The organism is Methanobrevibacter intestini, from assembly GCF_047402955.1.
Lineage (GTDB): Archaea > Methanobacteriota > Methanobacteria > Methanobacteriales > Methanobacteriaceae > Methanocatella > Methanocatella intestini.
Genome location: NZ_CP187956.1, coordinates 1,480,172 through 1,536,582 on the forward strand (window position 1 = coordinate 1,480,172; position 56,411 = coordinate 1,536,582).

The window sequence follows — 56,411 nt, forward strand, 5'->3', positions numbered from 1 at the left end:
AATGCAGGTGTTAAAATATTGGGAACACCATATGAAAGTATTGATGGTGTTGAAGACAGAGAATTATTTGCACAGCTTTTAAATAAATTACATATTCATCAGGCACCATATGGAACAGCCAATTCTTTCGAAGAAGCAAAAGAAATTGCAGAAAGGATTACATTCCCTGTTTTAGTACGTCCGTCATATGTTATTGGTGGAAGGGCTATGGAAATTGTTTATGACAATAATGAGCTTGAAGAATATATGAAGGAAGCTGTAAAAGTTTCACCGGAACATCCTATTTTAGTGGACAAATTTTTAGAAGATGCTATTGAGTTAGATGTAGATGTATTATGTGACGGTGAAGAAGTATTTATAGCTGGAATTATGGAACATATTGAAGAGGCCGGTGTTCACTCTGGAGATTCTGCTTGTGTAATTCCGCCTCAAACTATTCCTGAACACATTCTTAACACTATTCGTGAATACAGTACTAAATTAGCTTTAGAATTGGATGTTAAAGGTTTAATGAATATTCAGTATGCAGTTAAACTTGATGAAGAAATGGTTTATATTATTGAAGCTAATCCTCGTGCAAGTAGAACAGTTCCATTTGTAAGTAAAGCTATTGGAGTGCCATTGGCTAAAGTAGCTACTTGGATTATGACTGGAGCTAAATTAAAAGACTTTAATTTAACTAAAGAAATAAAAATTGACCATGTTGCTGTAAAAGAATCTGTTTTCCCATTCTTAAAACTTCCGGAATCCGATACTGTACTTGGACCTGAAATGAAATCTACTGGTGAAAGTATTGGTATAGATGAAAACTTCGGAATGGCATTTTACAAATCCCAGCTTGCTGCAGGTATGGATTTACCGAAAGAAGGTAAAATTTTCATTAGTGTAAAAGAACAGGACAAAAAGAAAATACGCCCAATTGCTGAAAAAGCAGCTAATTTAGGTTTTGAACTTGTAGCAACTAATGGAACTGCTGATGCTGCAAAAGGTGTTGATATTGAAAAAATTAAAAAAGTATCTCAGGGATCTCCAAACATCAGGGATGCAATTTTAAACAAAGAAATTAATTTAATTATTAATACTTCAGAAGGTAAACAGTCAGCTAAAGACGGATATATAATCAGACGTTTAGCTATTGAACTTGGTATACCTTATGTTACAACATTGTCAGGAGCTAGGGCTGCTTTAAATGCTATTGAAGCTGTTCAAAATAATGAAATTAATGTAAAATCTTTGAATGAACATATTGATGGGGAATAAGATTAATTATTATATAAATAATCTTTAATGTCTATTCCACAATATGGACATTCTTTTTCTTTATTTTTTAATTTACGCCTACATTTGGGACAGTAATTTAATTTAACAGGATATTCTTTATTCAAATCTAATTTTTTATTAATATCTATTCTTAATGTGATCTTTGTTTTTAAAGCATTCATATCCCAGTTATTATCCATCAGCTTTTTTTTATAGTAGTAAGCTTCAGTCATACTTTTATAGTATCCAAAAACAGTTTTTCCTTTCTGTACAAAAAATTCCCGTTTTTTATGGTCAAAATGAATTTTACCTTCTCTTTCCTCTTTATTTATTTTGCTTCCTTTTATCCTGCCTTTTGGTCTTTTTTCAGGAAATGGAGGTAATTTCATATTTTCGTATTTATTTTCCAAATCTGATTCAACAAGCAAATCATAATCAAAATTACAGTAAAAAAGAGCATCTCTTTCATATAAAGCATCAGATAACTTTTTAAACTCACCATAGTCTTTGTTATTATATTTTATTCTATATACATTTCCAGATTTTATAATATTTCTGTAAAAATATCTTATTTCTTGTGAGTTAATAGTAATCATTCCTATTATGCTTAAAGAAAGGCATAAAGGCCATATTTTGGGAGGTATAAAAAGTGTTCTAATTTCTTTTTTGAAGTTAATTGAGGTTGTATTTATATTAATTAAAATATAGCCCTTTGCCAAAGTAATATATCTTATTGTATTTTTATAAAAGTTTCCATTCAATAAGTAATGTATATATAAAACAAATTAGAAAACTTTTTTTTAATGTTGACAATTAAAGATGGAATTGTATTAAAAGGACAAGATTTGACTCCAGTTCGTGAAAATATTGTTATTGATGATGGTAAAATCATAGAAATTGCTAAAGATGTCTGTGAAGGTAAAATTATAGATGCTGCAGATTCAATTATTTGTCCGACTTTCTTAAATGGCCATACTCATATTGGAGATTCCATAATTAAAGATGAAGGTTATGGATTGTCATTGGGAGAAATGGTTAAACCTCCAGAGGGTGTTAAACATAAGGCATTAGCTAATGCTGAAGATGGGGAAATAATTGAAGCTATGAAAAAGTCAATGAGGGATATGTTTGAATCAGGAACGACTCATTTCATTGATTACAGAGAAGGGGGAATTAAAGGTGTTGAGCTTTTAAGAAAGGCTTCTGAAGATTTGCCTGTAACTCCAATTATCCTTGGACGTGATGATAGTTTCTATGGTGATGATCCTGATTTGAGAAAGGTTAAAATAGCTATTCGTAAACTTTTAAAATTAGCTGATGGAATTGCATTAAGTGGATTTGGTGAAATTAGTGATGAAGTAGCTAGTTTGATAGTATCCAGATGCAGAAAAGCAGGTAAAATATCTTCAATCCATGTAGCTGAATCCATGCATCTTCAGGATGATTCTTTAAGAGATTTCAATAAAACAGAAATCCAACGGGGAGTAGATGCCGGTTTTAATCAGTTGGTTCATTGTACAAATCCGAGAAATAATGATTTGGAATTAATTAAGAATTCAAATGTTGTAGTTTGTCCAAGAGCTAATGCCACTTTAAATGTTGGTGTGGTTCCTTTAAATGAAATATTTTCTAAAGGAATTAAACCTCTGTTAGGTAGTGACAATCTGATGTTGAATTCACCAAATTTGCTTAGGGAACTGGAATTTAGCTTGAAAATAATGTCTGTTTATTACAGGAATTACTTGAATCCTAAGGATTTATTGAAAACGGCAACAACTAACATCTGCAATTTTGAGATTAATCGATATATTGAAAAGCCGATTATTGATGTTAATCAAGATGCAAATTTATTTATTTCTAAAAAATATTCAAAAAATCCTTATTTGAATATTATAAATCGTTGTGAAACGAAAAATATATTATATATTATGAACAGAGATATTCATATTAAAAATGTTTGATATAAAACATAAAGTCAAATTACTTTGGGAGATGGAAACATGTACAAAAAAATATTAGTCCCAACTGATGGGTCAGAATTTGCTCAAAAAGCTGAAAAACATGCATTATTTTTAGCTAAAACTACTGGTGCTGATATTTATGCACTTAGTGTCACTGAAAATAATTTTGTTAATGGGCTTCCATTAGATGATGAGGTATATCAATTAAACCAATTACTTAGGCAACGTTCTGAAGATAATATAAAAGAATTTGAAGAAATGGATGAAACTTCCGGTGTAACATTCCATGGAATTATTAAGGAAGGTTCACCAGCTAAAACTATCTTGGAAGTAGCTAAAGAAGAGGACATTGATTTAATTGTTATTGGTAGTTCTGGTAAATCCGGATTTGACAGATTTATAATGGGTAGTGTTGCTGAAAAAGTAGTTAATGCTGCTAAATGTGCAGTATTGGTTATCCACTAATTTTTCAACATTTCCTTTTTTATATTTTTAATAAACTATTTTAAGGTGTTTAATCATGTTAGTAAAAAGAGCCATGTCTAAAAATGTTGTTAGTGTTTCAGTTCCTGGAAACCGTGAGAAAGTTTTAGACTTAATGAGGAAAGAAGATAAAGCGGTTCTTCCTGTTGTTAAAGGTGACACTAAACAATTAGTAGGCTTAATAACTCGTTCAGACTTAATTGTTAATCCTGATGAAGAACAAATAGCTATTTTAATGAGTACTGATTTAGTTACTGCAAGTCCTGATGATGATGTTGCGGATGTAGCTAAAAAAATGATTGATAATAATGTTAGAAGAGTTCCTGTTGTTGATGATAATGGTGATTTGGTAGGTATTATCACTTCATTTGATTTAGTAGCTAATGCATTAATTAAACTTGAAAGTGACGATCCTGTTGAGAATTTTATGATTACTACAGTTCCAACAACCTGGTATAAAACTCCATTAAATGTTGCATTTGAAACCATGAAACAATTTGGTCTTAAATCTGTTTTAGCTTTAAATGATTCTGCTAAATTGGTAGGTATTTTAACTGAAACTGATTTTATTGAAGAATCAGAAATTATTTCAGAACGTAGTGAACACAGCTCTACAGTGGGAACTGAAGGAGATAAATGGTCTTGGGACAGTACTTCTGTTTTATATATTGAAAAAAATTGTTTAAAATTCACTGACAAACTTGTTGAAGATGTCGGTACACATAAAGTGGAAGTAGTTAATTCCAAAACTAAAGCATCTGATTGTGCTAAAAAAATGAAAACATTAAATATTGAACAAATTCCAGTTATTGGTGTAGAAGGAGATTTAATTGGTCTTGTAAGAGCTAGTGATTTAATTAAAGCTTTAGTGGATTAAGTGTGGTGTATATGGCTCTTAATCCAGTTTTAGTAATAAAAATTGTAGATGGGAATTCTGTTGGTGTTAGAGCAAGACTTAAAGATGATTATATTGAACATGAAATTGTCTTAAATTCAGTACTTGCTTATTATTGGGCTAATGATTTCCCGCCTGTTGTAAAATTTTTAGAACTTTTTGAATCTGTTATAAAAAGAACTATTAATGAGCTAATGCCTCATAAAAACTTAAATTTAAAATATGAAATTAAAGCAGATGCAAAACTTGAAGATGCATCTGAAATAGAGATTAATTTAATTGAAGTTGAAGCTGATGGTGTTGGCTTTAAAATTGACGGAAAACAATTAGTTCTTCAGGGCTTTAGAAACACTGATAATCCTGAAGAAAAAACTTACACATTCGCTGAAAGTTTTGATAAAAATATAGAAACGCCTGATATTGTTTTAAAAAAATATGAAGAAATGAAAAACAAATAAGTTTTATACATTTCTTCTTATATCTGGCAATAATTCCATAAACTTATTTAAACATTCTTCTTCTGACTGGAAGTTATTACCTTTAATTAATCCGTTTTCATAGATTATCTGATTTTTGACAGCTATTTTTTTAGAATCGCTTGAAATTACTTTATCTTTTAGCTGATTTTTTGTATTTTCAATATTTATTGTATATGGAAGCTGGTATTCGAAACTGCCTTCCGAATAGTCAACAGCAATGCTTTCATCATCATCAATTTTTGATAAATTTAAAGCTACTTTTTTAAAACCTATTGATTTTAATTTAGCATTTATTTCTTTTAATGTATTTTCATTTGATATTTTATTTAAATTGTCAACTTCACATAGGGCAAGCCCATTATTATTTCGAACTTTGACGATTTCACACTCTGTTTTTTTATAGATGTAATCTTCACTGTCACTGATCTGTTTAATATTTTCTCTGGTCATTCTGGTGTTGGTAGGCAGTCGGGTTCCAAGACAGGTAGTTGATCTTGAAAATGGAATACTGTGTCTGTTTAAGTATTCATGAATCTCTTTAGAAGTTAATTTGGCATAAATAAAAGGACTTTCAATATTGTTTTTATATGTAATTAGTATTCCTGGTCTATCCAAAACCAGATCGCTTATATTATTTCCGTCTAAAACAGATTCATAACCGTTTTTTTCAGCATACTTTTTAATATTCCCATACATTAAATCTCTGCATACAAAACATCTGTCTGATTTATTGGCCAGTAAATTTTCATGTTCGTAGAAATTCAAATCAATAATCTGATGTCTGATTCCAAATTCTTTAGCTGTTTTTTTACAGTGTTTGATAAAACCTGTAGGAAATATGTGATTATCAATAGTTATAGCTATTGGGTCATCACTAACTTCAGATGCAAGATATGCAAGTAATGTACTGTCTGCACCTCCGGAAAAAGCTATTGCAACTTTACGATTTTTAAGTGTGTTTTTTACTTTTTCAACTTTTTCATCCAGATTCATTCTATCACATGTGTTATATACCTTATTAAAGATTTTGCATCCTCTTTTTTAATATCCTCGCAAAAACGAATAAAGGTAACTAATCGATCCTTTGTATCATCATCTAATTTTGAACTGTTTAATGTTTGTGCATAATTTCTTTTTGGATAGAATGTGGATTTGGCAATGGAAAGCAATTCATTCTTTTCATCTTCAGTAATGATATTTTCTTTTACGGCTTTTGTAAATGTATATTCCATATTGATTAAAGGTTCAGATAACTGCTCTAAAGTTTCACTGTCAAGCATAACTGCAACATCATCATCAGAAGTTACTTTTCCAGTTGCATACTGTTCATAAACATAACCGATTCCTTTCATACCTAAAGTATCCAGTTCTGAAGCTCTTAGGGCACCCATACTGGAGGATCCAACAACAGTTATTCCTTCATCAATTGCTTTTAGGATTTCTCTATGGGCAACTGCAGAATTCTGATGAAAAACACCGTCAATTATTCCAATAATGTCAGGATGTTCTTTAATGGCCAATCCAAGATCTCCACGTTTGATAGGTTTTTTATAAATAACTTCAACATCTCCGTGATTATCCAATATTTCTTTTGCTTCATCAAATGAAAGTGATAAACCAGTATAAATTATTATTTTAACCATATGAATCTAAAATTTTAAACAGCGGTCTCCGGCACGGGTATTGTCTAGGGAATAGAGTTCCATTGTAGGAATCACAACACGAACTACACTTACTCCAAGTTCCGGACGTGTTAAATCAGCATATAATATTTTATCTAATCCGTTTTTTGCTAATTCATCTTTAACAATTTCAATGTCCTGATTTATGGAATTGGTGCTTTTATCTTCAATATCACTAAAAGATATTTTATTTTCTTCGTCTTCAAAATATTGGCTATTGATTCTTTTCATACGCTCATAACCAGCTTTACGTGCAAAATCAGCTCTTACAGTATCTTCACGAGCACCCTGAATTTGTGTTGCTCTGCTTTGTGCTACTTCAGTAAGGGCACGTAAAACAGCTATTTCGGGATTGAGATGAGTTCCAATACCTAAAGACAATAATCCAGCATCTTTTAAAACAGTATCGTCTGCAGATGAAGCTATTGTAGGAACGCCCACATCTGCAGTTAAATCCATTAGCTTAATGTTAATTCCATTTTCTTTGTATTTATTAAGAATTTGATTAATACTGTCACTGTCAATACTTTCAAGGTCAATCTGTTTTGAATTTTTATGGGTAAGTTCAAAAATACTCCATGCATCTCTTTCAATAACTTCGAAAATCCCGTGTAAAATAGCTTCTTCTAAAATATTTCCGGAAGCTAATCCATTGGTATTTCCTTTAAATAAACCCTGAACATTATTTTCAGGAACATAAGGGTGGTATATAGCATTAGATGGAATATAGTAATCTTCTCCAGAAATCAGATCTCTTGACATGCTCCATTCCAAATTCATTGTGTCAAGCAAATCTTTGCTGAAATCTTTCGGTAAATTTAGAGAAATAGGATCAATATAATTTCCGTCTATTTCATTTAAAGTTGCAATAAAAGTTTCATCACTTTCCTGCTTTTCAGCAGAGTATCTCTCAAAACCTTCCATCATAGCTGAAGCTTTAGCATGGTCTGGAGTAATTCCTTTACCTCCATATATGCTTATTCCACCATCCTGGGCAGTAGGTCTGATAGCTGAAAAAACAGGAATTCCAATTCTGTCCAAATGGGTTATTTCAGTTATACGAGTTATACCAGCTATTTTTGTTTTGCTTTCATTGTTTTCGATTGTTTTTGAAGGAGGTATTACCCTGTGTGTCCCTTTAAAAAATGTTATTTCTTGATTTTCCATTGTCCATTATCCTATTAAAATCTTTATTATACCTTCAACACCTACGGTCATAGAAAGATAAGTCATAATTCCTGAAATAGCAATTGTAACAATCCAGATTAATCCATTCCATCTGAGTACTTTACTGCCGTCTAAATTCCAAATAGGAATCAAGTTAAATGTAGCTAAATAGCTGTTAATAGTAAATCCAAGTGAACAGACAAGGAATATGATTTGCATTGTTTGACTGAAAAATGCCATTGGATAAACTGCAGCAGCTATTAATAGGAATATAATAGCAAGTACTATATTAACTACAGGTCCAGCTATAGATATTATACCATTGGTTCTGTCATCTAAGAAATTTGCATAAGTATAAACTGCTCCTGGAGCTGCAAATACAATTCCGCAAAAGGAACTGGCTAAAGCAATAATCAAACCAACTGGCCAGAGCTGATATTCAGACCAGTAACCAAAATGCATTGCACTGAATTTATGTCCAAGTTCATGAAGAATAAATCCTAAACCTACACCTACCATTACAATAGGTAATATAAAGTACATTGCAGAGAAATCTCTACCTGTATACAATATTGAAAAAGAAAGTGAGATAACGAAAAATGAAATTATCAAGTCCCTCACTTCATTGCTTGTAAATTTAAACATGGTTTTTACATATCTAATTTTATATATAAAAATTTTTTCAGTAAATTGCTTTTTATAGCATATAATATAGCATAATACCAAGTATGATAAAGAAGAAATTTAACCCGTACAGTGAAAGAGCACCTCTTAAGTATTTATCTTCATCAGATTTTGCGTATAAATAATATGTTATGATACATCCTGTTATTAAAACTGGAATAGTTATATAAAGACTGATATATTTTTTAATAATGAAAATAGCTATTGGAATAATAATAGCTATTGTTTGTTTTGCATTCATTTTTTAATTCTCCTTTTTTAATTAGTAATTCCTGTAAGTTCTGTAAATGGGATTGTAGTAAATTGATAAAGTAATATGAAGAATATGATTAATGCTATTGCTAAATATATTGCTTCTCCTTTTTTGGTCCTGTTTTCAAATGGCAGATATTTGTTGATTTTGTTTGGGTATATTAGCCATATGAAGCATGCTGTTGTGGATATTAGTAGTCCTATTATGTTTATTGGGGATGTTTCGTAGAGGCATTGTGTGTATCCTAAATAGCAGCAGATAGATAATATTGGCCAATAGTAGTTAGGTTCGTAGCCTGCATCATAAACAATTTCTCCATTTTCTTCTAAACTGGAATCGTTAAATGTTTTAAATTTAAGCCCTATTCCTAAAAAAGGCAGTGCAAATATTATTGCTAATAAAATTGATTTTATAATATTTACTCCAGCACACAAACATATCATAAGCACAGATAAAGAGGTGGTTGATGCTCCTAGAAGCATGAATGAGAAAATTTGGAGAGAAAATCCTCTGAAATTAGTGAAGTTGTACAATCCATATTTTTCATCTAATTCATCACCATAATACTCCACAATCCATACTCCACATGTTCCAAATACAAAAAAAAGAAAACCGAAAAATCCTAACCATGTGATACTAGATGTAGCTATGGCTAAAAATAGGATTATTCCATAACTTTTGATTGCTCTTTTTTTAATATCTTCTTTTTTTGGAAAATACTTTCTATTAGGATCTAATTTGAATAAATTAAATAGATTTGTCATTATTTATTCCTCTATCGTTATTTTAAGTCATTAAATACCTGATTAGTAATCTGAGGATTATAAAAACAAAATTTAGCATGTATAATCTCATAGCATATTTTAAGTATTTGTTTTCTTTTGATTGCTTGTAATAAGCATAAGTTATTATTAATCCAATTATTGAAAAAATAATCCATAGATAAGTGTTTAAAAAGCTATGCACTACAAAAATTACAAATGGCACTCCTATTGTAATGTAATTTTTAAAATTTTTGTTCATATTAATTCACCATGTGTTTAAATAAATTTTTAAGTAAAATCCTGAATTTGTAAAATGGAACACAATGAAAAATACAATAAATATTAGTATAATATATAATAAGAATCCTTTTTCGGTTTTATTATTAAATCTTAATAAATTACTTCCTTTATCTGGGAAAATTAAAGCTAAAAATCCCAAACAGGTTATTGCACATAATATTGTTTGATTAATAACATTGTGTTCGAAAATTACTTGTGGAAAACCAATATAACATAGTAACATACTTAATCCAAGATAGATAAATGGCCTATAACCTAATGAGTTGTTATTTCTGCTTTTGTCATTGAAACAATTTGGTCTTAAGCCGATTCCCAGCATAGGTAAAACAAAGATAATTGCTAAAACAAATGCATTTATTTTATTGAAACAACATAAATATGCAATTAAAAACACTCCTAATGTTGATGGAGTAAAACATAAAGTCATAAAGCGTTCTATTGGATAGAATGTTATATACTGTTTCCAATCATGTTTTTTGTAAATTTCTCTTTGATAATAGAAAAATAACACTGGACCAATGGTTAATGAAATATATATTATCATGAATGCGGTTAACCAATGCCATTTAAAAATTAAGAGCATTGCCATAAAAAATAATGCATACATCCAAAATGCTGCTTTTTTAAGAAATGATTTTCTAAAAAACATATTGTCATCTAACATTTTATTAAATTTATTCATATTAACACCCTTCTTAATAAACTGGAACTTCTGCAATTTCAAATAAATAATTGGCAGTAGTTTTTTTCACTGCTTTATTAAAATTCCTTCATGTTGGATGTCGGAGAGTATCTGTTGATAGACAGTTTAAACCAAGACCCATTAGACCAAAACGCACTGCGATAACTGTTGGAACAGTTTAACTCATTTTTCATTCATTATGCAGGTCTGTATTGTGTTAAATCCTGCTTGTGCATCAATTAATATTCCAGTATTTATTTTCTCAGTTTTTTCAAATAATGTACTATATATAATAATTTTAAATAAAAATATATAATTTTTATCTAAATTTTCAACGAGTTTATAATAAAGAGTTGTTATTTGATTGTTATTATTTTGAACATTTTCATATTTTTAATATGATTTGTTGATTACTAGTTATTTTTTTTTAATTAGTAATTCCTGTAATTTCTGTAAATGGGATTGTAGTAAATTGGTAAAGTAATATGAAAAATGCAATGAATACTATTGCTAAATATATTGCTTCCCCTTTTTTGGTTCTGTTTTCAAATGGCAGATATTTGTTGATTTTGTCAGGGAATGTTAGCCATATGAAGCATGCTGTTGTGGATATTAATAATCCTGCCATGTTTATTATGGATGTTTCGTAGAGGCAGTGTGTATCCTAAATAGCAGCAGATAGTCAGTACTGGCCAATAGTAGTTAGGTTCGTAGCCAGCTTCATAAACAATTTCTCCATTTTCTTCTAAACTGGAATCGTTAAATGTTTTAAATTTAAGCCCTATTCCTAAAAAGGGTAGTGCAAATATTATTGCTAATAAAATTGATTTTATGATATTTACTTCAGCACACAAACACATCATAAGCACAGATAAAGAGGTGGTTGAAAATCCTAAAATAGTAAACGCAAATATTTGATAAGAATATCCTCTAAAATTGTTAAAATTGTATAAGTGATATTTTTCATCTAATTCATCACTATAATATTCTATTAAGAATATGCCTCCTAATGCAAATAATAATAACAAGAAAAATAAAAATCCAATCCATGTAAATGGTGATATTAGAATTGCTATTAATAAAAATCCTCCGAATAATTTTATAAATCTTTTTTTCACGGTTTTTTTATCTGCAAAATATTTCTCATCAATATTAAATAAATTAAATAATTTTAACATAGAATCACCTAGGGTAAAGGAACTCCTGTAAAACTGGACCTGTCATTTGTTATTATTAGTTATTGCCTGCTCAAGTCAAATATTGGTGCAGTTTTGCTAATCTTATTAACTGAAGCATTTGAAATAAAAACAGTCTTCTTTTTCATTAAGTATTTTTATCCTGTGTTTAGATTAAATGCTATTTAATAATTTTAAAATAAAAATTATATATATAACTGTTGTTTAATATTTTGAAAGATATTAAAACTAGAAAAATATAATGATTATCTAATAGAAGGTGTAAAAAAATGGAAATGAATGAATTTCATATTAACAATATTTTAAAGGACATGGAAAAAAAGGATTATCATGGTTATTTACTTGCACAGTTTACTAATGTTCAATATATTTCAAATTACAAACCTACTAGTTTCGCTTTTTGTGTTATAAAAGAAGATCCAATTATTTATGCATCAAAAATGGATATGGAAATAGCTAATAAAACATCATCAATTGAGGTTAAGCAATTCACTTCATTTTCAGATATGGTTGATGAACTTAAAAAGGAAGGAATTTCCAATCTGGCTATTGAACCAAGTTTGGTTTACAGTACATATGAAAAATTCAAAGATTCTTTCAATATAAAATCTGAAACATTCGTTGATACTCAAAGACAAATTAAAACATCTGATGAAATATCCAAAATTCAAAAAGCGACACAGATTGCTCAAAAGGCATTTGTTGATTTGGATATTTTAAATAATACAAATCCTGAAAATATTGTTGCTTTGGATTTGGATAATTTAATGAGAAAATACGGTGCTGAAGGCAATTCTTTTGATACTATTGTAACAAGCGGTTCAAATTCAAGTCTTCCTCATGCAACACCTCAGGATAAACAGTTAGAACAGCCAATATTGATTGATTGGGGAGCAAAATATCAGGGTTACTGTTCAGACAACACCAGAACTATGGTTTACACAGAAAAGCAAAATGAAATTTGTGATATTGTAGCAGAAGCTCATGATAAAGCTATAAAAGCAATTAAACCAGGTCTTAAATGCTGTGAAATTGATAAAGTAGCTCGTGATATTATAAGTGAATATGGTTATGGTGACAATTACATTCACTCAACAGGCCATAGTGTAGGTTTGGATATTCATGAAATACCGACATTTTCAGCTAAAGACAAAACAGTAATTGAAAAAGGAATGGTTATCACAGTTGAACCCGGCATTTATCTGGAAGATAATTTTGGTGTCAGGCTTGAAGATACAGTAGCTGTTGAAAAAAATAAAGGAAAAATAATTGGTGATTTACCTTTAATTATTGAATAAACTTTCAAAAATTGATTTAAGTTACAACTAAGATTTTATATACTTCAAAGTTGTAGTTTAATTTATGAAATCTAAAATTATTCATTCATTATCTTTATTTTTAGAAAATAAACTTTCTGAAAAGCAATTGTCCAAAGTTCAGGAATTTTTACTAAGTGGGGACATTGAGATAGTTGCATCTAAATTTTTAGCTGTTTTAATATTTTTTATTTTATTTGCAGATGTTGTAATTGGAATATTCATTGTATTTCTTAAAATATCTGATTTGTATTTGTTTTTACCGTTTTTAACTGTTCCTCTTTTTGCTACTTATGTTTTTATAAAACAGGAAAAACGGGCAGCAGAAATTGAAAAATCAGCTCCGGACTTTTTAAGACAGCTTTCAGCTATGTTGAAAGTTGGTTTAAGTTTTGAAAATGCAATGGATGATCTCTCTAAATATGGTGAAGGGCCTTTGTATGATGAAACAAGACGTGCAATTGCAGAAATAAAAGTTGGAAGAAACTTTGATGATGCATGGATGGCTATGGCTCAAAGATTAAAGTCAAAAGAACTTGAGAGAATTTTTGCAATAATATTGGGAAGCCGTAAAAGCGGGTCAAGTATTGCTAATGTTATTTTTTATGTTTCAAATAATTTGAGGGATATGCTGGCTTTAAAACGTGAAAGGAAATCTTCGGTTATGATGGCAGTTATGTTTTTAATAATTTCGGCAGTAATAGCCAGTCCTTTTGCATTGGGGATGGTTAGTGTTTATTCCCAGTTTATGCAAAGCTTTGGAAAACAAACACAGCTGATTTCAGTAGCTCCTTTTGCAGGGCAAATCTATTTAGTAATTCATTCAGTTTTGGTTGGTTTGATAGTAAGTATAATTATGTATGGCAATGTTAAAAAAGGAATTAAGTTTTCCATACCTTTAGCTTTGCTTTCTTATGGGATATTTTATCTGATTTCCAATTTTGCAGGAGCTATGTTTTTAGGTTAGGTGATAATATGGTTGATAATAAAGGTCAGACTTCAGCAGAATTTATTTTATTGGTTGGCGGAATTATTGTAATTGTTTTACTGACTTTAATGTTTTACAGGAATTATATCACAGGTTTGTCTGGTGAAATTAAAGGTGAAGAAGTTTCTAACTTTAATGGTAAGTTAGACTCCCTATCAGAATATTTTACTTAATTATATGTGGTATAGACCAGATAATAATTATTGCAACTAAACAGGAAGCAATTATTGCTGGCGGATAGAAGAAATAACCAATTACATATCCAATTATGATTGTAGCTATTGTTGCTGTAAATTCATAGTTCTTATCTAGAGCTACCTGCAGAGCAATATTTCCTTTATCTGCATTTTTTAAACTTTCTGAAGTATAAATATAAATTAAATTAACCAGTATGAAATCCAGCCCATATATTGACTGAGCAAAGAATGAATGGAAGTTATTAGCTACAAAACTTGTTAAATAGGGTAGCAAAGACAATATAAATATTGAAATTCCGCTTGACCAGATAACTTTATGATCAATGTGGTTTACAATGCTGAATAGATTGTTATGATAATTCCAGTAGTTAAAACAGACTATAAAACTGATTAAATAAACAATAAATTCTAAATGCAGTTCTCTTAAAGCCTGCCAGCTACCGTCTGCAGGTATTGGAATTTCCAGAACAATGATTGTTATTATTATTGCAAGAATTGCATCAATTAATGCTTCAAATCTTCCACTTTCCATTTTCAACACCTTTTCTATGTATTCTGGCTATGACTATCCACATTATAACTGCAATTAAACAGCTGATGTAGATTCCAGGAATAAAAACACTGTAACTTAACCCGAAACCAATTAAAATCACAGCTAATGGAATTAATGCATATAAGTTGTCATAATCTGCTTTTATTAGTTTATCATTGTAGGGATCACTTTTATGAACAGCTTTAACTGCCATATTATATGTGATATTTATTGCAATGAATAGTAATCCGAAGGTGGTTTCACTAGCTATTGAATATGCGTCCTGTGTTAACCATAATGTAAAATATGGAATTAGAGTTATTTCAAAAATTAGGATTCCATTTAGTATTACTGCAGTATTGTCAATATTTTCTACAATTTGGAATAAATTGTGGTTGCTGTACCATATATTGAACAATGTTAAAAAACTGATGAAATAAGCGATATAATATGTTTTCAAGGTCCAAAAAGCTCCAATTGTCGCACTTTCGGGTTGGGGCAGTTTTAGAACAAGTACAGTCATAGCTATTGCAATTACTGCATCAGCGAATGTTTCAAATCTTGCAGTTTCCATAATATCAATATTGTTTAATTAATTACTTTAAATATATGTTTTTTTAATATAATTAAGTAAGGTGATAAAATGGATATGTTAATAAATGGTAAACATGTTTCAGCTGATGATTTGGCAGAAGTTAAAAATCCATATACTGGGGAAGTTATAGATACAGTTCCTGTTTCTCATTTAAACAATGTGGATTTAGCTATTGATGCTGCAGTTAATGCTAAAGATTCTATTGGGGAAATGTCTGCATTTAAAGTTTCAAATAAATTATATGCAGTTTATGAAAAATTAAAAGATAATAAGGATGAATTAGCTGAATTGCTTACAAAAGAAGTAGGTAAACCTATTAATGAGTCTGTTGTTGAAGTTAACCGTTCAATTGAAACATTAAGACTTTCAGCAGAAGAAGCTAAAAGAATTTATGGTGAAACAGTTCCATTGGATGGTGGAATAAACGGCAAAGGTTTTTTTGCATTTACTCAGAGGGTTCCATTAGGTGTTGTAGCAGCAATAACTCCATTTAATTATCCGCTAAATTTATCAATTCATAAAATAGCTCCTGCTATTGCATGTAAAAATACTGTAATCATCAAACCTCCATTAAATGCACCATTAACAGTTATGAAATTTGCTGAACTTGTAAATGAAGAGTTTCCAGACGGTGTTATTAATACTGTAACTGGATATGGTTCTGAAGTAGGTGATGCATTAGTAACTTCTCCTAAAGTAGATAAAATTTCATTTACTGGAAGTGTAGCTACCGGGCTGCTTATAGCTTCAAGAGCAGGAATGAAAAAAGTTACTTTGGAACTGGGAGGTAATGATCCTCTTCTTGTTCTAAAAGATGCAGATATTGATAAGGCAGTTAAAGGAGTAATGAACGGTGCTTATTTAAATGCAGGACAGGTGTGTATGGGTGTTAAAAGGATTATTGTTGATGAATCAATAGCTGATGAATTTACACAAAAGTTAGTTAGTGAAACTAAAAAAATCAAAATGGGCAATCCTATGGATAAAAACACAGTATTGGGAACACTTATTGATGAAGATGCTGCCCGTATGGTTGAAGAAACAGTCAATAATGCAGTTAAAGCAGGCGCTAAAATACTGACTGGCGGAAAAAGAGACGGTGCATTTTATGAAGCTACTGTATTGGATAATGTTACTCCAGATATGGATGTTGTTGTAAATGAAACCTTCGGCCCTGTTGCGCCAATAATTAAAGTAAAATCAGTTGATGAAGCTATTAAAGTAGCTAATGATACAGAATATGGTCTTCAGGCAGGAGTATTTACTGAAAACTTTAGAGATGGTTTAAGGTGTGCAAATGAAATTGAGGCAGGTACAGTTTTTGTAAATAAACAGTCTACATTCAGAACTGATAACATGCCTTTCGGAGGATTTAAAAATAGTGGAACAGGAAAAGAAGGAGTAAAATATGCAGTAGAAGAAATGATTAAGGAAAAATTAATAGGATTAAATTTAAGGTAGCCTATTTTAGAAAGGCTTCTACCAGATTACGTGTTTCATTAAGGGAATCCATAGGGATTCCTTTTGGCATTTCTCCGAGATTTCCTTCAACTTCTTTTAAGATATTTCCGTCCATTCCAAGAAACATTCCTTCACTGGTTGTTTCCATAAATGACTGTGGCGGAAGTAATGAAACACCAACACTGTTTCCTTCTTTTACATTTAAATCATTTGTAACTACAGTTATGGCCCTTTTTCCTAGATTAACATTACATATCATTAAGGAATCTGCATTTGGATGTTTTGTAACACTCATTATTTCTCCAACTTTTATATCAATTCCAATAATCGGATCATTGATGGGACCTAGGGCTAAACGGTCTTTAAGGCCTAAAACAGAGTCTATAAAGAATCTTACTTTAGCTACATTTTCAATTGTTTTTTCCTTATCCTCTTTAGGAGCATTGCTTATAAAAGATTTGTTCCATCCGTCTCCACCTAAACATTCAACAATTTTTTCTCCTTTTTCAATTATTGCTGCAACATCTGGAGAGTTAACCAAATCATCTCCTTCAAGATAAGAGTAACTTAATGATTGGAAATCACTGTTCATGTTTTTTGCTGTTTCAATAGCTAATTTTTTATTCCAGTTTCCTCTAAATGATGCAGTTTGGATAATATTCAAATATTGTTCTCTTGCATGGTTTGCTACTAAAATTCTATAATCTTTACTTGTGTCCCACAATTTATAGTCTCCTTTGTATTCTCTTTAAAATATTTATTTTAATATATTCTTATATTTTTCCTTGTTTTAGGCCTTATTTTGCTTAAAAATTTGTTACATCATAAACTATTTATATTAACAAGTAAATAAATTTAAAATAAGTTAAAGTTATTAATTTACTTTAAGTATAACACGAATTAGATTACATATTGTGGTGTATCAAATGGTGGAAGTTTCAAGTTTAAAAGAATTAGATATTTATACAGTAACAGGACACTATGTCGGAAGAGTGGCTGATGTAATTCTTAATATTAGATTAGGTACAATTTCTAAATTGCAAGTAAGGGCTATTGAACCTGAAAAAAAACAAGTAGGTTTCAGAGACCTTATGAAAAGAAGTTTTCAGGTTGCTCCAGAAGAAGAACATGATGTAAGATCTTTTAAAAATGATTTATTAACTATTGATTTTGATAAAGTTCAAGCTATTGGCGATATAATGTTGATTAATCCAAGAGATATGAAAAAAGTAAGACATGAACCACCAGTGTCTGAAGCCATTTCTCCTAATCAACAATCTCAAATTCCAAAACAAAGTGAGCCTAAAGCACAAACAGAATTTGAAAAATTCTAAGGTTAATTTTTCATCTTTTTTTATTTATTTTTTTTATTTATTCTTGTATTTTTAATTAAATTATTTTTTTTGTTGTGATTTTATGAAAGTGGGAATTATAGGCTGTGGTGCTATTGCTAATATTATAGCTAGTACTATTGTTCCGGAAGATAATAATATAGATATTGAATATTTTTATGATAATGATGTTGAAAGAGCAGAAAACTTGGCATCTTTTGCTAATGGTGTAGCTGTTTTAGATTTAAATGACATGTTGGACAAAGTGGATTTGGTTTTAGAATGTGCTTCTCCGGATTCTGTTAAAGAACATGCGCCAAATGTATTGTCTCATGGTATAGATATGATTATTATGAGTATTGGTGCATTTATGGATAAGGAATTCTACAGTAAAGTAAATGATATTTGTAAAAAGAAAGGTACAAGAATACACCTTCCTTCAGGAGCAGTTGTAGGACTGGACGGTATTAAAGCTGTAGCTGATTTTAATTTGGAAGAAGTTAACTTAGTTACTCGTAAATCTCCTAAATCTTTAGGTAAAGATATTGATGAAGAGGAAGTTTTATTTGAAGGTAAGGCATCAGAAGCAGTAAAAGAGTTTCCACTTAATATTAATGTAGCTGCAACTATAAGTTTGGCCTGTAATCAGGACATTAATGTAAAAATTATTGTAGATCCGAATGTAGACAGAAATGTCCATGAAATTACTGCAAAAGGAGATTTTGGAGAGTTTAAAACAACTACTAAAAATTTCCCATGCAGTGCAAATCCGAAAACCAGTATGCTGGCTGCACTTTCTGCAATTAAATTACTTAAAAGTTTCAATGAATCCATTACTGTAGGATTGTAGGCAATGAAGGAATATGAAGTTTACAGGGATTTGAAAGTTCCTGTAAACTCAAGAATTATCTTAAGACTGGACGGTAGAAGTTTTCACTCATTAGCTAAAAATTTAAACCTTAAAAAACCATATGATGGAGATTTTGCAGGATTGATGGTTAAAGTTTCTAAAGATTTATTTAATGAGTTTGCTCCAGCATTTATTTACACATTTTCAGATGAAATAAGTGTTCTTTTAGATAATATTCCATTTAATGGCAGAATTGAAAAAATAAATTCAGTAGTAGCCAGTTTTGCAGCCAGTTCATTTACATACAATTTAAATAAGGAAATTGCCAAGCCGATTGCATTTGACAGCAGAATTATTCCGATAAATGATAATGATATTCCTAAATATTTTAAATGGAGACAGGACGAGGCCTGGAGAAACTGCATAAATGCTTATGGAATTCATATTTTAAAATCAAAATATGGTGATAAAGTAGCTAATGAAAAAATAAAAGGATTAAAGTCTTCAGATATTCATGAACTCTTATTTGATGAAGGAATTAATCTGAATGATGTTGATAATTGGAAAAAAAGAGGAATAGCTATTTATAAACAAAATAAAGAAATTGTAGGTTACAATAAAAAGGAAAATAAAAATCAGGTATCTTACCGTAGCTTTTTATTTGAGGATTTTGAAATTCCAATTTTCAGCGAAAACTTTTTTAAGGATATAAATATAATTTAATTGTGATATTATGGGTTTTATTTCAAAATTATTTAATACAGATAGTGATGAATTCAAGGAAGTTAGAGTTGATAGGGAAGTCCTTGAATCTGTAATTTATTATGCTAAAAAAGCGTATCCTAATGAATTTTTAGCTTTTTTTGACGGTAAAATCAAAGATAAAGTGCTCTATATTACTAGTCTGATTTTTTTACCTGGTGAAACCTGTGATGTTGGAGCTGTTGTACATACTGAGATGCTGCCACCTACTTTAAAGTACTGGGGTTCAGTTCATTCACATCCCGGACCAAGTGCACATCCTTCCGGTGCAGATTTAAAAACATTTTCTAAAAATGGTTTATTTCATATGATTGTCTGTTTGCCTTATAGCTTAGAAACATTTATGGCATATGACAAGTATGGAGAACCTATGGATTATACTGTAGGGGAATATGCTGGTGAAATTGACGGAGACATTAGCGAATTTTTTGATGAAGATGATGTTTTAAAAGATGGTGAAGTGTTAAAACCGGGATTTTTTGATGATGAAGATGATTTTGACTTGGAAGACGAAGATATAGATCAGGATTACAGGGAATACGAGATGAAAACTCAAAACAGTAATCCTACAATAATTTCCAATATAGAATTGCCCCCTCTTTGTGATGGAGATAATATTCAAATTGAATTAGATGAAAACGGAAATATTAAACGTATTTATAAGCTTCCAAAAGATGAATAATTTTCTAATTTTTTATTTATTTTTAAAATTTTAATTCTAGGACAATATTGAATTTTAAGTGTGTATTTCATTGGGGTCTATTCAATAAGGTTTATCCCGATATCTGTCCCGTTTTTTGGAACTAGGGTTCCACCAGTGTCTAGTTTGGCTGTCTTCATAATCTTTTGTCGCTTCATTATATGGAGTGTAGCTATTTTCAATTGTTGCTTTCATGGAATCATACTGTGTTTTAGTAAGTTCCTCTTCAGGATAATTTTCATCATCCCATGGTAAATCTCTAGCTAATACTTTTTTTCTTAAATCATATGTGGAGCCACCATGAATATCATATTTTCTGCCATCAATAGTATAAACATAACTCCACGAAAACTTATTATGTTTTTTTATTTCAAATGAAGAAATTTTTTTATTGTTCATTTTATCACTTGTTTTATTTCAAATTAAGAATATTTTTTAACTGAAAGACACATTTAAAAAAATATTTTGGTATATATTATATTATCCATATTATTTAAACACATGTTAGACATTCTTTAAAATATTATTCTGCAATTATTAAAGTTAAAGTTTTAGAAAATTAATTATTGATAAATAATGGTTAAAATTCACAGAGATTTAACCTATTATTAATTGATAAAATGAAGTGGGGGTATGGAATGGTTTTATGATGGAATACAAAATAAAGCATCAGAATTAGAAAAATACTCCAGTTTCCATCTAGTGAGGATGGCAATAAATTTACATATAGGCATGATTTTAAAAGAAAAAGAACTATATGAAAAAACTATGGATGAAATTTATGCAAAAAGATATATTTAATCAAGGAAATTGATGGGTTTCTAGAGATGATTTAATCATTAGAATGGTAAAATTTGATTTTGTAAATTTTTATTATGGTGTTTTTTAGGTTATATTTAAAAGTTATTAAAATTTAAAGAATAAAAAAATAAAAAACAATATGGTGAAATAATTGTTTTTTATTATAATTCTAATCCAATAGCGTCATAGACATTGTCTAAGTCTTGGATTCCTTTTATTACTTCTTTTGGAATTTCTTTATCAAGAGTTAAGATCATAATAGCTCTTCCGCCTTTTTCATCTCTTCCCACTTGCATAATTCCGATGTTTATTCCGTATTCACCTAATGCGGTGCCAATTTTACCGATGCTTCCAGGCACGTCTTCATATTTAGCTATGAACATGTGGCCTTCAGGTTTTACATCTACCCAGTAGTCATTTACTTTTAAGATTTTAGGGTCGTGTAATGTTGTTCCTTCTGCAGAGAATTCATCATCTTCACTTTTTGCAGTTACTTTAATTAAGGAATCATATCCTTTTGAATTTTCAGTTTTGCCTTCAGTTACAATGATTCCTCTGTTTTTAGCTACAATGGAAGCATTTACTGCAGTAACCGGTGAGCTTAAAAATGGATTTACTGCTCCCTGAAGTACAGTTCTGGTTAACATTTCAAGATTGTCGATTTTGGATAATTCTCCGGAGTAAATAACTTCAATTTCTTTAATTTTTCCGTTTACTGCTTGTGAGATGAAACTACCTAATTTTTCACATAATTCTAAGTAAGGAGTTACTTCCTGATAGGTGTTTCTGTCGATACGTGGGAGGTTTAATACATTTTGAGGTGTTCCTCCGTTGATTAAATCGATAATTTCATCAGCTACAATGATTGCAGCATCTCTTTGTGCTTCTTTAGTTGAAGCTGCAATATGTGGAGTTAATACAATATTGTCAAGTTCGAATAATTTGCAGTCTTTAGCTGGAGGTTCTTCTTCATATACATCTAAAGCCGCTCCTCCAATTTTATCATTGGACAATGCTTCATATAATGCATCTTCATCTATGATTCCACCACGTGCACAGTTTGCAATAAATGCTGTGTCTTTCATTATTTCAAACTCTTTTGTAGAGATTAAATGTTTTGTTTCGGGAGTAAGAGGTACATGAATTGTAATGAAATCAGCTTTTTTAAGTACAGTTTCCAAATCAGTTAATTCCACACCCATTTGAGCAGCTACTTCTTCAGGCAAGTATGGATCGTATGCTACAGCATCCATTTCAAATGCTTTACATCTGTTTACAACCTGTGAACCGATTCTACCCATTCCGATTACACCGAGGGTTTTGTTTCTGAGTTCAACACCCATGAATTTTTTCTTTTCCCATTTACCTTCTTTTACAGATTTATCTGCAATTGCTGATTTACGGGCAAGACTGAGTAATAATCCCATAGTGTGTTCTGCTACAGTAATTGAAGTTGATTCTGGAGAGTTAACTACCATAATACCTTTTTCAGTAGCGGCATTTAAATCAATATTGTCTACTCCAACACCTGCTCTTGCGATTATTTTAAGATTGTCTGCTTTGTCAATAACTTCTTTAGTAAGTTTTGTCCTACTTCTTACGATAATACCTTCATATTCATGAATTGTATTTGCTAATTCTTCAGGAGTAATTGTAGTATCTACAACGACTTCTGCAGCCTCCTTCAAATTTTCAATACCTTTTTCATTAATTGCATCTGCAACAAGTACTTTCATTATTTCACCATTTTGATTTGATTTTATTTATTGGAAAAATTTATTAAATTTATAAATTAATAAAATAAATACTGATTAAAATTTTATATTTCTTAATATTTAAAATTTTAATTATTTTGCCTATATTTATGAGGTTTTTATTATGGTATCTGTAAATGAGTTTCCAATAGCAACTGCAAATGAAATACCTGGTTTTAAAATTGTTGAAACAAAAGGTTTTGTATATGGTTTAACTGTTAGAAGTAGAGGTGTAGGAGGGCAGGTATCTGCTGGTTTACGCTCTTTAGTAGGTGGGGAAATTAAGGAATATGTTTCTATGATGGAAGATTCCAGAGATGAAGCATTGGAAAGATTAATTGAGCATGCTAAACAATTAGGCGGAAATGCTATTGTGGCAGTGCGTTTTGATTCTAATGATATTTCCAATGTTATGCAGGAGATTCTTGCTTATGGGACTGCTGTTGTAGCTGTAAAAGAAGAATAATTTGGTTGTGATTTTATTTTTCAAGATGATTTTGAATTTAAAAACAAATCAGTTCCCAGAATAATCTTAGGTAATGCTCCTTTTATAGCTGAACCTTATTTTGGCCACAGATCCAGATTGTATGATTTGGATTTGCATAGAAATCCTGATGCAATAGCAGATATTATTGTTGAGTCTTATAATAATGGAGTTAGAGCTATTAATTTAGTTAATGATGATGCATTAATTAAAGGATTTGACATAGCTTTAGATGAAGGCTGTAACATGGATGTTGTAGCTACTGTTGGCAAATCTGATGTGGATTATATGAATCCTAATTATGATGTAGCTAAAGAAGTGGATTGGGAAGATGATATTGAATTATTCAAGAATTATAATTGTCCTTTAATGCTTGTTGATGAGTTTATTGTTGACGGCTATGACTGGAATCTGACTTCAAATATTTTATCTCAGATTAATGATACCTCTGCAGCATCTGGGTTAATAACTGCATTTCCAAATAAAACTACAGATCTGCTTATAAATCATTCAATTTTGGATTTATTTGATTATTATATGATTCCTATAAATAAACTGGCTTATATGATGGATATTCCTTCATTTTTACCAAAAGAAAGACTGGAATTCAAAGCTAAAATTGAAAAATTGGATAAAAAAATAATAGCTGCCCGTATTTTGGCAGCAGGAATTTTAAAGCCTGCTGAAGCCTTTGATTTTTTAAATAATTTGGATTATGTTGATCTGATGACTTTTGGTGTAGCCAGTAAAAAAGAAGTTGTGGAAGATGTTGAAATATTGAAAAATATTTAATCTTCCTTAAAATCTATTATTTCGTAATTTTCAAATGGAACCAGATTTTTTTGTTTAATTTCAAGGTTTAAACTTTCTAAACCTTGTTCTAATTCTTTAATATTTTTATTTGATGGTTTTTTGCCTGTAATTTGCAAATATTGTCTTGGATTAATTTCACAGAATTCGCACTCAAAGTTGCAGCATCTGTCTTTTTCCTCGCAGCCGTATCCTTCAAGTTCTTCTTTTGTCCCGATTACAATATCTTCAAGAATCCTTGAAACTCTGGAATCTGCTGCAAACATAGCTATTTTTTGAGAATATCCGCAAATTCCGATAGCTTTCTGTCCTCTAAAGTTACAAATCCATTTAATCGGATAATCTTTTATTCCTTCAATTTTTAAATTTTCTACCATATTATCACAAGTTGTCTTTTCTTTCTCTAATAATTTTCAATAATTCAGAAGGATTTTCAAATTCTTTTAATTCCCAGGATTTAATCACAGGAATGGTTCCAAGTGAATCTTTTATTTTATCGTTGTTTATTATAAAAACAGGTTCTGAAGATGTAATCATTGATAAATCTTTTAATGGGATAGCCATTCTTTTTAAGGTTTTTTCACTCCTGTTTTTCTCAACATTTGTTAATAATGATGATTTGTCTTTTGAGCTTTTCATTTTTGCTACAGCATCAAAAGGACTTTTATTTGTAGATAAAATACCATATCCGAGTTTGGATAATTCATCTGCTCCTTCAACATTACTGTATTCAATGTCTTCATTTATAGTTGGTTTTAATAAATCAATATCCAGGGTTACTTTTGTATTTAGTATTTCTTCAAGAATCATAGCTGTTTCTGTATTGGCTCTGACAATTTCATTTTCATATTTATACATTGTTGCTCTTGATACATGAGCCAAATCAGCTAAATCTTTTAATGATAATGAATATTCTTCTCTGTATTGCTTTATAACATTACCGTCAACTTTAACAAAGTATCCTCCTCTGTCTGCAAGGATTTCAGGATATTCATTGTAAAGCAGCATATTTTTCAGAGTTTCAAAGCTTATAGCAGGAACATCATATCTTTCATAGATTACTCCTTCTTCTAAAATACCGTTTCTTGATTTTTCACCAATTATAATGGGAGAAGCAAGGAAGATATTAGCTAATTGTTTCATTTCATGAGCTGTGGCTTCAGTAATACTGTCAATATTTAAAAAAGTTTTTAAAAGTAAAATTAATAAGTTCTTACGAGCTACAAGGTCAAATGATCCTTGGTCGTAAATGTTAGATGTTTTATAACCTTCAGAGGTTAATAAATTATCTATTTCTTGTAACATTTTACTTCGATTTAACATAATTTAATCCCTCTATGTAAATATATGTTTATATTATAGTTGTTTATAATATTAATAATAGGTGATTTTAATTAAATATTTGCATATTGGGATTGATGATACTGACTCTCCAGATGGTATGTGTACTACTTATTTGGCCTGCCATATTATTGATAAATTAAAGGAAGTAGGTATTGAAATTGTTGGTTATCCTCGTTTAATTAGATTAAATCCATTTGCAAGATTCAAAACACGGGGAAACGGCGGCGTTGCTTTTAAAATATTAAATAATGATAAAGTTGATTTAGCTAAGAAAATAGTTTTAGATGAAGTGGAAAAATTAGCTATGTTTGACTGTGATAATACAAATCCCGGTGTTGTATTTTATGATGGTGAAATAACTGAAGAAATGGCTGATTATTCATTTAGGGCTATTTATTCATTTATTACAATTAGGGAAGCTGAAGAATTTGGAAATTCTATTGGCTGTGAACTTCATAAATTTAAAAAAGGAAGGGGAATTATCGGATCCATTGCAGCTATTGGACTGCCTTTAGATGATTTTACTTATGAATTATTAGCTTACAGAATACCTGAAAATTATGGTACTAAGAGACACATTGATTATGATTCAGTTTATTTGATGGATAGGGAAACTTATCCTGAAACTTTTGAGAATGTTGATTATGGTGAAGATTATATAGCTATTGAACCTAAAACTCCATGTCCTGTTTTGTATGGTATTAGATCAAATACTGTTGGCGCTCTTAAGAAGGCTAAAGAAATAGTTCAAGTTGAAGAACCTATAGAAAATTACTGTATTTTTAAAACTAATCAGCATACAGATATGCACATTCAAAAAACAGATGATATAAAGAGTATGAAACAATTTGGATGCTATGAAGTAGTGGGAACTGTCAAAAATAAACCGCGTGTTATTGATGGCGGTCATATGTTCTTTTATATCTTTGATGATTCTGGGGAGATTGAATGTGGAGCTTATGAACCAACAAAAAACTTCAGAAAAATTGTATCTGATTTAAGACCTGGAGATGTTATTAAACTCTTTGGGGGGATTGGGGAACAAAATACATTTAACATTGAAAAGTTTCAAGTTGTTAAATTAAATGATATTGAATATAAAAATCCTATTTGTGAATGTGGAAAAAGAATGACTTCTGCTGGAAAAAATAAGGGATTTAAATGTAAAAAATGCGGAAATAAAATTAATGATAATAAAAAAGTTCCTATTAAAATTTTCAGAAAATTAAAAAATTGTCAGTTTTATGAAACACCAGTTTCTGCTAGGCGTCATTTGTCAAAACCTATTTGTAGGATGGATTTATAGAAATTAACTATTATCTATTTTTATTTTTTATTTTTATTAACTCTGATTCTTTATTTCATCGTTCTTATTTTGTGAATTTTATCTTAATTTTTAAGGGTTTTTGTTCCTATTAAAGGAATTTTTGAGCTTGGAATAGTATTAATTTATATAATAGGTTGAATTATGTATTAGTAATAGATATTTTGATATGCTATTTATAAAATAGGTTGGAGTGGGCGCAGATTACTGATAAAAACGAAAAAGTTAAGGGGACAGAACACATATATCGTGATAAGACTGATAAAACTATTTTAAAGAAAGCACCATGGAAAGATTATAAATTACATATTACTGTGCTTTTATTGGTTATTATTTCCGAATTTATAGGGCCCGTTGAATTCAATCTTACAAAAGATATTTGTGTTGTAATTATGCCGTTGTTATATGCAATGGTTCTTGGTTTGGCTTTGTTCTTATTAAAACCAGTTAAATGGATTACTAAAAAACAATCTAAAATTGCAGAAAGTGCAATGCTGTTATTTATAGGACCTTTGCTTGCAAAATTAGCAGTAGCTAGTGGTCAATCATTCCATATTTTACTTGATGTTGGTCCTGCTTTGGTTTTACAAGAGTTTGGTAATTTAGGAACTGTATTTTTAGCACTTCCTGTGGCATTGCTTTTAGGATTTAAAAAAGAAACTATTGGTATGACTAATTCTATTGGCCGTGAAACCAATGTGGCAGTTGTTATTGATAAATTTGGATTTGATTCTGCAGAAACTAGGGGAGTTTTAACAGTATTTATTATTGGAACTGTTATTGGAACATTATACATCAGTTTTCTGTCATGTTTATGTGTATCAGTTTTACCACTTCATCCATATGCATTTGCAATGGCAACAGGGGTAGGCAGTGCAAGTATGAATGCAGCTGCATTAGCTCCATTGTTAAGTGCTTTCCCGGCAAGTATGAGTACAAATATTCAGGCATTTGCAGGATTCAGTAATTTAATTTCATTCTGTGTTGGAATTTATTTCTGTATATTTTTAGCTATTCCATTAGCTCAAAAATTATATGCTTGGCTTGAACCTAAAATTGGAAGAGAAACTCCTGTTTCTCATTTAGAGGAGGAAGAATAATGGTTGATGTAATTGACGGTTCAGAAACAGTTTCAACACATGGTATAGTTAATTGGATTTTATTGTTGGTTATATTTTCAGTTATCACAGTTATTGGAAATTGGGTAGGTTATAAACATCCGATAGCTGATTCTCTTGTGGGTATGTTGATTTTATCTGTTATAACTTTAGCAGGTTTATTGCTTGAGAGATATTTGCCATTTAATATTTCTTCAATTATTTACATAAGTCTTATTGGTATTGCAGTTTCCCTACCTATGATGCCAACTTCTCCATTTGTAGTTAAATATGTGGGACAAGTAGAGTTATTGTCTATTGTAACTGTGTTTTTAGCATATGTGGGTATTGGTATTGGTAAAAACTGGGAACAGTTTAAGGCTATGGGTTGGAGAGGTATGATAGTAACTGTTTGTATCATTACTGGAACTTACCTTGGATCTGCATTAATTGCACACATAGTTTTAGTTCTAAGCGGTACACCTTGGTGTTAATTTTTAACACCATTTTAAGTTAACTATTTAAGACTATTTTTACAATTTAATTATTAAGGTGGGTTATGTTTTTACAAAATATTTCCAAATTTATTTCAAATTATCGTTATGAACAGGCATCAAAAGAAACTCTTAATGTGGTAAAAGCAGCATTTATTGATTTTTTCGGAGTCACATATAGAGGTGCAAATGAGGAATCATCCAGAATAGCTTTCAATACTATTGGTGAATTATTTTTTGGAAATATGGAGTTTGAGCTGGAATCTTCTGTTATTGGCATGCCTAATTTTAAAACAAATTTATTAAATGCAGGTTTCTTAAATGGTATTTCTGCTCATGTTTTAGAATTGGATGATGGCCATAGGGGGGCACAAATTCATTTAGGTTCAGTTATTTTTCCAGCTGCCCTGGCTATTAGTGAAGCTTATGATTTAGACGGCAAATCTTTTTTAGAAGCAGTTATTGTAGGTTATGAAGTTGGAATAATGTTAGGTCAAATTGTTAATCCTCAACATAGGGATAAGGGATTTCATACAACTGGAACTATTGGAACATTTGTTGCAGGAGCAGTTGCTTCTAAATTGCTAAATCTTGATGAAAATCAAATTTTAAATGCTTTAGGGTTATGTGGAACTCAGGCTGCTGGCCTTTTGGAATCTGATCATAAGGGAAGTATGGGTAAAGTTCTTCATGTTGGAAAAGCTGTTTATAATGGATTATTATCTGCATTTTTGGCTTTAAATGGTTTTACTGGTGCAGGAACAATTTTTGATGGGAATGAAGGCTTTTTAAAAACAATGGTTTTATCTGATAATGATTTTTCTTTAGATGTTGCTCTAAAAAATATTGGTAAAGTTAGGGTCAGAGACATTTACTTTAAAAAATATCCCTTTTGCAGACATTTGCACTCTTCAATAGATACTGTTTTAAAACTAAAAGCAAGTATTGGTGAGGAGTATGAGCATATTGAAAATGTGATTATCAAAACATATGATGTAGCTGCTAAACATGATAATTATAATCCAAAAAATGTTGAAGAATTAAAACAGAGTTTGCCTTATGCAGTGGCTATTATGCTTGTTTGCGGTGAAATTGATTTGGATGATTTGAATCAGTTAATTGAATTTGGTTTGCTTGATAGCTATTCAACAGTTGACAAAGTTAACAGTATTAAGAATTTAGCTAATAAAATAATCATTGTTTCTGATGGTGGACTGGATGAATTATATCCAAATAAAAGGCCGTCAAATATTATTATTAAATTAGATAAGTCTTTTAGAGGAGGAATTTTCCAGAATATCACATTCCTGCCAAAAGGGGATTTTGAAAATCCATATCAGTTAAAAGATTTAATTGATAAATTTAAAAGTTTAAATCCTGATTTTGATTTAAATAAATTGATCGTTGTTGATAATATTGAAGAATATTCTATAAAGCAGCTTATGGAAACATTAAATGAGTAGGTACAATGAAAAAAACTGAAGAATTCTTAAAACAACTTGGAATTAAAAGACCTTCTGATGATTTTGAATCATTTAAACGTTTTAATGATGGTGGACAATATCGTTTTGAGGTTCCTGGAATACAGTCTCCTAAAATAATGGATACTTTACTTAAGGAAGCTTCTAAAAATGAGATAACCATTCATCGTATTACTCAAACTAAAGGAATAATGTTGCTTACTGATGAAGAAATTACAGAAATGGTTAATCTGGCCAAAAAATATGAATGTGAACTTTTTTTATCTGTTGGTCCAAGAGCTACTTATGATACAAGTGCAACTGCTCATACTAAAGAAGGAAGCAGAATCGGATATCGATTAAGAGGATATGAAAATTTGGTTTATGCAATTGAAGATGTTAAAAGAGCAGTTAATTTAGGAGTTCGCGGAATATTATTATATGATGAAGGTTTACTTTGGGCTTTAAATCAAATGAGAAAAGCAGGTGAGCTTCCAAAGTCACTTCATTTTAAAATGTCTGCACATGCAGGTCATGGAAATCCAGCATCTGCAAAATTGCTTGAAGAAAATGGTCTTAATTCTTTTAACCCTGTTAGAGATTTACAAATTCCTATGATTGCAGCTATTCGTAAAGCAGTTTATATTCCTTTAGATTTACATACTGAAAATCCAAAATCAACTGGGGGATTTATAAGACATTATGAAGTTCCAAAGATCATTAAAGTAGCTTCTCCAGTATATTTAAAAACAGGTGGCTCAGTAGCACAATCTCATAATTGGGATACTTCTGAAAAGGAAGCAATTGCCCGTATAAAACAGGTTAAACTGGTTAAAAGGATGATTGACCAATATTATTGTGATGCAGTATCTTCTCCTAAAGGATCTAAAGATTTATCTATTCCTGAGTGATTATATGGATATCATAGAAGATGTTTCAAACACAATAATTGAAGCCAGTACAAATCTCTCTAAAGATAAATACAATGCATTAAAAAAAGCTATTTCTATTGAAGATAATGAAAATGCTTTGTGGACTTTAAATCAAATTTTAAAAAATTATAAAGTAGCTAATAAGGTTAAATTTCCTTTATGTGATGATACTGGAATTCCCCATGTAATTATTGAAATAGGTGAAAACAGAGAAATTACCGGAAATTTAATAGCTCAAATTAATGAAGGAATTAAAGAGGGATTAAATAATTTACCTGCTCGCCCAATGGCTGTTAAAGGCAATGATATTGAGAGAATTGAACAGTCAAAGGGATTATATGATAATCCGGGTCAAATGAAAGCAGCATCTTTTTTAATAGATTCTTTCAGTGATGATTCTACATATAAAAGGGATATTTCTCCAGATACTTTAAACATCCATTTTGTACTGGAAGGTGGAGGACCTGAAATAAGAGCAAAGACATATAGGGTATATCATAAAAGATCAGTTGTAAATGTAATGGATACTGCAATTGGCTGGTTAGAGGAATCCCTAAAAATGCTGGGATGTACACCTTCTGTTCCTGCTATCGGCATTGGCCGTACACATTATGAGGCGGCATCATTATTATTAAAATCAATTGTTTATGGAAATCTGGATTTTCAAAATGAATTGGAAGAGTATGTAACTGAAAGATTAAACAAAACAAATATCGGACCATTAGGATTCGGTGGAAAAACAACGGTTTTAGGTTCATTTGTCAATATAGGTAATCAGAGGGCAAGTGGTGTTAGAATTGTTTCAGTTAGACCTTCCTGTTTTGTAGAACCTAGAGTTGCAACATTACATTTATAACAGATTATAATTAATATTTTAATTATTAAATTAAGGAAATTAAAACAATGTCAGAAAATAATTTTAAAATTAATGAACATTCATTAAGGACAGCTATTTCTAAAGTTGAGCCTAATAAAATTGTTACCAGAGGATACAATCAAAGGGATTTAATTGAAAAAATCAGATATAGTGATATGGTTTTTCTTCTTCTGAAAGGGAGATTGCCTTCAATAAAAGAAGGAAAATTGTTCAATCATGTTTTAGTTTCTTTTTGTGATCATGGAGCTACTCCACCAAGTACACAAACTGCAAGACTTGTTGCTTCTTCAGGTTCTCCATTAAATGCTGCAGTAGCTGGCGCATTACTGTCATTTGGTCATAAACATGCTGGTGCTATTGAAAAGACTATGGAATTATATCAGTCTAAGATTGATTCTTTAATGTTAACCGGAGATGCTGATATTGACAACAAGCAGATAGCTAGTTTGGCTATTGATTTATATAATGAATATGTTGTATCTGAAAATACTAAAATACCTGGTTTTGGACATAGATATCATAATGTTGACCCAAGAGCAGACAAATTAATGGAACTTGTTATAAAAGAGGGATGTGTAGGCCCCCATACTAAATTGGCGCTGGCTATTGAAGATTTGCTTTATCAAAAGAAAAATATTCGTTTAAATGTTGATGGAGCAAATGCAGCAATTTTGTCTGATTTGGGTTTTGATCCTAAATTGGGATTAGGTGTTTTTATTATTGGCCGTATTCCAGGTATTATTGCCCATATTCATGAAGAAACTATTGATGAAGAGGAATTCAGACGTTTTTGTGATATTGATGATATTGTTTATGACGGTCCCGGAAGGTAGATAACATGGATTTTGATGATGTAATTAATAAAAGATATAGTGTAAGAGGATATTTGGACAAAGAAGTTGAAGATGAAAAGCTTGAATATGTACTAAAAGCAGCTACAATAGCTCCAACAGGAGTAAATAACCAGCCATTTAAAGTATTTGTAATTGATACTAAAAAGAATAAAAAACAGCTATCTGAAATTTACGGGGCTAAATGGTTTGTAGAAGCTCCTTATGTATTGTGTGTTGTAGCTAATGTTGATGAAGCATGGACAAGACCGTGGGACGGAAAAAACATAGCTGATATTGATGCAACTATTGTAATGGATCATATTATTTTAGCAGCTACTAATGTTGGACTTGGAACATGTTATATTGCAGCATTTCAGGCTGATAAGGCAAGTGAATTTTTAAATTTAAATGATAATGAAGTTCCAGTATTATTCACTCCTTTAGGATATGAAAATGCAGAACCAAGAGACACTCCAAGAAAAGAAATTGATGAATTTGTAGAATATATTTAGATTATAATGAAATTATTTATATTAAAAGCAGATAATTCCAAAGAAATGAATAAAATTTCTGAAGATTTGTCTCAAAACAAATTCAAAATTACTCAGCAGGAAAAACATTATATTTTAATGAAAAAAAAGAGATATGGAAATTATGCTGCCCATATGTTCTTTTTATTCGTTGGATTATTCATATTCATGCCTCTGCTTATAGCTAATGTTGTATATTTGGCATACTCTTTACTTTGGACAAGTCCAAATGTTTTAATAACAACTGAAACTAAAGCGGAATCTGGAGAATCTTTGGAATTCAATACTATTGATGAAGTATTGGAAAAAGCTAATGCAATGTTTTAATCTTAACTTATAACTTTTTCCACTTCATAATCTTCTATTTTTCTTATTATTATTGGTTCATAAGTGGATGTAGCATTATATTCTGATTCTTCACCTATTTTAGCTTCAATAAATACTTGATCCACACTAGGTTCTGATAATAACATCAGTAAATCTGATATAAAATTGTCATACTCTTTTTGGATATTGTCATCTTCAAATTTAAGCTGTGGTATTTCACTAGTCCAGATGTCTTCACCGGGACTGAATTTTCTGTCACTAATTTTTTCATGCTCTGTTTTTGCATCTAAAATTAATGTAAAATGTTTGTTGTTAATGGTCCATACACTCCTATCCATTTGCATCACCTTTAGCTACTATTATATTATATATAATATAAATAGTATAAAGTTTAAAAGAAATAATCATGATTAAAGTTAAGAATATTAAATTATTGGGAATTCTGTTAGCTATTTTAGTAATATTTTTAGGAATTCGTTCTTTATTTACTCAAACAATAACTAATGATAGTATAGCTAGTGCTATTATTTTAGTTTTAATTGGAATTGCTTACATAGTTATTGTTGCTAAACCACAGTGGGTTAAAGCAGTTTTCTTTTTTGAAGGTATTATTATTGGAATAAGTGGTTATATGTTACTTGCTATTCCATATAACTATTTGCTTGGAATTATTGGGCTTGTTATTGTTGTAATAGCTATATTGGCATATCTGCAAAAATTGCCTATGAGTATTTTAAAATATTTTTATAGGTAATTAATCTTTTTTTTAACATTTCAATGTTCATTGTACGGTTATCAGACTGTATAAAATTTCACTTTCAAAATTAAACATTGCTCAATATGTACTATATTTATTTAAAATTTTATGAACAAATAGTGATTTTTAATGTATTCATGTTGTTTATTGTCTTATTTTCCTATTGCTCTGCTATTTTTTCCTAAAATCCGAGAATTAGGTTATGCTAAAGATAAATCGTAAAAGATATATATAGTTCTCAATAAAGATTAATATACCATGGTGATTAATTATGGCAGAGATATCAGAAGCTATCGCAATGATAAAAAAAGCTGAATCTGATGCTGAACAACTTATTCTTGATTCAGAGTCCAAATCAGTGGATATGGTAAATGAATCAAAAATAAATGCTGAAAATATCATAAATGAGGCAAAAAAAGCAGCTGAAGAAGAAGCTAAAAATACTGTTTTTGATGCAGAAGACAAAGCTAAAAAAGAAGCACAATCTATTGCTAAAGATGGGGAAGCTAATGTAGTTTCCTTAAAAGATAAAGCTATGGCAAATGTAGATGAAGCTGCTTCTATTATTGTCAAAAATGTTTTATAGTGTGAGATTAATGTTCAAGACAGCTAGAATGCGTAAAATTAGAATTGTTACTCTTGATGAGTACATATCCCCTACTGTTAGTGCACTCCACGAACAAGGATTAGTACAAATCAATGAGATTTCTGATGGTATTCAGCAAGATCCTGAATTAGCGGAGTTAGTAACTCCTTCAAAAGCGTCTGCTTTCACAGGTAAGTTATCTTCACTTTTAATGAAAACTAATAATATTTCTGAACTATTAGGAAATTCTTTATCCGAAGGCCATGGGATTAAAGACACAATAAAGTCTTTTATTAGTCCAGAAATGCCGGTTCCAAAAGAAGTTGAAGATTTGGATACTGAAGCTTTTATAAATAAGGCTGAGAATATATTGGCTCAGGTTGAAAGTGAAACAAAGGTTATTGAAGGCAAATTTTCCGCACTCGACTCTGAAACAAGTGTACTTAACTCTAATAAAAGTTTAGCTAAAAGTTTGCATGCACTTGACATGGATTTAGCACTTTTAAAGGATTCCAAGTTCACTTCCACAACTGTTGGTAGGATTAATGCTGAGTCTGCTTCAGAAATTGAAAGTAACTTAAGTAAATTGACTGATGAATTAGATGTTTTTATAGTCCCTAATGATGATAAAGCAACAGCTATTATTGTTGTAGTGACTTTAAAAGAATTTGGCGAAGATGTTTATTCAACACTTCGTAAGTTTGACTTTGAGAGATTAGAAGTTAATAATGTTGAGGGAAATCCGCAACAAGTTATCTCAAATGCTGATTCAAGATTAGCAACAATTGAATCAGAACGTAATTCAGCTAAAACTGATTTAAGAGCTATTGCTGAAAGATGGGATGATGATATTTTAGCTCTTAAAGAAGAATTAGAAAACGAAAAAGAAAAAAATGAGATACTTGCTGCTTTTGTTCAAACAAAAGATACTTATATGCTAGAAGCATGGGTACCTGTTAAAGATACTGAAAAAGTTGAACAATTAGTAGAAAAAAGTACTGATGGCCATTGTACCTTTGAATTAATTGAAATTGAAGGTACTGATGACGAAAATGTGCCTATTTTACAAACTAACAAAGGTTATGTAAAACCTTATGAGTTCCTTGTAGATATGTACTCTCCGGTAAGATATAATGCTGTTGATCCAACTGTATTTGTTGCAATTATGTTCCCATTCTTGTTCGGTTACTGTTTAACTGATGCATTTTACGGAACTCTTGTTGCTATTATCGGTGTGATTTTAGTACGTGGTATGGGTAAAATTAAAGAATCCATGAATGCATTTGGTCATATTTTAATAGCATGTGGTTTGTGGTCTGTTATATTGGGTTTAATTACCAATGGTCTTTTAGGAGATTTCCCTGAAAGAATTTTAGGATACCGTTTACCTACTGTTATTCCAATAATTGAATCTTTTGTACACCCAGAAGTTATTTTATTAATAGCTCTCGGTATTGGTGTTGTATATACTAATATTGGATTTATTATGGGTACCATTAATGATTTAAGATATGGGCAAATAAAAGATGCAATCGGATCTAAAATCTGCTGGTTCTTCTTAGAAGGAGGTATTATATTCTTAGCTGCAGGTATGTTAATACCTACATTCGGAATGATTGGAATGGCTATTGGAGCTGTTTTAATACTTGCATGTTTAGGAATGTTAATTTATGCTAATGGTTTGTATGGAGTTATGGATGTTTTCGGATTTATGGGAGATATTTTATCATATGCTCGTCTTTTAGCTTTATGTTTAGCTACTGGGGGTATTGCTATGACCGTAAATATTTTAACACAATTATGTGCTGATATAATTCCATATATTGGTATTGTTGTTGCAGTATTTATATTCATATTTGGTCATATTGCAAATTTCTTATTCCAAATATTAGGTGCATTTATTAACTCTTTACGTCTTCATTACGTAGAGTTCTTTTCACAGTTCTTTGAAGCTGGTAAAAATAAGTTCGAAGCTTTTAAATCAAGCAGGACATTTACAAAACTTAAAAATTAAAAATTTTTTATTTAAATATATTAAAATTAATTATTATTCAAAGGTGAATTAAATATGGTAGAAATTGCTTTAGGTACTGCTTTAGCAGCTATTGGTGCTGGAGTAGCAATTGGTTTCGCTGGATTAGGTTCCGGTTTAGGGCAAGGAATGGCAGCAGCTGGATCTGTAGGTGCAGTTGCAGAAGATAACGACATGTTTGCTAGAGGTATTATTTTCTCTGCATTGTGTGAAACTCAGGCTATTTATGGTTTCTTGATTGCAATCTTATTATTAGTATTCTCAGGTTTATTAGGTGGAGGCGACGGATTATCCACTGAAGCAGGTATTGTAGCTATTGGTGTTGGTGCATCTATTGGTTTCGCTGGATTAGGTTCCGGTATGGGACAAGGTATCGTAGCATCCTCATCTGTAGGAGCTATTGTAGAAGACAATGATATGTTTGCTAGAGGTATTATCTTCTCTGCATTACCAGAGACTCAGGCTATTTATGGTTTCTTGATTGCGATCTTACTTATGGTATTCGGTGGAATATTAGGTTAGGAGGCAATCTATATGAGCTCAGGCACAGATAAAATTGTTGAAAGCATTAAGTCTGAAGCCCAGGAGAAAGCTGATAAAATTATTCAGGAAGCAGAAGCAGAAGTAGCAGTTATTAATACTAATGCTGAAAAAACTGCAGAAGCAGAAAAGAATAAAATTTTAGACAATGGTAAAAAACAATCAGAGATGAAATATCAGCAAATTATTTCCGAAGCAAAGATGAATGCTCGTAGAGCTGAATTAGGAGCTAAAGAAGAAGTAATTGAAGCAGCTTTTGCTAAAGCTACTGAAGACTTAAAAACTAAAGCTTCTAGTGACGATGCTGAATATTCAGAATCTTTAATAAATATGATTAAAGAAGCTGCTGAAGAACTTGGTGGCGGAGATTTAATTGTTCAAGTTAAAGAATCTGATGTAACAAAAGTTGAAGGTCAGTTAAAAAAATTATCTGCAGACCTTGCAACTAAAATTGGTGTAAGCACAACTTTAGTATTGGGAGAACCTATTGATGCTATTGGTGGAGCTATACTCAAAACTAAAAATGGTGACATTGAAGTAAATAACACTATCGAATCTAGATTAGACAGATTTAAAGGATTATTACGTAGTGAAGTTGCTAATGTTTTATTTAAAAATTAGGAGGATAAATTATGGCTGATGAAATTGCAGCACTTTTTGCTTCAGCAGGAATTACAAATGAAATTTTCTTAGTTTTCGTTGTAATTGCAATTGTTGTTGTAGGTGCAATAGTCGTAATCATTACATCTAGACCAATATTGGATATTTATCCTTATCTTAATCCAAGTGCAAGAGTACGTGCAAGAAAAGGAAGATTATTTGATGAAAAACAAATTTCTGAAATAGTTGAAACCAACGATATTCATGAATTTGAAAATTATCTCAAAGGAATTCCTGATTATGCTGATGTATTGGAAAATTATCCTGTTGATAAAGCATTAGATATTCAATGTGCTGATACCTATGACTTCGCAGCAAGAATAGTTCCTAAGGAAATTAAAAGTTGTTTTGTTGTATTATCTAAAAAAACTGATATTGACAACATTAAAAGTCTTTTAACTGCTAAGGAAGCTGGTCTTACTAACGAAGAAACCGAAGAGTTATTAATTCCACGTGGATCTTCATATGAAATTTTAGAATCATTAGTTGATGCTGATGATGTTGCAGGTATAGTCACAGGTTTAGATAGTACTGAATTTGGTGCTGTATTAGAAGATGCTCTTCCAAAATACGAAGAAACAGGTATGATTCTTGCATTAGAATCTGCATTAGATAAATATTATTTAGAAAGTTTATTACGTTCTTCCGATGTTCCTGCAGATGAAAACAGACAAATTTTATTTTCATATGTTGGGACTCAAGTTGATATAGCTAATCTTAAATTAATTATAAGGGCTAAAGAAGATAATTTATCTTATGATGATATTGCTCCTTATATGTTAGAAGATGGTTACCAATTACGTGAATGGAAACTTAAAGACTTAATGGAAGCTCAAGATGTTTCAAATGTAATTTCTGGTTTGGAAGGAACTAAATATGCAGAAGCATTAACTGAAGCTATGACCAGATACAATGAAACTGGTGCAGTTTCAGTATTTGAAAATGCTTTAGATACATTCTTAGTTGAAACTATTAAATCTTTATCAACTAAAAAACCATTAGGTATTGGTCCAATTATTGGTTATGTAAGTCAAAAAGAAACTGAAATTAAAAATTTAAAAATTATTGCAAGAGCAAAAAGAGAAGCTGGATTCCCTAACTCTAAAATTATGGAGATGTTAATATGAGTTCTGTAGCGATTATTGGAGATATTGATATTGTATCAGGTTTTAGACTTGGTGGAGTTAAAAGAGCAGAAGTAGCTAATTCTGCTGAAGAAGCTATTGCAGCTTTTGACAAAATTTTAGATGAAGAAATTTCAATTATAATTATTACCCAAGTATTAGCTAATGAAATTAGAGATCATATTAATAGAAAAATTGGTTCTAGTGTATTGCCAATGATAATTGAGATACCTGATAAAGACGGGTCCTCTGAAGGATCATCTGATCAAATGGCAGATCTCATCAAAAGAGTTATTGGGGTAGAGATGGTTAAATGATTATCGAAGGAAAAATTATTAAAATTGCTGGGCCTGTTATTATCGCAGATGGTATGAGAGGAGCTCAGATGTATGAAATGGTTAGAGTAGGTGAACAAAAGCTCATTGGGGAAATTATTGAGCTCGAAGGAGACACCGCTACCATTCAAGTATATGAAGAAACAGCTGGTATTCAACCAGGTGAAGTAGTTGAAAGTACTGGAGGTCCATTGTCTGTAGAACTTGGTCCTGGTGTAATGGGTTCCATTTTTGATGGTATTCAAAGGCCTTTAGAACTCATCAGAGAAGAATCTGGTGATTTCATTGCTAGGGGAGTAGATGCAGAATCTATCAGTAAAGAGAAAAAATGGACATTTAAACCAGTAGCTAAAGTTGGAGACAAAGTTAAAGGCGGAGATGTTCTTGGTGAAGTACAAGAAACTTCTGCAGTTTTACAAAAAATCTTAGTTCCTCCAATGATTGAAGGTGAATTAACAAGTATTGCTTCTGAAGGTGAATACACTGTATTAGAAGACATTGCTGAAGTTGCAACTGATAAAGGAGACGAAAAAATTCAAATGCTCCAAAAATGGCCTGTAAGGAAAGGACGTCCATATGTAGATAAATTAGATCCTGATGTACCTCTTGTAACTGGTCAAAGAGCACAAGATACTTTCTTCTCTGTAGCTAAAGGAGGAGCAGCAGCTATTCCTGGTCCTTTCGGATCTGGTAAAACTGTTACCCAACAGCAATTAGCTAAATGGGCAGATGCAGATATTGTTATTTATATTGGATGTGGAGAACGTGGTAACGAAATGACTGAAGTACTTACCGAATTCCCATACCTTGATGACCCTAAAACTGGAAACCCATTAATGGATAGGACTGTTCTTATTGCAAACACTTCAAACATGCCGGTAGCAGCTCGTGAAGCATGTGTATATACTGGTATTACTATTGCAGAATATTATCGTGACCAAGGTTACGATGTAGCACTTATGGCTGATTCAACCTCAAGATGGGCTGAAGCTATGAGGGAGATTTCCGGAAGACTTGAAGAAATGCCTGGGGAAGAAGGTTACCCTGCATACTTAGCATCCAGACTTGCTCAATTCTACGAAAGAGCAGGAAGAGTAAACACTATTGGTACTACTTCTGATGTAGCTTCCATTACTGTTGTTGGTGCTGTATCACCTCCTGGTGGGGACTTATCTGAACCTGTTACTCAAAACACCTTACGTATCTGTAAAGTATTTTGGGCTTTAGATGCATCTCTTGCAGATAAACGTCACTTCCCTTCAATTGACTGGTTACAAAGTTATTCCTTATATGTAGACAGTATTGAAGGCTGGTGGGCTGAAAATGTAGCTGCTGATTGGAGAGAAACTCGTGATCAAGCTATGATTTTATTACAAAAAGAAGCAGAACTTCAAGAAATTGTGCAATTGGTTGGTCCTGATGCATTACCTGAAGCTGATCAAGCTACTTTAGAAACTACTCGTATGTTAAGAGAAGATTTCTTACAACAAAATGCATTTGATGACATTGATACATATTGTCCACCTGTCAAACAATACAATATGTTAAAAACTATTTTATTATTCCATAAAGAAGCTCTTGCAGCTGTTGGCAGGGGAGTTCCTATTCAAAACATAGTAGCATTACCTGTTAAAGAAGAAATTGGTAAAATGAAATACATTCCACAAGATGAATTTGCAGCTAAATGTGAAGAAATTCAAGCAGCTATTACTAAACAATGCAGTGAGGCTTAAATATGAACACAAATATTAAAACAAGAGAATATACTACAATCTCCGAAGTCTCAGGTCCTTTAATGGTTGTTGAAGGTGTAGAAGGCGTAGGTTACAACGAAATTGTAGATATCGAAACACCTAATGGTGAAAAAAGAAGTGGACAAGTTCTTGAAGTAACTGATGATGTTGCAGTTATTCAAGTGTTCGAAGGAACAACTGACTTAAACACTAAAAATACTAAAGCTAGATTCACCGGTCAAACTGCTAAAATTGGTGTATCTAGAGATATGATGGGTCGTATGTTCAATGGTATCGGTAAACCTATTGACGGCGGACCAGAAATAATTCCTGATGAAGAATTAGATATTAATGGAAGTCCAATGAACCCTGCTTCTCGTGAATTCCCTGAAGAATTCATTCAAACTGGTATCTCTACCATTGACGGTATGAACACTTTAGTAAGAGGTCAAAAACTTCCTATTTTCTCAGGTTCTGGTTTACCTCACAACGAATTAGCAGCTCAAATCGCAAGACAAGCTAAAGTACTTGGGGACGATGCAGAGTTTGCAGTAATATTCGCTGCTATGGGTATTACTCACGAAGAAGCTAACTTCTTTATGAGAGATTTCGAACGTACTGGTGCTCTTGAAAAAGTAACTGTATTCATGAACTTAGCTGATGACCCAGCTATTGAAAGAATTTTAACTCCTAAAATGGCTTTAACTACTGCAGAATATTTCGCATTTACTTTAGGTATGCAAGTATTAGTAATCTTAACTGATATGACTAACTACTGTGAAGCATTAAGGGAAATTTCCGCAGCTAGGGATGAAGTACCTGGAAGAAGAGGATATCCTGGATACATGTACACTGATTTAGCTAACATATATGAAAGAGCAGGACGTATTGATGGTAAAGAAGGTTCTATTACTCAAATGCCTATCTTAGTTATGCCTCAAGACGATATTACTCACCCAATTCCAGATTTAACTGGTTATATTACTGAAGGACAAATTGTATTAAGTAGGGAACTCAGTAGGAAAGGTATTTATCCTCCTGTAGATGTGCTTCCATCACTTTCTCGTTTAATGAGTGGTGGTATTGGTGGAGACAAAACTCGTGATGATCACAGTGGTGTATCTGACCAACTTTACTCTGCATATGCAAGTGGTCGTGAATTAAGAGACTTAGTTGCTGTTGTAGGGGAAGAAGCTCTTACTGAAAGGGATCAAAAATTCTTAGAATTTGCTGAAGAATTTGAAAGTAAATTCATTACTCAAAGTAAAGACGAAGATAGGTCTATTATTGAAACCTTAGATCTTGGTTGGGACTTACTTAAAATCTTACCTAAATCTGAACTTAAACGTGTTAAAGAAGAATTTATTGAACAATACCTTCCAAAAGAATAAGCTCATTCATATAACGGGTGATTAAATGGCACAAGATATTATAGATGGAATAAATCCAACAAGGATGGAATTATTATCTCTTAAAAATAGAACTAAACTCGCTGTTAAAGGGCATGGTTTACTCAAAGAGAAAAGGGATGCTTTAATCAAAGAGTTTTTTGATATTTTGGATCGTGTCAAAGGTGTTCGTGAAGCTGCTGAAAAAAGCTTAAAAGAAGCTAATGAAGCTTTACTTGAAGCTCAAATAGCTATGGGTGACTTAGCTGTTAGAAAAGCATCTTTATCAGTTAAAGAATCTATTGATGTAGATATTAAATCTAGAAGTGTTATGGGTGTATCAGTTCCTATAACTAATGTTAAAATGGAAGAAAGGTCCATTATTGACAGAGGTTACAGCTTTGCTGATACTACTATACAATTAGATGAAGCTGCTAAAAAATTTGAGGAATCTGTTAAATTCTTAATTGAACTTGGTGAAGTAGAAAAAACCATTTTCTTACTTGCTGAAGAGATTGAGGCTACTAAACGTAGAGTAAATGCTTTAGAGCATATTATGATTCCAAGATTCGAAAACACTGAAAAATATATTGATATGAGACTCCAGGAAATGGAAAGGGAAAACTTCGTTAGATTGAAAATGATTAGGTCTACTATCGAGAAGAAAGATAATGGAGCTAAAGAAGCAGCTGCTGAAGAAGTAGCACTGAAGTAGAAGCTTAAGTTTTACTTAACTTCTTCATTTTCTATCTATTTTTTATTTATTTCAATTTTTAAAGTTTATTAATTTATTATTTATTAAAACAGGTTATTTTTATCAGTTATTGTAAAAATTTTTATTTACTGGAAAATTCTAGAAAGAGGTGTATTTATGCAACGTAACCCTGTAGACCAATTTTTAAAGGACCCTGACAATAAAGCGAAATTATTTATTTGGTTAACTAGATCTATGATACTGGTAACGTTTATGATAACTATAGGTACAATTATATTTATTTTACACTTACTTGGGCTTTTTTAGCTAGTTTATTTACAATTTGGCTAGCTAGTTCTACTTTTTCATATAATTTATCAAAATCTTTATCTTTATCTATTATTGTAAGTAATGGCTCATCTTTTCGGGTAATTGATTCCAGATGGGGCATATCATAAATATTATTTAAATTTATTTTTTTATACCTCATTGTCTGTGGAGAATATATTATTTTTTTATAGCTGTAATATTCGGGATTATCAACTGATATTATTTCATTTTGACAAGCTTTAATATGTGCTTCAAGCATATTGATTCCTAAGGCTTGTTGGACACATTCAAATGTTCCCTGAATTCTAGGATTTATTTCAATTACATATAATCCATTTTTATTTAAAATATAATCCACACCATTTGATCCGATTAATTTAAATTTTTTAATTAATTTTTCAGAGCTGTCTTCCATTTTTCTATTTATATCATCAATATTTTTTATAGGTGTCAATATTGATTTTTCAGTTAATGGAAGAATATTGCCCACATATTTGAACTGACTGTTTTTTTCAAAATCATGCTGTGTTAGCAATCTTGAATTTATAATGTTTTTAGCTTCGTTTTTACTGGCCAATACAGATGAACTTAAATTTATTCCTTCAATATATTCCTGAACAATCAGTTTTTCATTGATGTTTAATTGAAGTTGTGATGGATTATTTAATAAGTTTGTATTATATCCTCCAGATCCTTTAAGAGGTTTTACAATATATTGTACTTTAGGATTATTTTTTTGAATTTCAATAGCTTCATCTACATCATTTACATAAAAAGTTTCAGGGGTTAAAAATTCATTTTTAATTTCTTTATAGAATTTGTACTTATCTTCAACTTTGCAGATGTCTTTATTTCCTAAAATCTTTTTTTGATGTTTTTTTTCAAAATCATTTGGTGAAATTCCGGAAATTGGAATGATATAGTCTACTTCGTCAAGATAATCTTTAGAAACATTTAAAATATTTTCACTGTTAAATTGATCTTCAAAAACACCGCAATCCGAATTTTTACTTTCATCCAATATTATTTTTTGGTTTTTTATTAATGGAACATCTGATGTTGAGAAATAGCTGGTTGAATAAATAGTATAATTTAATTTTAATCCACTTTCAATCATACTACGAGTATTTATTCCGATAAGAAGTAATTTTTCCATAGAATATCAGGTAAAAAAAGTTTTTTAAAAATAGTCCCGAGCGGAGTCGAACCGCCGTCTCCGGGTCCAAAGCCTAGAAGGATTACCACTACCCTACGGGACTATACATTTGTTCGTACTAGTAGTACAACATTCTATATTTATTTGATAAGTAGTATATAAATATATCGATTTATTCTAAATTTTTATAAAATAAACATTTTTCATGCCAACAACAGTCTTCACATACATCCTTGACACTATTTTTGCTGTTAAAAATATGTTTAGTTTCATTAAATAAATTTAATGCATCATATTCTTTGCTATTATCTATTTTTGATAGGATTTCGTTATCCATCTTTATAATGTCTGCATTCTGTTTTTCATTTCCGCAAAGATTATTTTTTAAATTTGGACAGCATCTGCAGATATCATCAGCTTTATTTGTAATAGAAACAGTTGTATTTTCAGATTTTCTTAGGTTGTTGATATAACTCATATTTTTAACAAATTTATCATCATATCCATAACCCTGAAATCCCTGAAGACATAATAAGTGATGTCCTCTTAATGTAAGTTTCATAATATCAATAAATAAAAAAAAGAAAAGGTTAAAAAACCTTATTTATTCTTTTGGTAAAAATACTTTAGATACAGATGCTGCACTTAATATTTTTACAATATCTCCAGCAATAAATGGAACAAGTCCCATAATTAACAATTCAGAAATTGAGAGCATTGCACCTTGAGTCATATAAGCCCATAGAGCTAATCCAGCAAGTCCTGGAATGTAAATTATTGCGAAGTTAGCTATTCCAATAACTGTTGCCATTTTAGTGAAGTTACGTGCATCTGCATATTTGTCAGTTATAGCACCAATAAAGTAAGATGCAAGAATAAATCCTATAAAGTATCCGCAATTGGATCCAAGAAGTACATCTATTCCACCACTCATATTAGCAAACCATGGTACACAAGCTACACCAAGAACAATGTATAAAACTTGGCTTAAACATCCATATCTTTTACCAAGTATTAATCCAGAGCATAACACTGCAAATGTTTGTGCAGTTATTGGTACTGGAGTCCATGGGAGTGGAATAATAATTTGAGCCATTAAACCTGTAAAACAAGCCATTAAAAATGACATTAATATTTTAGCAAGAGTACTAGATTCACGTATTCCCTGGAATATGCTTTTTCTAGCAGTATAATAATTATTCATATTCATAGTATTTTCTCCCTGATTTTTAAATCATAATACTTTAATATATTTATCATTTTTACTATTTAATTTTTTGTACAATTATTTATATAAAAAATAGATAATTAGTTATTGATATGTTGATTGTAAATTTGGGTTGTAGATAAATTGCTGTGTCCAAGTATTTCCTGGATTATTTTGATATTTACTCCTTGTTCAAGTAAATGTGTTGCATAGGAATGACGTAAAATGTGTGGGGTTATTTTCTTTTTGATTCCGCTTTCATTTCCATATTTTTTTATCATTAGCTGAACATATCTTGGAGTTAACTGATTTCCACTTTTATTAACTACTAAATACTTACTTTTTTGAGTTCTTTTTTTTAAATATTTTTGTATTAACTGGTTGGATGATTTATCAAGTAAAATAACGCGGCTATTGTTTCTACTTACAATGGATAATTGTTTTTCTTCAAAATTCACATCATCTATAGTTAGGTTTATAAGTTCAGAAACACGCAGTCCGGAAGAATATAATAATGTTACTATTAATTTATCGCGTATTTTAGTAATGACACGAAAATCAGAATCCGAATTTTCATCCCATGTAATGCTGTCTAATAGTTGTTTTACTTCTTTTTGCGTTAAAAAATTTGGTGAAGGTTTAGTTCTTTTTGGAATTGCAATTGAATCTAAAAAATGGATATTGTTAAATTCAAGGAATTTTTTAATAACTACTGTAACTAAGTATATGTAATTTTGACTAACATTTTTCACTTGTTTTAAATGGATTATATAACCGTTAAAGAATTTTATGAATTCTTTTTCATTATAAATAGCTATTTGATTTTTTAAGTAAGTGGTAAACTTATGTATTATTGATGAATAGGTTTTAATAGTGTTTTGTGAATAATTATTGTCTTTTAAAGAAGTTATATAATTTTCTTTTATTTTATTAAAATTATAAACATCGAGAATATTGATTTTATTCCCGTTTTTGTCTATAATTTCATTTTTAAAATCATATGTTTCCATTAGGACACCTTATTAATCCATAGTTATTATTTTTAAGTCACCTGGTTTTTTAACTATGTTCATGGATTTAAATGCAACTAATCTTTTTATTCCTTTTAATGAAGCAACATCAACAAGTCTTTGACTTATAATTCCATCAAAAATAACAGTATCAGCAGTATTTTCTATATTTTTAATTTCTTCATAAATGTTTTCGACTTCTACTTCCTGTGTCATGTTTAAAGCTTCATCTAAGATAGCTCCGCAGCCACTACCTTCAAATTCTTTTAACATATCTTTCATTAATTTTGTTTCATCATCTTCAACTGGAATTTCTTCAATTTCCACTTCTTTAACTTTAGGTTCATATTGTTGTTTATTATTTGAATGTTTATTATTGTGTTTGTTGTTATGTTTTTTAGAAGTGGTTTTGTTGTTAGATTCACTTAATATATTGTGATTAGCTAAAAATTGTGCTGTAGGAACTTTATCTCTTAGAGCGATTAATACTTCGTCTTTTTCAAGGTCTTCAACTTCTTTACCTTTAGGAGCACGAGTAATATAATCAACATCTCCTATTTGTAAAAGCTCTTTTAAAATAAGTTCTCCGCCACGATCACCATCTACAAATGCAGTTGTTGTTCTTTTTTTACTTAAATTCCCTATAGATTGTGGGACACTAACTCCTTCAACAGCTACAGTATTTTTGATACCATATTTAAGTAAATTCAATACATCGCTACGACCTTCCACTACGATAATTGCATCAGAAGTGTGTATGCTTGGACCTGCAGGTAATCTGTCTTCACCATATTCTGAGATTTCATGAACACGCATTGCTTCTCTTACTTCTTCAATCATTCTCATACTAGCTGGACTAGCACTTTCAATCATGTTTTTGTAGATTTCTTTTGCACGATTTACAACTTGTTCTCTTTTAACAGCTCTTACATCTTCCACTTTAACTGTGTGAATTTCTGCTTCACATGGTCCAACACGATTAATTGTTTCAAGTGATGCTGCAAGAATGGCAGTTTCAACTCTGTCTAAGCTAGATGGGATTACAATTTCTCCTTTAGCTCTCCCACCATTGGAATGAATCATTACTTGGATTCTACCAATTCTTCCAGTTCTTTGAAGTTCTCTTAAATCTAAATCATTACTTAATAATCCTTCTGTTTGTCCAAATACTGCACCGACTACATCTGGTTTTTCTACAATCCCATTTGCATTAATTTGTGCATGAATTAAGTATTTTGTTGTAGTTAATTCTTCTCCTTTTCCCATTCTTAAGCCTCCTTTTATTTTTATTGGCTTATTTTTTCATCTTTCTAAAAATTGGGTATTTTAAGAAATAATCATTGATAAACATATCTGATATCTTTTAATTAAAATATCTTCCATACACTAAAAAGAGTTAAAATCTACTGAGCATATTACTAATTTCATTTATAGCTTATAATTGCCATTTTTCTTTATTTTTTAAGATTATATTTAGTTAGTAATATTAATTGCTCCTGTTTTGTTTTTAAATTGAATAATAATTAAGTTGTAATAATGAATGTAAATAAACTCTTTAAGTATAATTGTGAGTATTTTTTATACTTCATTAAATATTTTGAAAATACTAATATATATAATTAGTTAGTCATGTCAAAATTTTTGAAAAATCTTTTTTAATTGGTTTTTACATATTATATTATAATAATTTAATTAAGAGAAGTGATTTGATGTCAATAACACCAAGTGATTTATTACACCATAAAAAAGACTTAAATAAAAAAATTGATGTGGAAGATATAGATTTAAGCGAAATATCTATTGATGATTTAGTTTTCAATAAAAAAAATTATAAGAATTATATTAACTTGATGTCTTTACTTGATTGTGTTTCTACTTGCCAAATTTCTGATGCATATAATGAAATTTCAAGAAGATCAGGTGTTATCAGAGAGTTAAAACCTATTAATAAATTAAAGGTTTGGGGTAGAATTACTACTTGTAAAACTAATAGTGATGATTGGGGAACTTCTGCATTGGCTATTGATGAAGCTAATGATGGTGATGTATTATTTATCAAAACCAATAATTCGAATATGTCTGTGTGGGGAGAATTAGCTTCTACTTGTGCTAAAGCTAATGGTGTTAAAGCAACTATAATTTACGGATCTGTCAGGGATTTGGATGCTCTTTATTATATGGATTATCCTATTTTCGCCTGTGATTATGCTCCAAATGCAGGTAGTGCTTTAGGTTTAGGCAAAATTAATGTAGATGTTTCTGTTGGGGATATGACTATTCGGCCAGGTGATTTTTTCTATGGTGATGAAACAGGAGTGGTTATCATTCCTCAATCTTTGTTTAAAAAGGTCATGAATCAAACGTTGGCTATTAAAATAAAAGAATTAGGTATTATTGATGCTATCAATAATGGCAAAACTTTGTCTCAAGCAGCTGGGTTAAAATAGTGTTTAGGACAATTAAATAGTAAAACATTTAAATAGCAAAATTTATTGATATATAAATATATCGGTACATTTATATAGTATGACATTCATATTTAGTAATTGATACAGATTATTTTATGATTGATTTTTTATGAAAGTTTTAGGAAATAGTTTGCATATTGCAAATTCTGGAAAATTAATAGCTAGATCATCTAAAACACCTAGTCCTGGTGGCATTGTTTTTAATAGCGATAAAACTAAAATAGGCAAGGTTAGCTATGTTTTTGGACCTACTAAAAATCCATACGTTTCAATTAAATTATTTAAATCTGTTAATTTAGATAAAATCAAGAGAAACTATGGCGAAAAACTATTTGTATCAAGACCAAAATCTAAGAAACCTAGGAAGAGGAGGGTGAAAACACGAAACAAAAAGTAAACGAAATCCCTAAAAAGGTTGGACATAAAAGAACAGAAAAAGAAATCATGCAAGGTGATGTCTATGATAAAGATAAACAGACTGTATGTCCAGAATGTGGTTCCACAGAATTAATTGGTGATTATGAAAGAGCAGAAGTAGTTTGTGCTCACTGTGGATTAGTTATTGATGAAAATCTTGTGGATATGGGTCCTGAATGGAGGGCTTTTGATCACGAACAAAGAGATAAACGTACTAGGGTTGGAGCTCCAATCACTTACACCATTCACGATAAAGGTTTAAGTACTATGATTGATTGGAGGAATAAAGACATTTATGGTCGCGATATTCCTGCAAGAAATAGGGCACAATGGTATAGATTAAGGAAATGGCAAAGAAAAATTAGGATTTCTGGTGCTACAGAACGTAACTTGGCATTTGCATTAAGTGAGTTAGACAGAGATTCTTCAAGATTAGGTCTTCCAAGAAGTGTGAGGGAAGCTGCATCTGTAGTATACAGAAGTGCAGTAGATAACAAACTTATTCGTGGAAGAAGTATTGAAGGAGTAGTTGCTGCTTCTTTATATGCTGCTTGTAGACGTTGTAATGTTCCCCGTACTTTAGATGAAATAGCTGAAGTTTCAAGAGTTACTAAAAAAGAAGTAGGTAGGACTTATAGGTTCCTTACAAGAGAATTAAACATTAAATTACCGCCAACTTCTCCAGTAGATTATGTGCCTAGATTTGCTAGTGAATTAGGTTTATCTGGTGAAGCACAATCCAGAGCTATTGAAATTATTGAAAAAGCAATGGAAAAAGGTTTAACTTCTGGTAGAGGGCCAACTGGTGTAGCTGCGGCTGCATTGTATATTGCATCTGTTTTATTAGGTGAAAGAAAAACTCAAAGAGATGTAGCAGATATTGCAGGTGTTACTGAAGTAACTATAAGAAACAGGTATAAAGAATTAACAGAACAACTTGAAATGGGTGTAACTTTATAAACACTCCATTTTAACTTTTTTTACTATATTTTTCAATACGATATATTAATTCGTTAACAATTCCATCGTTATTTGTTTTTTTAACTTTAGCTAGTTTTTCCTGATATTTAGGGAGCCTTTTTAAGAATTTTTCCACTTTTTTAGGACTCATCTCTTCATGATATTCACCATAGCCTAATTTCTGAACATAAAATCCGTTTAATGTTTGTTCAAAGTTTCCAATAGCTGGAACGCTGTATATTGGTTTTTTAAGAGATATGGCTTCTGATATAAATGTAAATCCACCATTACATATTACTGCCTTTGCACTAGCTAAATCATTGTAGAATTCATTTTCGTTAAATAATTTGTAGGTTAAATTTTCATCTACTTCATCTTTATTAAATCCGTATACAATAAATTTTTCATTTAAAGATTTTAATTGTTCAACCAGTTTCACACTTTCTTTACTTGTTTGATAAACAATAATGTGATCTTCAATTGTAGGTTCCAGTTTTAAGATATCTTCACGAATCACTGGTGGATAGAGCACTGCCCTTTTTTTAGGTTTGATTTTCGGATAAAAGAAGCTGGTTAAAATATGTATTTTCGGTTTTATTACATATGACTTTATTACGCCTTTTGCTTTTAGCATTTCTCCCTGATGCTTTGGAGGATAATCAATTGCAGTTTGGGTAATCATATGAATATTATCCAGACTTATTAATGGGATGCTGAGAAGTTTGGAAACCATTGTAGCATAGATTTCAAAATCGGTAACAATAACATCGGGAGATAATTTTCTTGCTTTTTTATATAATTCTTCATATCCTTCTTTAATGTTTAGAGGGTTACGTTTGAGAGCGTTGATTAATGTTTTTGTATTGCTGACTTTGTTATTTATATAAACGGTGTTGAATCCGCCGATTTTATAGACATTGTCAAATTTTTCATTTAAATATTTGTAAGCACGGTCACTGCTGAAAATGTAAACGTCATATTTGTCTTTTATACGGTCGATTATTACGCTGCTGCGAATAGCATGACCCATTCCCTCTCCACAGATACAATAAAAGATTACTTTTTTATCCCTGATTTTTGTTTTTTTGACTTTTTTAAGATAGACTTTTGCAGTGTTTATTTTTTGTTTGGATTCATCATAACTGTTTTTTAATTGGTCTAATTTTTCAGATTCCAGAGCAATTTTATCTAATTTATGTTTGCTTACATATTCTTTTCCATGATCAAAACCATAATTCAAATCTGAAGCTTCTGTTCTAATGCCTAAAAAGTCATTTACAGTACTTTTACCGTATTGCTTAGCTAGTGTTGCCAGACCCTCTTCTTCAAGCCTTCTTGTAGAAACTCCAATTTTAGCATTTCTCAGTACTTTAAATCTTTCTTTTTTAGCTAATCTTTCAATGTATTCAGTATCTTCACCAAAAGTTAATTCTTCATTAAATCCACCGCAGCATTCATGTAATTCTCTTTTAGCTATTATGCCATAACATCCGGCACCATGTGGCTTTATTTTTTCAACGCTGATCATAAATAAATTAGCCAAATCATGTAAAACTTTATCTTCTGTTTTTTTAGAAAGGGGCTTCATTTGTGTAATTGCAATACCTAATCGTTCCATTTTAAATTCATAGATAACTTTTGCAAGATAATCTTCAGTAAGTTTTAAATCAGAGTCTAAAAATAGTAAGTAATCGCCTTTAGCTACTTTTGCACCATTATTTCTACCTACTGCAGGCATACCTCCTTCAACAACAATACATCCGTATTCTTCAGCTATTTTTATAGTATTGTCTTTAGAGTCAGCATCAGCAACAATTATTTCATAATCACTAAAATCCTGCTGTTTAATACTTTCCAGAAGTACTGGAAGGTATTCTTCTTCATTATATGTAGGTATAATAATGCTTAAAATCATATGTTAATATTAATTTTTAAAACTTATAAGTTTTTATTAAATATATGAATAAATGTTCCAGGAGATTGTATAGTACTCACATTTGTTGTTTAAGGGTATTTTTAAATCTTTAATTAAATTTAATTCATTATAACTTGAATCAAGAGTATAAACTGTTTTATTTTCGCTGTGTTGAATACTTTCTATTGGAAAATCATTTAATTCAATATTGTCTGCAGGATTTACAACTTCAAGTGTGTAATATTCATTATTTGCTCCAAAAATAGCTATTGAAATTCTTAAAGTTATAAAAAGAACAGTTATGATATAAGGTAACAGTCTGTGAAAATAAAATTTCACTTTGCTTAAGTTAATATCTTTGTAATGAGGATATTCTTTTTTGGATTCAGTTAATATTTTCTTATTTTTTAAAAGAACTCCTCCAATATAATAATCAAAATAATAATGGTTTCTATAAATTAGAAAAAGTCCGCAAATACCTAACATTGATGGTGTAGAAAACATTCCTCCGTCTAATGCTCCAATAAGTAAGCAGGTTGAAAAAAAACTTAAAAGGATTGTAGTTGGAGCTAAACGTTTTTGATTAGCTAATATTTCAAGTATGAATAGGATTGGGAATAATATGATTACTATTTTAGCTATATTTGGAACATAGGTATATAATCCGACTCCTGTATTGATTCCGCTGCTGATAAATGGCCCGATTAGTGAAGTTATAACTTCTCCAAAAATGGATTTAAGTAAGTGGGTATGTAAAATACTGGTACTTGCTGCCTGTGAACTTTCACTCATAAAAGTTACATTTAATGGAATTCCTAAAGACTGTCTAAAGAGAACTTCCACAAGGATTCCTGAAATTAATAAAAGGCCACCTACACAAATAGCTATTTTTAAGTATCTGTCAGAGTCAATATCTTTATTTTTTAAGGTGAATGTTTGACTTAAAATTAAAAACAGTCCGAAAAGTCCAAAGAATAAAATATCTTTTCCTTTAGAAGAACCCATTAAAAATATGCGAGTTAGAGGTCTTACTATTGGATTGAAGATGTCTGTTATAAAAAGTACACCTGCAAATAATATAAATATGAATCCTGCTAATATAATATTATTCCTTTTCATTAAAATTAATTTAAGTTTTTAATGATTTAAAAGATTTACTAAATACGTGTTTTTATGATATTTACATTAGAATATTTCATTGGTTTGATTTTAATAGGGATTGTTGCAGGTTTTGCATCTGGTCTTTTAGGTGTTGGTGGGGGATTTTTAATTGTTCCGTTTCAGTATTTTTTACTGGAATATCTTGGTGTTGACCCGTCACTTGCCATGTTAATATCTCTTGGAACCAGCTTGTCTATTATTATTCCAACAGCATCAAGTGGTGCATATAGACATTTAAAAGTTATGGACAATATTTTAAAACCTGGAATAAGGTTAGGGTTATTTGGTATTGTTGGAGGTGTATTGGGAGGCATAATTGCATCAATGCTGCCGACACAAATATTAAAAATTATATTTGGATGTTTATTGTTATTTATAGCTATTCGTAACTTAATATCCGCCAATAAAAACACTTCAAAAGTCAGAGCCAAATTTAATTTAATAAACATAGCTGTTGTAGGTGTATTGGTTGGAATTTCTTCAGGTCTTTTAGGTGTTGGTGGCGGGGTGTTTATAATTCTGATTTTAACTGCAATATTCGGATTTTCAATGATTGAAGCTATTGGAATTTCATCAGTATTTATTAGCCTAACAGCTATTGGAGGAACCGTATCATATATAATATCTGGCTGGGGTGTTAATCCGTTTCCGTATTCATTAGGATATGTAAGTTTAGTTAATTTTGCAGTTATCGCAATGTTTTCAGTACCTTTAGCTTATTATGGTGCAAAAATAGCTCATAAGGTTCCTGAAAAAAGATTAAAACAAATATTTGGTTTAGTGGTTTTATATATTTCACTTAAAATGTTGGGTTTGCTTCCTTAATCCTTAAATTTAACTCCCATTCCCATTGCAGTAATTTGGAAGCTGTCTCCACCTAAACCAATTAAACCATATTCTATTTTCAAATCTAAAATTCCATTCCCACCATTAGTTTTAATGTCATTAGCTATTTTGATTAAAACAGTATCTTTGGCTTTTTTAAGCATTTTTAAAGTATCTTTTTCATATTTTTCAGGATTAACATGGATTAATTTTTTATCTCTTTCTAAAAAAACTGTTTCATGGAAATGGCCTATAATTTCTATTTTTTTATTAATTGGATGTGAACTGGTTATAAATGTAAAATTCAAATCATTGATTTGTTTATTGCTTTCCAATTCATTTTCCACAACTTCTGTATCAATAGTTCTTATAGGTTTTTGCTTTCCGGTTATTTTATAATACATGTCAGATAATTTGGAATAGGTATAATCTGTAATTTTTTTAAATATTCCAAAGAAATAAGAAATTATTCCAATTATAACTACTAAAAAGAAATAGTTAATAAGTGTAGGAATAGCTGCCTGCAAAATCACGATTATTGATCCGAAAGTGATTACATTTACTCCAAGTGTTGGATTGGATATAATAAAACCATAAACTACAGTTACAAGAAATAAAATAAATGCACTAATAGCTCCAATATCTTCGCCGATTATCTGTTTAGCTAATATAGTTTCAGCGTATCCTGCAGCTAATGGAGCAAAAATAAGTCCAAAATTCCATCCATAAATATCAATATGGAAATATAAAAAAATATAATAAGTTAAAATACCAATAATTGTTCCAAAAGAAATGCAGATAACAGCTTCTTTTAAGTTTTCCACATTTTCTATTCTTTCTTTAAGATTCATGTTATTCGTATTTTATAGCAGTACCATAAGCTGTTACGAGAATTGTATTTCCCATAGTGCCGCCTAAGTTATCATAAGAAATTTTCAATCCGATAATAGCGTTTGCACCTAAATATTCGGCTTTTTCTTCCATACTTTTCAGTGCAATATCACGAGCTTTTTGGATTTCTTCTTCATATCTTGAGGTTCTTCCACCTACAACATCACGAACACCAGAAAATAAATCTTTATAAATGTTAGCACCAATTAAGGATTCTCCAGTTACTAAACCTTTATATTCAATAATTTCTTTATTTTCCAGTGTGTTTGCAGATGTTAATATCATTTTTATCACTTATTTCATAAATTGCATTATTCCCCAAATAACTAAGAAAAGAATGATAACTCCAGTTAGAGCATATCTTGTTTTCTTTTGTTGGTTAATTCTTTGGTCCCAAACTGTTTGGCAGTCTGGAGAGCATACAAGTTCGTTTAAAGGTATTGGGGTTCCGCAAATTGGACAATGTTTATGTGGTTCTACAGCCATATTATCACCATATTTTTATATTTTAAAAAAGTCTTTAGTAGTTTTTGTAACTTCTTTTGCAAGTTTTTCTACATCATAATCGTTTTTATAATGAGCAATTGTTTTTAATATATGAGGCAAATATTTGGGTT

General features: G+C 30.6%; 66 protein-coding genes, 1 tRNA gene and 1 pseudogene (2 of these 68 running past the window's edge). 39 read left to right on the plus strand and 29 right to left on the minus strand.

The genetic code is table 11. The features are described from left to right. Positions 1-1,260, plus strand: partial view of a carbamoyl-phosphate synthase large subunit gene (gene carB, locus ACMC9J_RS06830; protein ID WP_427003112.1) — the 3' end only. Its footprint begins 1,917 nt before the window's first position; only the last 1,260 of its 3,177 coding nucleotides appear in the window; the start codon falls outside the window, past its left edge; its stop codon occupies positions 1,258-1,260. A 2-nt stretch (positions 1,261-1,262) separates the two neighbouring features. On the opposite strand, the gene ACMC9J_RS06835 is transcribed toward carB, so the two are convergent. After that, the gene (locus ACMC9J_RS06835) at positions 1,263-1,979 is read right to left on the minus strand and encodes a zinc ribbon domain-containing protein (RefSeq protein ID WP_019267668.1); all 717 of its coding nucleotides are present in this window, start codon (positions 1,977-1,979) and stop codon (positions 1,263-1,265) included. Positions 1,980-2,063: 84 nt separating this feature from the next. Here ACMC9J_RS06835 and ACMC9J_RS06840 point away from each other — a divergent pair, with 84 nt between their 5' ends. Genes ACMC9J_RS06840 through ACMC9J_RS06855 form a run of 4 tightly spaced genes read left to right on the plus strand, consistent with a single transcriptional unit; the run spans position 2,064 to position 5,057 of the window. Further along, positions 2,064-3,221, plus strand: a complete 1,158-nt coding sequence (locus ACMC9J_RS06840) for an amidohydrolase family protein (protein ID WP_427003113.1) — start codon at positions 2,064-2,066, stop codon at positions 3,219-3,221. A gap of 39 nt (positions 3,222-3,260) precedes the next feature. Then, positions 3,261-3,686 carry a universal stress protein gene (locus tag ACMC9J_RS06845; protein ID WP_019264362.1) on the plus strand — a complete coding sequence of 142 codons (426 nt, stop codon included), beginning with the start codon at positions 3,261-3,263 and terminating at the stop codon, positions 3,684-3,686. A gap of 55 nt (positions 3,687-3,741) precedes the next feature. Continuing rightward, the gene (locus ACMC9J_RS06850; RefSeq protein ID WP_295872031.1) at positions 3,742-4,581 is read left to right on the plus strand and encodes a CBS domain-containing protein; all 840 of its coding nucleotides are present in this window, start codon (positions 3,742-3,744) and stop codon (positions 4,579-4,581) included. An 11-nt stretch (positions 4,582-4,592) separates the two neighbouring features. Beyond that, positions 4,593-5,057 carry a hypothetical protein gene (locus tag ACMC9J_RS06855; protein WP_427003114.1) on the plus strand — a complete coding sequence of 155 codons (465 nt, stop codon included), beginning with the start codon at positions 4,593-4,595 and terminating at the stop codon, positions 5,055-5,057. A gap of 3 nt (positions 5,058-5,060) precedes the next feature. Here the strand turns inward: ACMC9J_RS06855 and larE are convergent, their stop codons facing one another. The 8 genes and pseudogenes from larE to ACMC9J_RS06895 all read right to left on the minus strand — a co-directional run bounded on the left by larE (position 5,061) and on the right by ACMC9J_RS06895 (position 11,788). Then, positions 5,061-6,071: an ATP-dependent sacrificial sulfur transferase LarE gene (gene larE / locus ACMC9J_RS06860; protein ID WP_019264359.1), complete on the minus strand. Its 1,011-nt coding sequence runs from the start codon at positions 6,069-6,071 to the stop codon at positions 5,061-5,063. Further along, entirely contained in the window at positions 6,068-6,721 is a 654-nt protein-coding gene (locus tag ACMC9J_RS06865; RefSeq protein WP_427003115.1) for a TfuA-related McrA-glycine thioamidation protein, read from the minus strand. Before ACMC9J_RS06865 ends, larE begins: the two co-directional genes overlap by 4 nt. A 6-nt stretch (positions 6,722-6,727) precedes the next feature. After that, positions 6,728-7,927, minus strand: coding sequence for a YcaO-related McrA-glycine thioamidation protein (locus ACMC9J_RS06870; protein ID WP_011953918.1), 1,200 nt, complete (start codon positions 7,925-7,927; stop codon positions 6,728-6,730). 6 nt (positions 7,928-7,933) lie between these two features. After that, entirely contained in the window at positions 7,934-8,572 is a 639-nt protein-coding gene (locus ACMC9J_RS06875; RefSeq protein WP_019266350.1) for a site-2 protease family protein, read from the minus strand. A 52-nt stretch (positions 8,573-8,624) separates the two neighbouring features. Further along, complete coding sequence (locus ACMC9J_RS06880; RefSeq protein ID WP_427003116.1) at positions 8,625-8,852, minus strand: hypothetical protein; 228 nt, start codon at positions 8,850-8,852, stop codon at positions 8,625-8,627. 17 nt (positions 8,853-8,869) lie between these two features. Continuing rightward, on the minus strand, positions 8,870-9,628 hold the full coding sequence (locus ACMC9J_RS06885; protein WP_427003117.1) for a hypothetical protein: 759 nt from the start codon (positions 9,626-9,628) through the stop codon (positions 8,870-8,872). 265 nt (positions 9,629-9,893) lie between these two features. Beyond that, positions 9,894-10,610 carry a hypothetical protein gene (locus ACMC9J_RS06890; RefSeq protein ID WP_427003118.1) on the minus strand — a complete coding sequence of 239 codons (717 nt, stop codon included), beginning with the start codon at positions 10,608-10,610 and terminating at the stop codon, positions 9,894-9,896. 427 nt (positions 10,611-11,037) lie between these two features. Next, positions 11,038-11,788, minus strand: a pseudogene (locus ACMC9J_RS06895) (hypothetical protein). A gap of 287 nt (positions 11,789-12,075) precedes the next feature. Here ACMC9J_RS06895 and ACMC9J_RS06900 point away from each other — a divergent pair. The 3 genes from ACMC9J_RS06900 (at position 12,076) to ACMC9J_RS06910 (ending at position 14,283) form a co-directional block, all read left to right on the plus strand. Then, the gene (locus ACMC9J_RS06900; protein ID WP_427003119.1) at positions 12,076-13,104 is read left to right on the plus strand and encodes a M24 family metallopeptidase; all 1,029 of its coding nucleotides are present in this window, start codon (positions 12,076-12,078) and stop codon (positions 13,102-13,104) included. Between the two features lie 64 nt (positions 13,105-13,168). Next, positions 13,169-14,089 carry a type II secretion system F family protein gene (locus ACMC9J_RS06905; RefSeq protein WP_427003120.1) on the plus strand — a complete coding sequence of 307 codons (921 nt, stop codon included), beginning with the start codon at positions 13,169-13,171 and terminating at the stop codon, positions 14,087-14,089. Between the two features lie 8 nt (positions 14,090-14,097). Beyond that, positions 14,098-14,283: a class III signal peptide-containing protein gene (locus ACMC9J_RS06910; RefSeq protein WP_019266346.1), complete on the plus strand. Its 186-nt coding sequence runs from the start codon at positions 14,098-14,100 to the stop codon at positions 14,281-14,283. On the opposite strand, the gene ACMC9J_RS06915 is transcribed toward ACMC9J_RS06910, so the two are convergent. Together ACMC9J_RS06915 and ACMC9J_RS06920 are read right to left on the minus strand one after the other, a co-directional pair. Further along, positions 14,276-14,839, minus strand: a complete 564-nt coding sequence (locus ACMC9J_RS06915; RefSeq protein ID WP_427003121.1) for a TMEM175 family protein — start codon at positions 14,837-14,839, stop codon at positions 14,276-14,278. The two genes, ACMC9J_RS06910 and ACMC9J_RS06915, sit on opposite strands and share 8 nt — an antisense overlap. Continuing rightward, complete coding sequence (locus tag ACMC9J_RS06920; RefSeq protein WP_019264347.1) at positions 14,820-15,413, minus strand: TMEM175 family protein; 594 nt, start codon at positions 15,411-15,413, stop codon at positions 14,820-14,822. Before ACMC9J_RS06920 ends, ACMC9J_RS06915 begins: the two co-directional genes overlap by 20 nt. A 69-nt stretch (positions 15,414-15,482) precedes the next feature. Here ACMC9J_RS06920 and ACMC9J_RS06925 point away from each other — a divergent pair, with 69 nt between their 5' ends. Then, positions 15,483-16,895, plus strand: coding sequence for a lactaldehyde dehydrogenase (locus ACMC9J_RS06925; RefSeq protein WP_427003122.1), 1,413 nt, complete (start codon positions 15,483-15,485; stop codon positions 16,893-16,895). A gap of 1 nt (position 16,896) precedes the next feature. Here ACMC9J_RS06925 and ACMC9J_RS06930 read toward each other — a convergent pair whose 3' ends face one another. Then, positions 16,897-17,619: a tRNA-binding protein gene (locus ACMC9J_RS06930; protein ID WP_011953907.1), complete on the minus strand. Its 723-nt coding sequence runs from the start codon at positions 17,617-17,619 to the stop codon at positions 16,897-16,899. 202 nt (positions 17,620-17,821) lie between these two features. Here ACMC9J_RS06930 and ACMC9J_RS06935 point away from each other — a divergent pair, with 202 nt between their 5' ends. The 4 genes from ACMC9J_RS06935 to ACMC9J_RS06950 all read left to right on the plus strand — a co-directional run bounded on the left by ACMC9J_RS06935 (position 17,822) and on the right by ACMC9J_RS06950 (position 20,520). Beyond that, positions 17,822-18,229 carry a PRC-barrel domain-containing protein gene (locus tag ACMC9J_RS06935; RefSeq protein WP_011953906.1) on the plus strand — a complete coding sequence of 136 codons (408 nt, stop codon included), beginning with the start codon at positions 17,822-17,824 and terminating at the stop codon, positions 18,227-18,229. Positions 18,230-18,311: 82 nt separating this feature from the next. Beyond that, positions 18,312-19,076: an aspartate dehydrogenase gene (locus tag ACMC9J_RS06940; RefSeq protein ID WP_011953905.1), complete on the plus strand. Its 765-nt coding sequence runs from the start codon at positions 18,312-18,314 to the stop codon at positions 19,074-19,076. A gap of 3 nt (positions 19,077-19,079) precedes the next feature. Beyond that, positions 19,080-19,799 carry a tRNA(His) guanylyltransferase Thg1 family protein gene (locus ACMC9J_RS06945; RefSeq protein WP_427003123.1) on the plus strand — a complete coding sequence of 240 codons (720 nt, stop codon included), beginning with the start codon at positions 19,080-19,082 and terminating at the stop codon, positions 19,797-19,799. A 10-nt stretch (positions 19,800-19,809) separates the two neighbouring features. Next, positions 19,810-20,520: a Mov34/MPN/PAD-1 family protein gene (locus tag ACMC9J_RS06950; RefSeq protein ID WP_427003124.1), complete on the plus strand. Its 711-nt coding sequence runs from the start codon at positions 19,810-19,812 to the stop codon at positions 20,518-20,520. Between the two features lie 81 nt (positions 20,521-20,601). On the opposite strand, the gene ACMC9J_RS06955 is transcribed toward ACMC9J_RS06950, so the two are convergent. Continuing rightward, positions 20,602-20,937, minus strand: coding sequence for a hypothetical protein (locus tag ACMC9J_RS06955; RefSeq protein ID WP_427003125.1), 336 nt, complete (start codon positions 20,935-20,937; stop codon positions 20,602-20,604). A gap of 234 nt (positions 20,938-21,171) precedes the next feature. On the opposite strand from ACMC9J_RS06955, the gene ACMC9J_RS06960 reads away from it, so the two are divergent. After that, entirely contained in the window at positions 21,172-21,339 is a 168-nt protein-coding gene (locus ACMC9J_RS06960; RefSeq protein ID WP_427003126.1) for a hypothetical protein, read from the plus strand. Between the two features lie 161 nt (positions 21,340-21,500). Here the strand turns inward: ACMC9J_RS06960 and serA are convergent, their stop codons facing one another. After that, the gene (serA, locus tag ACMC9J_RS06965; RefSeq protein WP_019267648.1) at positions 21,501-23,075 is read right to left on the minus strand and encodes a phosphoglycerate dehydrogenase; all 1,575 of its coding nucleotides are present in this window, start codon (positions 23,073-23,075) and stop codon (positions 21,501-21,503) included. A 142-nt stretch (positions 23,076-23,217) separates the two neighbouring features. Here serA and ACMC9J_RS06970 point away from each other — a divergent pair, with 142 nt between their 5' ends. Further along, positions 23,218-23,559, plus strand: a complete 342-nt coding sequence (locus ACMC9J_RS06970) for a heavy metal-binding domain-containing protein (protein ID WP_019264336.1) — start codon at positions 23,218-23,220, stop codon at positions 23,557-23,559. Between the two features lie 117 nt (positions 23,560-23,676). After that, a complete protein-coding gene (locus tag ACMC9J_RS06975; protein ID WP_019264335.1) occupies positions 23,677-24,369 on the plus strand; it encodes a hypothetical protein in 693 nt (230 codons plus the stop codon). Here the strand turns inward: ACMC9J_RS06975 and ACMC9J_RS06980 are convergent. Further along, positions 24,366-24,764 (minus strand): hypothetical protein, encoded by a 399-nt coding sequence (locus tag ACMC9J_RS06980; protein WP_019264334.1) that lies wholly within the window; start codon positions 24,762-24,764, stop codon positions 24,366-24,368. The genes ACMC9J_RS06975 and ACMC9J_RS06980 overlap by 4 nt on opposite strands. 4 nt (positions 24,765-24,768) lie before the next feature. After that, entirely contained in the window at positions 24,769-25,710 is a 942-nt protein-coding gene (locus ACMC9J_RS06985) for a transcriptional regulator (protein ID WP_019264333.1), read from the minus strand. Positions 25,711-25,771: 61 nt separating this feature from the next. Here ACMC9J_RS06985 and ACMC9J_RS06990 point away from each other — a divergent pair, with 61 nt between their 5' ends. The 9 genes from ACMC9J_RS06990 to ACMC9J_RS07030 all read left to right on the plus strand — a co-directional run bounded on the left by ACMC9J_RS06990 (position 25,772) and on the right by ACMC9J_RS07030 (position 33,605). Continuing rightward, a complete protein-coding gene (locus ACMC9J_RS06990; RefSeq protein WP_427003127.1) occupies positions 25,772-27,037 on the plus strand; it encodes a TiaS agmantine-binding domain-containing protein in 1,266 nt (421 codons plus the stop codon). A 206-nt stretch (positions 27,038-27,243) separates the two neighbouring features. Further along, a complete protein-coding gene (locus tag ACMC9J_RS06995) occupies positions 27,244-28,155 on the plus strand; it encodes a DUF3100 domain-containing protein (protein ID WP_019264331.1) in 912 nt (303 codons plus the stop codon). After that, complete coding sequence (locus ACMC9J_RS07000; protein WP_019264330.1) at positions 28,155-28,646, plus strand: hypothetical protein; 492 nt, start codon at positions 28,155-28,157, stop codon at positions 28,644-28,646. Before ACMC9J_RS06995 ends, ACMC9J_RS07000 begins: the two co-directional genes overlap by 1 nt. Positions 28,647-28,711: 65 nt before the next feature. After that, positions 28,712-30,109, plus strand: a complete 1,398-nt coding sequence (locus tag ACMC9J_RS07005) for an MmgE/PrpD family protein (RefSeq protein WP_019264329.1) — start codon at positions 28,712-28,714, stop codon at positions 30,107-30,109. Positions 30,110-30,114: 5 nt separating this feature from the next. Further along, the gene (locus ACMC9J_RS07010; RefSeq protein ID WP_094516646.1) at positions 30,115-31,017 is read left to right on the plus strand and encodes a peptidase; all 903 of its coding nucleotides are present in this window, start codon (positions 30,115-30,117) and stop codon (positions 31,015-31,017) included. 4 nt (positions 31,018-31,021) lie between these two features. Continuing rightward, a complete protein-coding gene (locus ACMC9J_RS07015; RefSeq protein ID WP_019267645.1) occupies positions 31,022-31,894 on the plus strand; it encodes a fumarate hydratase in 873 nt (290 codons plus the stop codon). Between the two features lie 47 nt (positions 31,895-31,941). After that, the gene (locus tag ACMC9J_RS07020; RefSeq protein WP_427003128.1) at positions 31,942-32,748 is read left to right on the plus strand and encodes a citryl-CoA lyase; all 807 of its coding nucleotides are present in this window, start codon (positions 31,942-31,944) and stop codon (positions 32,746-32,748) included. Between the two features lie 5 nt (positions 32,749-32,753). Further along, a complete protein-coding gene (locus tag ACMC9J_RS07025) occupies positions 32,754-33,260 on the plus strand; it encodes a nitroreductase family protein (protein WP_019266333.1) in 507 nt (168 codons plus the stop codon). Positions 33,261-33,266: 6 nt separating this feature from the next. Next, positions 33,267-33,605, plus strand: coding sequence for a hypothetical protein (locus tag ACMC9J_RS07030; protein WP_019264324.1), 339 nt, complete (start codon positions 33,267-33,269; stop codon positions 33,603-33,605). A gap of 2 nt (positions 33,606-33,607) precedes the next feature. On the opposite strand, the gene ACMC9J_RS07035 is transcribed toward ACMC9J_RS07030, so the two are convergent. Then, the gene (locus ACMC9J_RS07035) at positions 33,608-33,943 is read right to left on the minus strand and encodes a hypothetical protein (protein WP_019266332.1); all 336 of its coding nucleotides are present in this window, start codon (positions 33,941-33,943) and stop codon (positions 33,608-33,610) included. A gap of 68 nt (positions 33,944-34,011) precedes the next feature. Here ACMC9J_RS07035 and ACMC9J_RS07040 point away from each other — a divergent pair, with 68 nt between their 5' ends. From ACMC9J_RS07040 to ACMC9J_RS07085, 10 genes are all read left to right on the plus strand, one after another. Continuing rightward, the gene (locus ACMC9J_RS07040) at positions 34,012-34,359 is read left to right on the plus strand and encodes a hypothetical protein (RefSeq protein ID WP_019264322.1); all 348 of its coding nucleotides are present in this window, start codon (positions 34,012-34,014) and stop codon (positions 34,357-34,359) included. A 274-nt stretch (positions 34,360-34,633) separates the two neighbouring features. Next, positions 34,634-34,948 carry a V-type ATP synthase subunit H gene (locus tag ACMC9J_RS07045; RefSeq protein WP_304129774.1) on the plus strand — a complete coding sequence of 105 codons (315 nt, stop codon included), beginning with the start codon at positions 34,634-34,636 and terminating at the stop codon, positions 34,946-34,948. 10 nt (positions 34,949-34,958) lie between these two features. Further along, positions 34,959-36,962: a V-type ATP synthase subunit I gene (locus ACMC9J_RS07050; protein WP_427003129.1), complete on the plus strand. Its 2,004-nt coding sequence runs from the start codon at positions 34,959-34,961 to the stop codon at positions 36,960-36,962. Positions 36,963-37,016: 54 nt separating this feature from the next. Continuing rightward, positions 37,017-37,502 (plus strand): V-type ATP synthase subunit K, encoded by a 486-nt coding sequence (locus ACMC9J_RS07055; protein WP_427003130.1) that lies wholly within the window; start codon positions 37,017-37,019, stop codon positions 37,500-37,502. Between the two features lie 12 nt (positions 37,503-37,514). Then, complete coding sequence (locus ACMC9J_RS07060) at positions 37,515-38,141, plus strand: V-type proton ATPase subunit E (RefSeq protein ID WP_427003131.1); 627 nt, start codon at positions 37,515-37,517, stop codon at positions 38,139-38,141. Positions 38,142-38,152: 11 nt separating this feature from the next. Next, a complete protein-coding gene (locus ACMC9J_RS07065; protein ID WP_427003132.1) occupies positions 38,153-39,307 on the plus strand; it encodes a V-type ATP synthase subunit C in 1,155 nt (384 codons plus the stop codon). Beyond that, positions 39,304-39,621, plus strand: coding sequence for a V-type ATP synthase subunit F (locus ACMC9J_RS07070; RefSeq protein ID WP_427003133.1), 318 nt, complete (start codon positions 39,304-39,306; stop codon positions 39,619-39,621). Before ACMC9J_RS07065 ends, ACMC9J_RS07070 begins: the two co-directional genes overlap by 4 nt. Further along, a complete protein-coding gene (locus ACMC9J_RS07075; RefSeq protein WP_004032183.1) occupies positions 39,618-41,372 on the plus strand; it encodes an ATP synthase subunit A in 1,755 nt (584 codons plus the stop codon). Before ACMC9J_RS07070 ends, ACMC9J_RS07075 begins: the two co-directional genes overlap by 4 nt. Before the next feature lie 2 nt (positions 41,373-41,374). After that, complete coding sequence (locus ACMC9J_RS07080) at positions 41,375-42,763, plus strand: V-type ATP synthase subunit B (RefSeq protein ID WP_427003134.1); 1,389 nt, start codon at positions 41,375-41,377, stop codon at positions 42,761-42,763. Positions 42,764-42,788: 25 nt separating this feature from the next. Further along, positions 42,789-43,475 (plus strand): V-type ATP synthase subunit D, encoded by a 687-nt coding sequence (locus ACMC9J_RS07085; protein WP_427003135.1) that lies wholly within the window; start codon positions 42,789-42,791, stop codon positions 43,473-43,475. A gap of 277 nt (positions 43,476-43,752) precedes the next feature. Here ACMC9J_RS07085 and ACMC9J_RS07090 read toward each other — a convergent pair whose 3' ends face one another. From ACMC9J_RS07090 to dnaG, 6 genes are all read right to left on the minus strand, one after another. Next, positions 43,753-44,940, minus strand: coding sequence for an ATP-grasp domain-containing protein (locus ACMC9J_RS07090; protein WP_427003136.1), 1,188 nt, complete (start codon positions 44,938-44,940; stop codon positions 43,753-43,755). A gap of 31 nt (positions 44,941-44,971) precedes the next feature. After that, positions 44,972-45,043 (minus strand) — tRNA-Gln (locus ACMC9J_RS07095). Between the two features lie 69 nt (positions 45,044-45,112). After that, the gene (locus ACMC9J_RS07100) at positions 45,113-45,502 is read right to left on the minus strand and encodes a DUF1284 domain-containing protein (RefSeq protein ID WP_427003137.1); all 390 of its coding nucleotides are present in this window, start codon (positions 45,500-45,502) and stop codon (positions 45,113-45,115) included. A gap of 42 nt (positions 45,503-45,544) precedes the next feature. After that, complete coding sequence (locus ACMC9J_RS07105) at positions 45,545-46,150, minus strand: biotin transporter BioY (RefSeq protein WP_019264314.1); 606 nt, start codon at positions 46,148-46,150, stop codon at positions 45,545-45,547. A 98-nt stretch (positions 46,151-46,248) separates the two neighbouring features. Continuing rightward, complete coding sequence (gene xerA, locus ACMC9J_RS07110) at positions 46,249-47,157, minus strand: site-specific tyrosine recombinase/integron integrase (RefSeq protein WP_019264313.1); 909 nt, start codon at positions 47,155-47,157, stop codon at positions 46,249-46,251. Between the two features lie 12 nt (positions 47,158-47,169). Next, positions 47,170-48,423 (minus strand): DNA primase DnaG, encoded by a 1,254-nt coding sequence (gene dnaG, locus ACMC9J_RS07115; RefSeq protein WP_019264312.1) that lies wholly within the window; start codon positions 48,421-48,423, stop codon positions 47,170-47,172. A gap of 443 nt (positions 48,424-48,866) precedes the next feature. On the opposite strand from dnaG, the gene ACMC9J_RS07120 reads away from it, so the two are divergent. From ACMC9J_RS07120 to ACMC9J_RS07130, 3 genes are all read left to right on the plus strand, one after another. Next, the gene (locus ACMC9J_RS07120; RefSeq protein WP_019268374.1) at positions 48,867-49,604 is read left to right on the plus strand and encodes an RraA family protein; all 738 of its coding nucleotides are present in this window, start codon (positions 48,867-48,869) and stop codon (positions 49,602-49,604) included. Between the two features lie 130 nt (positions 49,605-49,734). Beyond that, entirely contained in the window at positions 49,735-50,022 is a 288-nt protein-coding gene (locus ACMC9J_RS07125; protein WP_019264311.1) for a Gar1/Naf1 family protein, read from the plus strand. 47 nt (positions 50,023-50,069) lie between these two features. Further along, on the plus strand, positions 50,070-51,002 hold the full coding sequence (locus ACMC9J_RS07130) for a transcription initiation factor IIB (protein ID WP_004032173.1): 933 nt from the start codon (positions 50,070-50,072) through the stop codon (positions 51,000-51,002). Positions 51,003-51,012: 10 nt separating this feature from the next. Here ACMC9J_RS07130 and ACMC9J_RS07135 read toward each other — a convergent pair whose 3' ends face one another. Together ACMC9J_RS07135 and ACMC9J_RS07140 are read right to left on the minus strand one after the other, a co-directional pair. Beyond that, positions 51,013-52,917 (minus strand): MJ1255/VC2487 family glycosyltransferase, encoded by a 1,905-nt coding sequence (locus ACMC9J_RS07135; protein ID WP_427003138.1) that lies wholly within the window; start codon positions 52,915-52,917, stop codon positions 51,013-51,015. A gap of 36 nt (positions 52,918-52,953) precedes the next feature. Continuing rightward, entirely contained in the window at positions 52,954-53,922 is a 969-nt protein-coding gene (locus ACMC9J_RS07140; protein WP_427003641.1) for a hypothetical protein, read from the minus strand. A 168-nt stretch (positions 53,923-54,090) separates the two neighbouring features. On the opposite strand from ACMC9J_RS07140, the gene ACMC9J_RS07145 reads away from it, so the two are divergent. Then, positions 54,091-54,903 (plus strand): sulfite exporter TauE/SafE family protein, encoded by an 813-nt coding sequence (locus ACMC9J_RS07145; protein ID WP_019264308.1) that lies wholly within the window; start codon positions 54,091-54,093, stop codon positions 54,901-54,903. On the opposite strand, the gene ACMC9J_RS07150 is transcribed toward ACMC9J_RS07145, so the two are convergent. The 4 genes in view from ACMC9J_RS07150 to ACMC9J_RS07165 are tightly spaced (at most 15 nt apart) and all read right to left on the minus strand, a layout consistent with a single transcriptional unit that may run on beyond the window. Further along, positions 54,900-55,754, minus strand: a complete 855-nt coding sequence (locus ACMC9J_RS07150) for a hypothetical protein (protein ID WP_427003139.1) — start codon at positions 55,752-55,754, stop codon at positions 54,900-54,902. The two genes, ACMC9J_RS07145 and ACMC9J_RS07150, sit on opposite strands and share 4 nt — an antisense overlap. 1 nt (position 55,755) lies before the next feature. Next, positions 55,756-56,079 carry a YbjQ family protein gene (locus tag ACMC9J_RS07155; RefSeq protein WP_019264306.1) on the minus strand — a complete coding sequence of 108 codons (324 nt, stop codon included), beginning with the start codon at positions 56,077-56,079 and terminating at the stop codon, positions 55,756-55,758. A 9-nt stretch (positions 56,080-56,088) separates the two neighbouring features. Next, a complete protein-coding gene (locus ACMC9J_RS07160) occupies positions 56,089-56,280 on the minus strand; it encodes a DUF2116 family Zn-ribbon domain-containing protein (RefSeq protein ID WP_019264305.1) in 192 nt (63 codons plus the stop codon). 15 nt (positions 56,281-56,295) lie between these two features. Then, positions 56,296-56,411, minus strand: the end of a protein-coding gene (locus tag ACMC9J_RS07165; protein WP_427003140.1) for a TatD family hydrolase. Its footprint extends 676 nt past the window's final position; 116 of the gene's 792 nt are visible here — the last part of the coding sequence; its start codon lies off the right edge, out of view; it ends in the stop codon at positions 56,296-56,298.

Coding starts and splice junctions, on each gene's coding strand:
- ACMC9J_RS06935 (WP_011953906.1), top strand. CDS start 17,822: ATGGTGGAAGTTTCAAGTTTAAAAGAATTAGATATTTATACAGTAACA.
- ACMC9J_RS06880 (WP_427003116.1), bottom strand. CDS start 8,852: ATGAATGCAAAACAAACAATAGCTATTATTATTCCAATAGCTATTTTC.
- ACMC9J_RS07130 (WP_004032173.1), top strand. CDS start 50,070: ATGCAAGGTGATGTCTATGATAAAGATAAACAGACTGTATGTCCAGAA.
- ACMC9J_RS07060 (WP_427003131.1), top strand. CDS start 37,515: ATGAGCTCAGGCACAGATAAAATTGTTGAAAGCATTAAGTCTGAAGCC.
- ACMC9J_RS06865 (WP_427003115.1), bottom strand. CDS start 6,721: ATGGTTAAAATAATAATTTATACTGGTTTATCACTTTCATTTGATGAA.
- ACMC9J_RS06910 (WP_019266346.1), top strand. CDS start 14,098: ATGGTTGATAATAAAGGTCAGACTTCAGCAGAATTTATTTTATTGGTT.
- ACMC9J_RS06970 (WP_019264336.1), top strand. CDS start 23,218: ATGGTATCTGTAAATGAGTTTCCAATAGCAACTGCAAATGAAATACCT.
- ACMC9J_RS07015 (WP_019267645.1), top strand. CDS start 31,022: ATGGATATCATAGAAGATGTTTCAAACACAATAATTGAAGCCAGTACA.
- ACMC9J_RS06905 (WP_427003120.1), top strand. CDS start 13,169: ATGAAATCTAAAATTATTCATTCATTATCTTTATTTTTAGAAAATAAA.
- ACMC9J_RS07045 (WP_304129774.1), top strand. CDS start 34,634: ATGGCAGAGATATCAGAAGCTATCGCAATGATAAAAAAAGCTGAATCT.
- serA (WP_019267648.1), bottom strand. CDS start 23,075: ATGAAAGTACTTGTTGCAGATGCAATTAATGAAAAAGGTATTGAAAAT.
- ACMC9J_RS06945 (WP_427003123.1), top strand. CDS start 19,080: ATGAAGGAATATGAAGTTTACAGGGATTTGAAAGTTCCTGTAAACTCA.
- ACMC9J_RS06900 (WP_427003119.1), top strand. CDS start 12,076: ATGGAAATGAATGAATTTCATATTAACAATATTTTAAAGGACATGGAA.
- ACMC9J_RS06890 (WP_427003118.1), bottom strand. CDS start 10,610: ATGAATAAATTTAATAAAATGTTAGATGACAATATGTTTTTTAGAAAA.
- ACMC9J_RS06985 (WP_019264333.1), bottom strand. CDS start 25,710: ATGTTAAATCGAAGTAAAATGTTACAAGAAATAGATAATTTATTAACC.
- ACMC9J_RS07100 (WP_427003137.1), bottom strand. CDS start 45,502: ATGAAACTTACATTAAGAGGACATCACTTATTATGTCTTCAGGGATTT.
- ACMC9J_RS07040 (WP_019264322.1), top strand. CDS start 34,012: ATGATTAAAGTTAAGAATATTAAATTATTGGGAATTCTGTTAGCTATT.
- ACMC9J_RS07000 (WP_019264330.1), top strand. CDS start 28,155: ATGGTTGATGTAATTGACGGTTCAGAAACAGTTTCAACACATGGTATA.
- ACMC9J_RS07145 (WP_019264308.1), top strand. CDS start 54,091: ATGATATTTACATTAGAATATTTCATTGGTTTGATTTTAATAGGGATT.
- ACMC9J_RS06840 (WP_427003113.1), top strand. CDS start 2,064: ATGTTGACAATTAAAGATGGAATTGTATTAAAAGGACAAGATTTGACT.
- ACMC9J_RS06960 (WP_427003126.1), top strand. CDS start 21,172: ATGGAATGGTTTTATGATGGAATACAAAATAAAGCATCAGAATTAGAA.
- ACMC9J_RS06855 (WP_427003114.1), top strand. CDS start 4,593: ATGGCTCTTAATCCAGTTTTAGTAATAAAAATTGTAGATGGGAATTCT.
- ACMC9J_RS07050 (WP_427003129.1), top strand. CDS start 34,959: ATGTTCAAGACAGCTAGAATGCGTAAAATTAGAATTGTTACTCTTGAT.
- xerA (WP_019264313.1), bottom strand. CDS start 47,157: ATGGAAACATATGATTTTAAAAATGAAATTATAGACAAAAACGGGAAT.
- ACMC9J_RS07005 (WP_019264329.1), top strand. CDS start 28,712: ATGTTTTTACAAAATATTTCCAAATTTATTTCAAATTATCGTTATGAA.
- ACMC9J_RS07120 (WP_019268374.1), top strand. CDS start 48,867: ATGTCAATAACACCAAGTGATTTATTACACCATAAAAAAGACTTAAAT.
- ACMC9J_RS06955 (WP_427003125.1), bottom strand. CDS start 20,937: ATGAACAATAAAAAAATTTCTTCATTTGAAATAAAAAAACATAATAAG.
- ACMC9J_RS07065 (WP_427003132.1), top strand. CDS start 38,153: ATGGCTGATGAAATTGCAGCACTTTTTGCTTCAGCAGGAATTACAAAT.
- ACMC9J_RS07030 (WP_019264324.1), top strand. CDS start 33,267: ATGAAATTATTTATATTAAAAGCAGATAATTCCAAAGAAATGAATAAA.
- ACMC9J_RS07155 (WP_019264306.1), bottom strand. CDS start 56,079: ATGATATTAACATCTGCAAACACACTGGAAAATAAAGAAATTATTGAA.
- ACMC9J_RS07140 (WP_427003641.1), bottom strand. CDS start 53,922: ATGGGTTCTTCTAAAGGAAAAGATATTTTATTCTTTGGACTTTTCGGA.
- ACMC9J_RS06850 (WP_295872031.1), top strand. CDS start 3,742: ATGTTAGTAAAAAGAGCCATGTCTAAAAATGTTGTTAGTGTTTCAGTT.
- ACMC9J_RS07135 (WP_427003138.1), bottom strand. CDS start 52,917: ATGATTTTAAGCATTATTATACCTACATATAATGAAGAAGAATACCTT.
- ACMC9J_RS06845 (WP_019264362.1), top strand. CDS start 3,261: ATGTACAAAAAAATATTAGTCCCAACTGATGGGTCAGAATTTGCTCAA.
- ACMC9J_RS06885 (WP_427003117.1), bottom strand. CDS start 9,628: ATGACAAATCTATTTAATTTATTCAAATTAGATCCTAATAGAAAGTAT.
- ACMC9J_RS06915 (WP_427003121.1), bottom strand. CDS start 14,839: ATGGAAAGTGGAAGATTTGAAGCATTAATTGATGCAATTCTTGCAATA.
- ACMC9J_RS06920 (WP_019264347.1), bottom strand. CDS start 15,413: ATGGAAACTGCAAGATTTGAAACATTCGCTGATGCAGTAATTGCAATA.
- ACMC9J_RS07035 (WP_019266332.1), bottom strand. CDS start 33,943: ATGGATAGGAGTGTATGGACCATTAACAACAAACATTTTACATTAATT.
- ACMC9J_RS06925 (WP_427003122.1), top strand. CDS start 15,483: ATGGATATGTTAATAAATGGTAAACATGTTTCAGCTGATGATTTGGCA.
- ACMC9J_RS07070 (WP_427003133.1), top strand. CDS start 39,304: ATGAGTTCTGTAGCGATTATTGGAGATATTGATATTGTATCAGGTTTT.
- larE (WP_019264359.1), bottom strand. CDS start 6,071: ATGAATCTGGATGAAAAAGTTGAAAAAGTAAAAAACACACTTAAAAAT.
- ACMC9J_RS07025 (WP_019266333.1), top strand. CDS start 32,754: ATGGATTTTGATGATGTAATTAATAAAAGATATAGTGTAAGAGGATAT.
- ACMC9J_RS06870 (WP_011953918.1), bottom strand. CDS start 7,927: ATGGAAAATCAAGAAATAACATTTTTTAAAGGGACACACAGGGTAATA.
- ACMC9J_RS06875 (WP_019266350.1), bottom strand. CDS start 8,572: ATGTTTAAATTTACAAGCAATGAAGTGAGGGACTTGATAATTTCATTT.
- ACMC9J_RS06950 (WP_427003124.1), top strand. CDS start 19,810: ATGGGTTTTATTTCAAAATTATTTAATACAGATAGTGATGAATTCAAG.
- ACMC9J_RS07125 (WP_019264311.1), top strand. CDS start 49,735: ATGAAAGTTTTAGGAAATAGTTTGCATATTGCAAATTCTGGAAAATTA.
- ACMC9J_RS07160 (WP_019264305.1), bottom strand. CDS start 56,280: ATGGCTGTAGAACCACATAAACATTGTCCAATTTGCGGAACCCCAATA.
- ACMC9J_RS07075 (WP_004032183.1), top strand. CDS start 39,618: ATGATTATCGAAGGAAAAATTATTAAAATTGCTGGGCCTGTTATTATC.
- ACMC9J_RS06980 (WP_019264334.1), bottom strand. CDS start 24,764: ATGGTAGAAAATTTAAAAATTGAAGGAATAAAAGATTATCCGATTAAA.
- ACMC9J_RS07085 (WP_427003135.1), top strand. CDS start 42,789: ATGGCACAAGATATTATAGATGGAATAAATCCAACAAGGATGGAATTA.
- ACMC9J_RS07020 (WP_427003128.1), top strand. CDS start 31,942: ATGTCAGAAAATAATTTTAAAATTAATGAACATTCATTAAGGACAGCT.
- ACMC9J_RS07105 (WP_019264314.1), bottom strand. CDS start 46,150: ATGAATATGAATAATTATTATACTGCTAGAAAAAGCATATTCCAGGGA.
- ACMC9J_RS06940 (WP_011953905.1), top strand. CDS start 18,312: ATGAAAGTGGGAATTATAGGCTGTGGTGCTATTGCTAATATTATAGCT.
- dnaG (WP_019264312.1), bottom strand. CDS start 48,423: ATGGGAAAAGGAGAAGAATTAACTACAACAAAATACTTAATTCATGCA.
- ACMC9J_RS07055 (WP_427003130.1), top strand. CDS start 37,017: ATGGTAGAAATTGCTTTAGGTACTGCTTTAGCAGCTATTGGTGCTGGA.
- ACMC9J_RS07080 (WP_427003134.1), top strand. CDS start 41,375: ATGAACACAAATATTAAAACAAGAGAATATACTACAATCTCCGAAGTC.
- ACMC9J_RS07150 (WP_427003139.1), bottom strand. CDS start 55,754: ATGAATCTTAAAGAAAGAATAGAAAATGTGGAAAACTTAAAAGAAGCT.
- ACMC9J_RS07090 (WP_427003136.1), bottom strand. CDS start 44,940: ATGGAAAAATTACTTCTTATCGGAATAAATACTCGTAGTATGATTGAA.
- ACMC9J_RS07010 (WP_094516646.1), top strand. CDS start 30,115: ATGAAAAAAACTGAAGAATTCTTAAAACAACTTGGAATTAAAAGACCT.